72 protein-coding genes and 4 pseudogenes (1 of these 76 running past the window's edge) are annotated in these 54032 nt (G+C 55.5%); 22 read left to right on the top strand and 54 right to left on the bottom strand.

The window, feature by feature from the left end; translation table 11 throughout:
- The 14 genes and pseudogenes from BIY29_RS10680 to BIY29_RS10620 form a co-directional block, all read right to left on the bottom strand.
- Positions 1-289, bottom strand: partial view of a baseplate assembly protein gene (locus BIY29_RS10680; RefSeq protein ID WP_121575110.1) — the 5' portion only. It extends 608 nt beyond the left edge of the window; 289 of the gene's 897 nt are visible here — the first part of the coding sequence; it begins with the start codon at positions 287-289; its stop codon lies off the left edge, out of view.
- Positions 276-644 carry a GPW/gp25 family protein gene (locus BIY29_RS10675; RefSeq protein WP_121575109.1) on the bottom strand — a complete coding sequence of 123 codons (369 nt, stop codon included), beginning with the start codon at positions 642-644 and terminating at the stop codon, positions 276-278. Before BIY29_RS10675 ends, BIY29_RS10680 begins: the two co-directional genes overlap by 14 nt.
- On the bottom strand, positions 641-1222 hold the full coding sequence (locus BIY29_RS10670; protein WP_121575108.1) for a phage baseplate assembly protein V: 582 nt from the start codon (positions 1220-1222) through the stop codon (positions 641-643). Before BIY29_RS10670 ends, BIY29_RS10675 begins: the two co-directional genes overlap by 4 nt.
- On the bottom strand, positions 1219-1857 hold the full coding sequence (locus BIY29_RS10665; RefSeq protein WP_121575107.1) for a phage virion morphogenesis protein: 639 nt from the start codon (positions 1855-1857) through the stop codon (positions 1219-1221). The genes BIY29_RS10670 and BIY29_RS10665 overlap by 4 nt, the downstream gene beginning before the upstream one ends.
- The gene (locus BIY29_RS10660; RefSeq protein WP_121575106.1) at positions 1854-2315 is read right to left on the bottom strand and encodes a phage tail protein; all 462 of its coding nucleotides are present in this window, start codon (positions 2313-2315) and stop codon (positions 1854-1856) included. Before BIY29_RS10660 ends, BIY29_RS10665 begins: the two co-directional genes overlap by 4 nt.
- A 10-nt stretch (positions 2316-2325) precedes the next feature.
- Positions 2326-2613 carry an Rz1-like lysis system protein LysC gene (gene lysC / locus BIY29_RS20635; protein ID WP_240630088.1) on the bottom strand — a complete coding sequence of 96 codons (288 nt, stop codon included), beginning with the start codon at positions 2611-2613 and terminating at the stop codon, positions 2326-2328.
- Positions 2534-2890: pseudogene (lysB, locus tag BIY29_RS10655) on the bottom strand (Rz-like lysis system protein LysB); the annotation flags it as partial. The gene lysC and the pseudogene lysB, both read right to left, overlap by 80 nt.
- On the bottom strand, positions 2887-3396 hold the full coding sequence (locus BIY29_RS10650; RefSeq protein WP_420808416.1) for a glycoside hydrolase family 24 protein: 510 nt from the start codon (positions 3394-3396) through the stop codon (positions 2887-2889). The pseudogene lysB and the gene BIY29_RS10650, both read right to left, overlap by 4 nt.
- Positions 3368-3679: a phage holin family protein gene (locus tag BIY29_RS10645; RefSeq protein WP_121575103.1), complete on the bottom strand. Its 312-nt coding sequence runs from the start codon at positions 3677-3679 to the stop codon at positions 3368-3370. Before BIY29_RS10645 ends, BIY29_RS10650 begins: the two co-directional genes overlap by 29 nt.
- 2 nt (positions 3680-3681) lie before the next feature.
- Positions 3682-3882 carry a tail protein X gene (locus BIY29_RS10640; protein WP_121575102.1) on the bottom strand — a complete coding sequence of 67 codons (201 nt, stop codon included), beginning with the start codon at positions 3880-3882 and terminating at the stop codon, positions 3682-3684.
- Positions 3882-4379 (bottom strand): head completion/stabilization protein, encoded by a 498-nt coding sequence (locus tag BIY29_RS10635; protein ID WP_121575101.1) that lies wholly within the window; start codon positions 4377-4379, stop codon positions 3882-3884. Before BIY29_RS10635 ends, BIY29_RS10640 begins: the two co-directional genes overlap by 1 nt.
- 102 nt (positions 4380-4481) lie before the next feature.
- A complete protein-coding gene (gene gpM, locus BIY29_RS10630; protein ID WP_121575100.1) occupies positions 4482-5408 on the bottom strand; it encodes a phage terminase small subunit in 927 nt (308 codons plus the stop codon).
- Between the two features lie 45 nt (positions 5409-5453).
- Positions 5454-6500, bottom strand: coding sequence for a phage major capsid protein, P2 family (locus BIY29_RS10625; RefSeq protein WP_121575099.1), 1047 nt, complete (start codon positions 6498-6500; stop codon positions 5454-5456).
- Positions 6501-6522: 22 nt separating this feature from the next.
- The gene (locus BIY29_RS10620) at positions 6523-7356 is read right to left on the bottom strand and encodes a GPO family capsid scaffolding protein (protein WP_121575098.1); all 834 of its coding nucleotides are present in this window, start codon (positions 7354-7356) and stop codon (positions 6523-6525) included.
- Between the two features lie 161 nt (positions 7357-7517).
- Between BIY29_RS10620 and BIY29_RS10615 the strand changes: the two genes are divergently transcribed.
- Complete coding sequence (locus BIY29_RS10615; protein WP_121575097.1) at positions 7518-9239, top strand: terminase large subunit domain-containing protein; 1722 nt, start codon at positions 7518-7520, stop codon at positions 9237-9239.
- A 1-nt stretch (position 9240) separates the two neighbouring features.
- On the top strand, positions 9241-10287 hold the full coding sequence (locus BIY29_RS10610) for a phage portal protein (RefSeq protein ID WP_121575096.1): 1047 nt from the start codon (positions 9241-9243) through the stop codon (positions 10285-10287).
- Positions 10288-10754: 467 nt separating this feature from the next.
- On the opposite strand, the gene BIY29_RS10605 is transcribed toward BIY29_RS10610, so the two are convergent.
- The 33 genes and pseudogenes from BIY29_RS10605 to BIY29_RS10450 all read right to left on the bottom strand — a co-directional run bounded on the left by BIY29_RS10605 (position 10755) and on the right by BIY29_RS10450 (position 38823).
- Positions 10755-11123 (bottom strand): helix-turn-helix domain-containing protein, encoded by a 369-nt coding sequence (locus BIY29_RS10605; protein ID WP_121575095.1) that lies wholly within the window; start codon positions 11121-11123, stop codon positions 10755-10757.
- A gap of 70 nt (positions 11124-11193) precedes the next feature.
- Positions 11194-11454 (bottom strand): type II toxin-antitoxin system RelE family toxin, encoded by a 261-nt coding sequence (locus BIY29_RS10600; protein ID WP_121575126.1) that lies wholly within the window; start codon positions 11452-11454, stop codon positions 11194-11196.
- 94 nt (positions 11455-11548) lie between these two features.
- The gene (locus BIY29_RS10595; RefSeq protein WP_121575094.1) at positions 11549-12253 is read right to left on the bottom strand and encodes a DNA adenine methylase; all 705 of its coding nucleotides are present in this window, start codon (positions 12251-12253) and stop codon (positions 11549-11551) included.
- 92 nt (positions 12254-12345) lie between these two features.
- Positions 12346-14169 (bottom strand): annotated as a pseudogene (locus BIY29_RS10590) (replication endonuclease); the annotation flags it as partial.
- A 96-nt stretch (positions 14170-14265) separates the two neighbouring features.
- Positions 14266-14454, bottom strand: coding sequence for a hypothetical protein (locus BIY29_RS10585; protein ID WP_121575093.1), 189 nt, complete (start codon positions 14452-14454; stop codon positions 14266-14268).
- A 4-nt stretch (positions 14455-14458) separates the two neighbouring features.
- Entirely contained in the window at positions 14459-16792 is a 2334-nt protein-coding gene (locus BIY29_RS10580; RefSeq protein WP_121575092.1) for a phage tail protein, read from the bottom strand.
- Between the two features lie 3 nt (positions 16793-16795).
- Entirely contained in the window at positions 16796-17026 is a 231-nt protein-coding gene (locus BIY29_RS10575; RefSeq protein WP_121575091.1) for a hypothetical protein, read from the bottom strand.
- Positions 17023-17331, bottom strand: a complete 309-nt coding sequence (locus BIY29_RS10570) for a hypothetical protein (protein WP_240630085.1) — start codon at positions 17329-17331, stop codon at positions 17023-17025. Before BIY29_RS10570 ends, BIY29_RS10575 begins: the two co-directional genes overlap by 4 nt.
- Positions 17331-18146 carry a phage BR0599 family protein gene (locus BIY29_RS10565; RefSeq protein ID WP_121575090.1) on the bottom strand — a complete coding sequence of 272 codons (816 nt, stop codon included), beginning with the start codon at positions 18144-18146 and terminating at the stop codon, positions 17331-17333. Before BIY29_RS10565 ends, BIY29_RS10570 begins: the two co-directional genes overlap by 1 nt.
- Positions 18133-19812 (bottom strand): hypothetical protein, encoded by a 1680-nt coding sequence (locus BIY29_RS10560; protein WP_205680328.1) that lies wholly within the window; start codon positions 19810-19812, stop codon positions 18133-18135. Before BIY29_RS10560 ends, BIY29_RS10565 begins: the two co-directional genes overlap by 14 nt.
- Positions 19809-20807 (bottom strand): hypothetical protein, encoded by a 999-nt coding sequence (locus tag BIY29_RS10555; RefSeq protein WP_121575089.1) that lies wholly within the window; start codon positions 20805-20807, stop codon positions 19809-19811. The genes BIY29_RS10560 and BIY29_RS10555 overlap by 4 nt, the downstream gene beginning before the upstream one ends.
- 11 nt (positions 20808-20818) lie before the next feature.
- Complete coding sequence (locus BIY29_RS10550) at positions 20819-21787, bottom strand: hypothetical protein (protein WP_121575088.1); 969 nt, start codon at positions 21785-21787, stop codon at positions 20819-20821.
- Positions 21787-25512, bottom strand: coding sequence for a phage tail length tape measure family protein (locus BIY29_RS10545; protein ID WP_121575087.1), 3726 nt, complete (start codon positions 25510-25512; stop codon positions 21787-21789). Before BIY29_RS10545 ends, BIY29_RS10550 begins: the two co-directional genes overlap by 1 nt.
- A gap of 15 nt (positions 25513-25527) precedes the next feature.
- Positions 25528-25662, bottom strand: a complete 135-nt coding sequence (locus BIY29_RS20850; protein WP_276310288.1) for a hypothetical protein — start codon at positions 25660-25662, stop codon at positions 25528-25530.
- On the bottom strand, positions 25662-26159 hold the full coding sequence (locus BIY29_RS10540) for a DUF6631 family protein (RefSeq protein ID WP_121575086.1): 498 nt from the start codon (positions 26157-26159) through the stop codon (positions 25662-25664). Before BIY29_RS10540 ends, BIY29_RS20850 begins: the two co-directional genes overlap by 1 nt.
- Positions 26159-26917 (bottom strand): phage tail tube protein, encoded by a 759-nt coding sequence (locus BIY29_RS10535; RefSeq protein WP_121575085.1) that lies wholly within the window; start codon positions 26915-26917, stop codon positions 26159-26161. The genes BIY29_RS10540 and BIY29_RS10535 overlap by 1 nt, the downstream gene beginning before the upstream one ends.
- Before the next feature lie 2 nt (positions 26918-26919).
- Positions 26920-27153 (bottom strand): DUF7210 family protein, encoded by a 234-nt coding sequence (locus tag BIY29_RS10530; protein WP_121575084.1) that lies wholly within the window; start codon positions 27151-27153, stop codon positions 26920-26922.
- Positions 27146-27604: a phage tail terminator protein gene (locus BIY29_RS10525; protein ID WP_121575083.1), complete on the bottom strand. Its 459-nt coding sequence runs from the start codon at positions 27602-27604 to the stop codon at positions 27146-27148. The genes BIY29_RS10530 and BIY29_RS10525 overlap by 8 nt, the downstream gene beginning before the upstream one ends.
- The gene (locus BIY29_RS10520) at positions 27601-28125 is read right to left on the bottom strand and encodes a gp436 family protein (RefSeq protein WP_121575082.1); all 525 of its coding nucleotides are present in this window, start codon (positions 28123-28125) and stop codon (positions 27601-27603) included. Before BIY29_RS10520 ends, BIY29_RS10525 begins: the two co-directional genes overlap by 4 nt.
- A gap of 8 nt (positions 28126-28133) precedes the next feature.
- Positions 28134-28355: an Acb2/Tad1 domain-containing protein gene (locus BIY29_RS10515; RefSeq protein ID WP_121575081.1), complete on the bottom strand. Its 222-nt coding sequence runs from the start codon at positions 28353-28355 to the stop codon at positions 28134-28136.
- 2 nt (positions 28356-28357) lie between these two features.
- A complete protein-coding gene (locus tag BIY29_RS10510; RefSeq protein ID WP_121575080.1) occupies positions 28358-29290 on the bottom strand; it encodes a major capsid protein in 933 nt (310 codons plus the stop codon).
- Positions 29291-29370: 80 nt separating this feature from the next.
- On the bottom strand, positions 29371-29742 hold the full coding sequence (locus BIY29_RS10505) for a capsid cement protein (RefSeq protein ID WP_121575079.1): 372 nt from the start codon (positions 29740-29742) through the stop codon (positions 29371-29373).
- Complete coding sequence (locus BIY29_RS10500) at positions 29739-30863, bottom strand: peptidase (protein WP_121575078.1); 1125 nt, start codon at positions 30861-30863, stop codon at positions 29739-29741. The genes BIY29_RS10505 and BIY29_RS10500 overlap by 4 nt, the downstream gene beginning before the upstream one ends.
- A 221-nt stretch (positions 30864-31084) precedes the next feature.
- The gene (locus BIY29_RS10495) at positions 31085-31585 is read right to left on the bottom strand and encodes a phage virion morphogenesis protein (protein WP_121575077.1); all 501 of its coding nucleotides are present in this window, start codon (positions 31583-31585) and stop codon (positions 31085-31087) included.
- Positions 31586-31678: 93 nt separating this feature from the next.
- The gene (locus BIY29_RS10490) at positions 31679-32959 is read right to left on the bottom strand and encodes a PBECR2 nuclease fold domain-containing protein (RefSeq protein ID WP_121575076.1); all 1281 of its coding nucleotides are present in this window, start codon (positions 32957-32959) and stop codon (positions 31679-31681) included.
- Positions 32946-34451: a DUF935 domain-containing protein gene (locus BIY29_RS10485; RefSeq protein ID WP_205680327.1), complete on the bottom strand. Its 1506-nt coding sequence runs from the start codon at positions 34449-34451 to the stop codon at positions 32946-32948. The genes BIY29_RS10490 and BIY29_RS10485 overlap by 14 nt, the downstream gene beginning before the upstream one ends.
- On the bottom strand, positions 34448-36148 hold the full coding sequence (locus BIY29_RS10480) for a hypothetical protein (protein WP_240630089.1): 1701 nt from the start codon (positions 36146-36148) through the stop codon (positions 34448-34450). The genes BIY29_RS10485 and BIY29_RS10480 overlap by 4 nt, the downstream gene beginning before the upstream one ends.
- Positions 36148-36699, bottom strand: coding sequence for a phage protein Gp27 family protein (locus BIY29_RS10475; RefSeq protein WP_121575074.1), 552 nt, complete (start codon positions 36697-36699; stop codon positions 36148-36150). The genes BIY29_RS10480 and BIY29_RS10475 overlap by 1 nt, the downstream gene beginning before the upstream one ends.
- A gap of 1 nt (position 36700) precedes the next feature.
- Complete coding sequence (locus BIY29_RS10470; RefSeq protein ID WP_121575073.1) at positions 36701-36997, bottom strand: VpaChn25_0724 family phage protein; 297 nt, start codon at positions 36995-36997, stop codon at positions 36701-36703.
- Positions 36998-37003: 6 nt separating this feature from the next.
- A complete protein-coding gene (locus BIY29_RS10465; protein WP_240630083.1) occupies positions 37004-37306 on the bottom strand; it encodes a DUF2730 family protein in 303 nt (100 codons plus the stop codon).
- Positions 37307-37410: 104 nt separating this feature from the next.
- Positions 37411-37854: a hypothetical protein gene (locus tag BIY29_RS10460; protein WP_121575071.1), complete on the bottom strand. Its 444-nt coding sequence runs from the start codon at positions 37852-37854 to the stop codon at positions 37411-37413.
- On the bottom strand, positions 37838-38464 hold the full coding sequence (locus tag BIY29_RS10455; protein ID WP_121575070.1) for a transglycosylase SLT domain-containing protein: 627 nt from the start codon (positions 38462-38464) through the stop codon (positions 37838-37840). The genes BIY29_RS10460 and BIY29_RS10455 overlap by 17 nt, the downstream gene beginning before the upstream one ends.
- Positions 38465-38466: 2 nt before the next feature.
- Complete coding sequence (locus BIY29_RS10450; protein ID WP_121575069.1) at positions 38467-38823, bottom strand: putative holin; 357 nt, start codon at positions 38821-38823, stop codon at positions 38467-38469.
- 266 nt (positions 38824-39089) lie between these two features.
- On the opposite strand from BIY29_RS10450, the gene BIY29_RS10445 reads away from it, so the two are divergent.
- Complete coding sequence (locus tag BIY29_RS10445; protein ID WP_121575068.1) at positions 39090-39875, top strand: DNA adenine methylase; 786 nt, start codon at positions 39090-39092, stop codon at positions 39873-39875.
- Here the strand turns inward: BIY29_RS10445 and BIY29_RS10440 are convergent.
- The 3 genes from BIY29_RS10440 to BIY29_RS10430 form a co-directional block, all read right to left on the bottom strand.
- Positions 39859-40239 carry a hypothetical protein gene (locus BIY29_RS10440; protein WP_121575067.1) on the bottom strand — a complete coding sequence of 127 codons (381 nt, stop codon included), beginning with the start codon at positions 40237-40239 and terminating at the stop codon, positions 39859-39861. The genes BIY29_RS10445 and BIY29_RS10440 overlap by 17 nt on opposite strands.
- Before the next feature lie 84 nt (positions 40240-40323).
- On the bottom strand, positions 40324-40635 hold the full coding sequence (locus BIY29_RS10435; RefSeq protein WP_121575066.1) for a hypothetical protein: 312 nt from the start codon (positions 40633-40635) through the stop codon (positions 40324-40326).
- Positions 40636-40865: 230 nt separating this feature from the next.
- Entirely contained in the window at positions 40866-41207 is a 342-nt protein-coding gene (locus BIY29_RS10430; protein WP_121575065.1) for a helix-turn-helix domain-containing protein, read from the bottom strand.
- A gap of 94 nt (positions 41208-41301) precedes the next feature.
- Between BIY29_RS10430 and BIY29_RS10425 the strand changes: the two genes are divergently transcribed.
- Positions 41302-41523 carry a DNA-binding protein gene (locus BIY29_RS10425; RefSeq protein WP_121575064.1) on the top strand — a complete coding sequence of 74 codons (222 nt, stop codon included), beginning with the start codon at positions 41302-41304 and terminating at the stop codon, positions 41521-41523.
- Between the two features lie 69 nt (positions 41524-41592).
- On the opposite strand, the gene BIY29_RS10420 is transcribed toward BIY29_RS10425, so the two are convergent.
- A complete protein-coding gene (locus tag BIY29_RS10420) occupies positions 41593-41937 on the bottom strand; it encodes a hypothetical protein (protein ID WP_121575063.1) in 345 nt (114 codons plus the stop codon).
- A 40-nt stretch (positions 41938-41977) separates the two neighbouring features.
- Between BIY29_RS10420 and BIY29_RS10415 the strand changes: the two genes are divergently transcribed.
- The 17 genes from BIY29_RS10415 to BIY29_RS10340 all read left to right on the top strand — a co-directional run bounded on the left by BIY29_RS10415 (position 41978) and on the right by BIY29_RS10340 (position 51116).
- Positions 41978-42223: a helix-turn-helix domain-containing protein gene (locus BIY29_RS10415; RefSeq protein ID WP_121575062.1), complete on the top strand. Its 246-nt coding sequence runs from the start codon at positions 41978-41980 to the stop codon at positions 42221-42223.
- A gap of 55 nt (positions 42224-42278) precedes the next feature.
- Positions 42279-42761, top strand: a complete 483-nt coding sequence (locus BIY29_RS10410) for a MerR family transcriptional regulator (protein WP_121575061.1) — start codon at positions 42279-42281, stop codon at positions 42759-42761.
- The gene (locus tag BIY29_RS10405) at positions 42758-42997 is read left to right on the top strand and encodes a hypothetical protein (protein ID WP_121575060.1); all 240 of its coding nucleotides are present in this window, start codon (positions 42758-42760) and stop codon (positions 42995-42997) included. Before BIY29_RS10410 ends, BIY29_RS10405 begins: the two co-directional genes overlap by 4 nt.
- Positions 42997-43302: a helix-turn-helix domain-containing protein gene (locus tag BIY29_RS10400; RefSeq protein ID WP_121575059.1), complete on the top strand. Its 306-nt coding sequence runs from the start codon at positions 42997-42999 to the stop codon at positions 43300-43302. The genes BIY29_RS10405 and BIY29_RS10400 overlap by 1 nt, the downstream gene beginning before the upstream one ends.
- Positions 43303-43314: 12 nt before the next feature.
- Entirely contained in the window at positions 43315-44229 is a 915-nt protein-coding gene (locus BIY29_RS10395; protein WP_121575058.1) for a hypothetical protein, read from the top strand.
- 4 nt (positions 44230-44233) lie between these two features.
- Entirely contained in the window at positions 44234-46003 is a 1770-nt protein-coding gene (locus BIY29_RS10390; RefSeq protein ID WP_121575057.1) for a DDE-type integrase/transposase/recombinase, read from the top strand.
- 10 nt (positions 46004-46013) lie between these two features.
- Positions 46014-47177, top strand: a complete 1164-nt coding sequence (locus tag BIY29_RS10385) for an AAA family ATPase (protein ID WP_121575056.1) — start codon at positions 46014-46016, stop codon at positions 47175-47177.
- A complete protein-coding gene (locus BIY29_RS10380; protein ID WP_121575055.1) occupies positions 47178-47444 on the top strand; it encodes a hypothetical protein in 267 nt (88 codons plus the stop codon).
- Between the two features lie 15 nt (positions 47445-47459).
- Positions 47460-47729: a hypothetical protein gene (locus BIY29_RS10375; RefSeq protein WP_121575054.1), complete on the top strand. Its 270-nt coding sequence runs from the start codon at positions 47460-47462 to the stop codon at positions 47727-47729.
- 13 nt (positions 47730-47742) lie between these two features.
- Positions 47743-48354, top strand: a complete 612-nt coding sequence (locus BIY29_RS10370; protein ID WP_121575053.1) for a DUF3164 family protein — start codon at positions 47743-47745, stop codon at positions 48352-48354.
- Positions 48355-48446: 92 nt separating this feature from the next.
- A complete protein-coding gene (locus tag BIY29_RS20210) occupies positions 48447-48614 on the top strand; it encodes a hypothetical protein (protein WP_170158917.1) in 168 nt (55 codons plus the stop codon).
- Positions 48615-48806, top strand: a complete 192-nt coding sequence (locus BIY29_RS10365; protein ID WP_121575052.1) for a hypothetical protein — start codon at positions 48615-48617, stop codon at positions 48804-48806.
- Positions 48803-49108, top strand: a complete 306-nt coding sequence (locus BIY29_RS10360) for a nucleoside triphosphate pyrophosphohydrolase family protein (RefSeq protein WP_121575051.1) — start codon at positions 48803-48805, stop codon at positions 49106-49108. The genes BIY29_RS10365 and BIY29_RS10360 overlap by 4 nt, the downstream gene beginning before the upstream one ends.
- The gene (locus tag BIY29_RS10355) at positions 49098-49817 is read left to right on the top strand and encodes a DUF2786 domain-containing protein (protein ID WP_121575050.1); all 720 of its coding nucleotides are present in this window, start codon (positions 49098-49100) and stop codon (positions 49815-49817) included. The genes BIY29_RS10360 and BIY29_RS10355 overlap by 11 nt, the downstream gene beginning before the upstream one ends.
- 322 nt (positions 49818-50139) lie before the next feature.
- The gene (locus tag BIY29_RS20630) at positions 50140-50340 is read left to right on the top strand and encodes a hypothetical protein (RefSeq protein WP_121575049.1); all 201 of its coding nucleotides are present in this window, start codon (positions 50140-50142) and stop codon (positions 50338-50340) included.
- Positions 50318-50740 carry a gp16 family protein gene (locus BIY29_RS10345; protein ID WP_121575048.1) on the top strand — a complete coding sequence of 141 codons (423 nt, stop codon included), beginning with the start codon at positions 50318-50320 and terminating at the stop codon, positions 50738-50740. The genes BIY29_RS20630 and BIY29_RS10345 overlap by 23 nt, the downstream gene beginning before the upstream one ends.
- A 10-nt stretch (positions 50741-50750) precedes the next feature.
- Positions 50751-51116: a Mor transcription activator family protein gene (locus BIY29_RS10340; protein WP_121575047.1), complete on the top strand. Its 366-nt coding sequence runs from the start codon at positions 50751-50753 to the stop codon at positions 51114-51116.
- Positions 51117-51489: 373 nt separating this feature from the next.
- On the opposite strand, the gene BIY29_RS10330 is transcribed toward BIY29_RS10340, so the two are convergent.
- The 3 genes and pseudogenes from BIY29_RS10330 to BIY29_RS20990 all read right to left on the bottom strand — a co-directional run.
- On the bottom strand, positions 51490-52203 hold the full coding sequence (locus BIY29_RS10330; protein WP_240630080.1) for a hypothetical protein: 714 nt from the start codon (positions 52201-52203) through the stop codon (positions 51490-51492).
- Positions 52203-53127: pseudogene (locus BIY29_RS10320) on the bottom strand (DNA cytosine methyltransferase). The gene BIY29_RS10330 and the pseudogene BIY29_RS10320 overlap by 1 nt, the downstream one beginning before the upstream one ends.
- 230 nt (positions 53128-53357) lie before the next feature.
- Positions 53358-53648 (bottom strand): annotated as a pseudogene (locus BIY29_RS20990) (DNA adenine methylase); the annotation flags it as partial.
- A gap of 48 nt (positions 53649-53696) precedes the next feature.
- Between BIY29_RS20990 and BIY29_RS20985 the strand changes: the two are divergent.
- Positions 53697-54005 carry a transposase gene (locus BIY29_RS20985; RefSeq protein WP_170158916.1) on the top strand — a complete coding sequence of 103 codons (309 nt, stop codon included), beginning with the start codon at positions 53697-53699 and terminating at the stop codon, positions 54003-54005.
- Positions 54006-54032: the final 27 nt, after the last annotated feature.

Here is a 54032-nt window from a genome sequence, read left to right as displayed (position 1 = left end):
TCAGGTTTACCGCCAGGTTATCCAGGTCACTTGATACGGCATGGCTTAACATACAGGCGGCGGCACCTTCATTAATCCGCTGGCGTAGCATCATTTCCCGATAGGCGACCACTTGCGCAATCTGGTTCAATGGCTCTGACTCCAGTTCAAGCGCGGCAGCAACAGATGTTTGCTGGTCAGCAGGAAAGGCAGCGATCATGACCACTTTCACGTCCTGCAAAATCACTTCAAAGTCCAGCACTTCAATGATCTGCGGCTGGGGTAACTGCGATAAATCAACCGTTGCCACTGTTACCCCCTTTTATCGTTACCGTTCCGCTGTCTGATTCCATCGTTTCGGTGATGAGTCCGTGTAATCTCGCCTCAACCTGACCGGATGCGGAATAGGTAATATCTACCGTGTCCAGGGCGATCCGCGGCTCCCAGCGTGTTAACGCAATAACCGCGGCGCTCATTAACTGCATACGTGTAACTTCGTTCTGAGGCGCGTCAATCAAATCAGGCACGATCGAACCATAATCACGGCGCATCACCCTGGAGCCGATTGGCGTGGTCAATATGTCGCGCACGGACTGCCACAGGTGATCGCTGTCTGTCAGCGTTCCCGTACCGGACGGATTCATACCCTTATAGCGAGCGCTCATCTTATGCCCACCGTCCAGCTTGGCCCACTCTCTACGCCGCCGTGATCGTGATCGTCAACCTGCACTCCGTTTGACTTAAACGCGCCGCCTGAATGATTAACATCGCCTTGCATTTCCCCGCCCTCAGTGAATGAAAAGGTTTTTGCAACAAGATGCTCAGTGCATTCAACAACCGGGGTTTCCAGCGTTACGCCAACTGATGCGACAATGCGCGCTGTTTTCATTCCGCTGGCTTCCAACGCGCTGGCGGCGGCGTCATATCGAATCGTCGCACCGTCCGGGGCTTTGATTACCATTTCATTGATACTGCTGCCCGGCGCCGGGTTTTCACCGCTGTACAGACTGCCGAGAATGACGGCGGTTTCAGGGTTCCCGCCGATACAGCCGAGCAAAACCTGTTCGCCTACGGACGGCGGGAGCCAGATACTGAAAGCGCCTGCGCGTGTCGCTTGCCAACGTAACCAATCCGTGTTCAATTCCCCCGAATTGACACGGACTCGCCAATCGTCCACGTCTATTTCTGTCACCGTGCCGACCCGCAGCACATTCCCCAGCAACCGGAATAGTTCAGCAGTCATGACAACCTCATAGATTCAATCATTTTCTCGGCGATGATCCGCCGGTCTGCTTCGCTCAGGCCAAGCAGCACGCGGCGCGGGTACGTCACGGAGGCATTGCCGCCGACTTTATCTTTCAGTCCTAACTGATGCGCGCGGGCAATGCGGGCGGCGACGCCTGAAAATCCGATCGTGGCGCCTGCCGCATCTGCTTTAGTGCGCAGCCATTTGGCTGTTCTGAGACGGCGGAACATCGGATCGGCTTTTGTCGTATCCTTTTTGGTTTGAGCAAAATTGATATTGAGATAGCGCGCTATGTCGGCGCGATAAAATGAGCGTATAGCCCCGCGATCCTCATCGAAACCGGTCAGCATTCGCCCACGTTTTCCACGGGTAGCACGCCAGTTTTTCAGGCGGCGTGTTTCATCGTTCCAGACAAAGCTGATCCCGGCCTGCGAGCGCAGCACCTTACGGCGGCGCTTCTCATACTGCGATCCGTCCGGGTTCTGCTGCCGCGTAATGCGCTGTTGCTGGCTGCGGCGCAGAGAGATCGCGATAGCCCTGGCTGATGCGCGGCGCCCCTGTGCGGACATTCCCGCCAGGATGCCGTTAAATACCTCATCAAGCTGATGAAACAGGGTATCGTTGTTGCTCATGACCGGGCCTCTTGCGTCATTTCACCTTCAAAAACTGCGTCCCATTCGCCACCCGCCAGACGCGGGCGAGGTTCAGCCAAATGTTCGGCGGTCACCGCGCCGTCCTCGTCGCGCGTGACGATCACTCGCTCCCATACGGGGATTTTAAACAGCACGTCTGCGGTGTCGTCGTTGGCAATATCCGCATCGAATTCAATCAGTTTGTTTTTATCGGGATTCAATAGTAGGTCGGGCTGATTAACACGAATCCAGTCGAGGATCGGCAATGTGAGGTCGTCAATATTGCCAGGGTAGTCCATTGCAAAAACGCTGATCGGATAGCGGTACATGAAAGAGCTATCATCACCGGCTATTTCAATAGAGCCTTTTTCCACCCAGACGGTTACGCCCTCCGGGTTGGCTTTGCACCAACGGTTTTTTTCTGTCAGCGCTGCGCGCAATGATTCAGCCTTTAGCATTGTTTAACCCTTATTCCCGCTTCTGATTTAATCCTGTCGGCGCATCTGCGCGATCCTGACAGGCGATAGTGATATCAACCTGATCGGCACAGTCAGCCAGGGCCGCTTCTGTTTCATCAAGCTGGTTATTCAGTTCGCCGTTGGTCTGCGGACTGGATGCCGGAAACCGGCACGGCGTCAGCTTCGGACAACCATTTACGGTAAGCACTACCGCCGTTGAAGCCGGGACGCTGGCGCAGCCTGACAATATCAGCAGGCAAAGGAGTGTCAGCCCAACGCTTAAGCTCTTGATTCTCACGTTTTAACCTCTCGATCAGTTTCTGCCTGTCGGACAATGCCGCGTGATTTTTTGCTGCCAACTCACGCAGTCGCGCCTGTTCTTCATCACTGCGTTTCAACTGGCCAGCCAACGCATCCAGTTGGTTATTTTTTTCGTTCAGCGCATCCTGCTGCTGTTTGAGCGCCTTGCTCTGCTGGTCATTCAGTTGTTGCGCATGATTGAGTCGCAGCGATTGCACGCCCAGACCGGATAGCAGCAGCAAGACTGCTGCGCCAATAATCAGCGCCGTCTTCATGCGATTTGCCCGCCTGCCTGCCGATAGGCAACCAGCAGGCGATCAAGGTTATGCTCACGCTGTCCATATCCGGCGCCCGGTAACGACGCCCAGATGTTCCGGCACTTCGATACGGCGCGGTCAAACCGTCCGGCGATCACATCATTCAGCGCGCCGCGTTCAGTGATCAGTTGTATCGCCAGCCTATCCTGTGATTCGGGGCTGAAATCCGGTAATGCCAACCGCGCCTTGTAATGCGGCCAGTACCAGTAAAGCTGTTGGTAACGCCCGGACGCCGTTGATCGCTGCCCTTGTTTGTTGAATACCTTGCCTGGTCGCCCAGAGGCAAAAGGGTGATCGCTGTAGTCGGTAAAAACCTCCGGCTTGCCATCCATGCCGGTCACGATCACGTCATAGCCACAATTACGCGTCAGCGAGTGATAGGCCGTGCCTTCCGAAAAGGCCAGCATGTCAAGAAATGCAATAACATTCGGATGGTTAGCCATTCTCGCCCCCGCTTGCCTCATCGTTTTTCTTTCCCAATTGATTGGCACGCCGTCGGATCAGTAACTCAATGGTTTGGTAACCGGCAATCCCCAGCATGGAGCCAATGCCGCATATGGCTGTAAGCGGCAGATTCGGAAACTGAACCAGCACCACACCGGCCACCATTGATACAAACCCGCCCAACAACATGCGCCCGATAAATAACCTCAAGGTGATCGGTTCACCACCGGCTAATACTTTTCCCACCGCTATCAACACGCCGATAACAAACAGCGTGACGACACTTTTTTCCGCTTCATTCACAATTAGCTCCAAAGCTGGATGGTCTGCGGCTCTTCGGCCTCAACGCTATCCGGCATTTCGACTGACTGACCCGCAGCCAGAAATAATTGACCACTCAGGCCGGGGTTGGCGGCAATCACCGCCTCGGTTACGCCTTCCGTGCGTCCGTAATGCCGGTAACACAGTTGGTCGACGGTATCGCCCTGTAGCGCTTTCACTTTCACTAAAACGTCTCCGCAAGATTGCGCACAGCGCCAATAATGTCGGAAATCGCCCAGCGCGCATCACGCCACAGATCCGCCGCTTGCAAGGTCAACGCGCTAGCGTGTTTCTCGCCCGCATCGCCGGTCGTATCAACGTCGCGGTAGTTCTCAATAAGCAGCGCGCGGGCGATGCTGAACACCGCGCGGCGGTAGCGATATACCTTCACGCTTTCACCGTTTATCTGCGCCGCAGGGATGAGAGCGAGCGATGCATAACCAGCGCTCGACTGGTCGGCTTGCCACTTCGCTAACTGGTCAGTGACATGCGCGACAGCCTCGATCACAACGTGCTTTAGCCGGGTTGTCGTCACTGCGCCGTTAATGCGCATTTCCATGCGGACATCACTTAGCGAGATCTCCGGCCAGAACGCGCCAGCGCTAATTCTCTCGCCGTTATCATCGGTATCAGGCACATCGTCAGCGGCGGCGGTGACGATTCGTCCGGCAACAAAGCTCATAGCCCAATCTCCTTAAAGGTTGGCGGTGAGCGAGTGGAGAAAAGCACCCGCGATACGTTGCAGATCTCCGCCCGCGCCGCCAGCGCACGGGGCGCAAGTCGTTTATTCGGTTTTTTCGGTCGCGGTTTTCTTAGCCACAGCCTTGCGGGTCGTTGTTTTCCTGGCTGTCGCCGCCGTTTTGCGTGTTGTTTTTCGGGTTGAGGTCTTATTCGTTGCCGTGGCCACCACTGCCGCATTTGACGATGCTTCAGCGTTTCCGTCAGCCGTCGCGCCTTCGGTTGCATCCCCGGCACTATTGGCACTATTACCGGCATCCTCCCCGTTACCTGCATCAGTTCCACCCTCTGCATCAACGGCTTGGCTGGCTTTCTTAACCAGACGCGCCAGGCGTTCGATTTCTTTCTTCACACCCGCGCCCGCATCCAGCTTTAACGCCTCGCGCAGGTATTCCAGCGCCATCACCTGGTCGGTTTCGGTTCCGCTGCGCAGCGCAAAGGCGCGGGTTTTAAACAGTTTGGCGCGCACCTGATCCGGCATGTCTTTACCGTCAACAATCTGGGCGACGTCATTCAACACGGTCAGATAGGTGGAAATATCGGTGGTGTCGTCGGCTTTCACCTGTATCAGAATCGGATCGCAGATTTCTTCAACCAACACGGTCGGCGCAGTACGGTTAAAGCGGTCTGGCATGGCGAGGCCGTGAGTAACCACATAGCGGCCAATACGCACCGCAAGCGGATAATCAGCGGCATCGATCGCCCACACCATCAGGGTGACAATCACTTCATCCTGTCGCCCGCTGTCGCCTTCAATCGTTCCGTCAATCCAGCCCTCATACTGTGGCAGCAACCGCTGTTTCATGGCGGCTTTCGCCTGGTCGGACTGCACTTTGCGTAATGCACTCTGATCCATGCGCAGCCGGTGCATAATTTGTTCATGTGCGGTGCGGGCGGTGTCCGTCTGCGTTTCCGCGTTGCCGTGGCGCTCGGCCATGACCCTTTGAAAATGTTTTTGTGCCGGTGTCAGCATTATCCTGTCCCCGAATAGCGGCGGGCATGGCCCGCCTGCGTGTCATTAACCGCCGTTTTCTGCCTGCGCAAAGGTAATGCCGTCGATAAATGCCACGGCGCCGTAATCCTCCACGACAAAATCATCGTTAGACGATTGATAGGTAGCGACGCGGTTATATTCCGGCTCTTCTTTGATGGTGCGGCGCAGCCCGCCGTTCTGGTAATACAGCGACAGGTTTTTAAACGGCGTAATCAGAATGCCGCTGACCGGAAAGTACGGCGCGATAAAGGTCGGCATGTTCCCCACGCGTTCGCGGGCCACAATCAACTGACCGGCCAGCATTTCGCTGTTGGGGTTGGTTTGACTCATGGCGTTAATGGTCGGGAAGCTACTGGTTGTCAGTAGATCACCGGCCAGGATCACCACGTTATCCGGGTTACGCTTGTGCCACTCATCCATCAGGCTGTTTTTCGCGTCATACACGGCGGCGTCCACGTTGCCATAGGTGCCGGTCGCGATAATGCCGTTGTTCTGGTCGCGCGAAGTAATGGTCACGCCGCTGATAATGCGGTGTGATGCCTCGTTGCGGATTTTTTGCAACCAGCCAATCCCGCAATCCTGTAACAGCGGATTGGCTGTGCGGTCTGACGGATCGGCATAACTGGTGCCGTTAAAGCCGATCATGATGCGGTCAAGCGACATCTGGCGCGTCATCGCCGCGCTGATCAGCGGCTGGAAATTAGGCCGGTGCGCCCAGGCATCCAACTGTGCGTATTTGATCGCATAGTCGTAATTGACCTTGCGGCACATATAATCGTAAGGCGTCATGCTGTCGTTAGGGGCGGGGTTGCGGCGCGTGGTTGTGCTGTTGTTTACGCCAGCCAACGGCCCCTTGCTGCCGATCAGGATTTTTTCACCGATCTGTTCATTCACGCCAAATATGTTGATTTGTTTCAGGAAAGCATCACTTTCCTGTGCTGCCGCTTCCAACTTTTGCTGTACGCTGGGATCGACGCTGAACCGCGCCGCCACCGCGTCCACGGTGACGCCATTCAGCGACGCTTGTCGGGACACGTACTGATCAAACAGTTTGCGAGTGTCATTTCTCATGTCTGGGTTCTCTCGTATTGAATTAGAATTCAGCCAGTTGACCGGCGTCGCCACCGCTGGCAGGCGGGCGGCGGCTGAAATTACCGTCCGTGGTTTCCAGCTTCCGTTGTAGCGCGGTCAGATCAGCGGTCAGCTTCTCGATGGCCTGTTTATTGCTGGCGCGTTCCTGCTCTGCGGTACTGAACTGGTCGCTCAAATCGGCCTGTGACTGTGCAACCACTTCAACCGCCTGATGCACCTGACTGAATCGCTCATCGTCGGTTTTCTTGCCTTTACCCAGGATGCCCATCACGCGGGAAAACCACTCTTTGCCGGAGTCGGCGCGCACCTGCTCTGCCTGCACCAAATCTGCCTCAATAGCTGCGGTAAACATGGTTGGTACAGCATCTGCCACGCTGAACCGCATAATTTCACTGCGTTTTTCAGCGGCAAATTTCAGCTTGTCAGTTCCCAGGCTGGCCGGTGTGTCAGTCATTGCCAGGCCGACCAGATACGGGCCGTTAGTCAGAGAGAATTTGGGGTGAATTTCGACGCTGGAATAAATCTTTTTCCCATCGTCGGTCATGGTTTTCATGCGGTCTGTAGGTTCAATTTCGGCAAATAATGCCGCTTCGCCTGTTAATGGCCCTTCAGCGATATCCTCGGCGGAAAGGGCCATCACATCGCCCATTGCACAAAATGTGCTGTCCGGGAATGGCGACAGATAATGCTCAATATTGACTCGGGCGCCATAAACCGCCGGGTTATATGCCGCCGCCATCGCATGAATTTGATCGCGGCTGACGCTACGGCCATCAATGGTGGTGCCGGAGGTCATGACACGGAATTTTTTACGGGTACTCGTTTTGCCTGCCATGTTTGCTTGCTCACGAATTTGTTGAGTTCCCGATGATGATGGCAGGGCGGTAGCTGTCCCCTCAACGCCTTGTTGTTGTAGGAGAAATCAGACAACCGTAGCCGCAGGAAAACACCCGCGCGCGCGGGTTAACCTCCCCATCAGTAAATGAGGGGACGGCAATGACGGTTCAGGAAGCATTCATCAGGCAGCGGGCGAGACAGCTTTACTGGCAGGGCTACCCCCCGGCGGAGATCTCGCGTCTGATGGGTATCAACCAAAATACGGTCTATGCCTGGAAAAAGCGCGACGAATGGGACGAAACGCCGCCGATTCAACGGATCACTACGTCCATTGATGCGCGACTGGTGCAACTGACCGGCAAGGAAAAAAAGACCGGCGGCGACTTTAAAGAAATCGACCTGCTGACACGTCAGTTGAAAAAGCTGGATAACGGCACTACGGCCACTCAACCGAAAAAGAAGATCCGCAAGAAACAGAATTTTTTTTCAGAGGCACAGATCGCCGCACTGCGTGAAAACATTCTTAGTTCGCTGCACTGGCATCAGCAGGGCTGGTACGACAATCATCATCACCGTAACCGGGCAATCCTTAAATCTCGTCAGATTGGAGCGACCTGGTATTTCGCCCGCGAAGCGTTATTACGGGCGCTGACTGATGAGGTGAAGTACAAGCATCAGCGCAACCAAATATTTCTGTCGGCCAGCCGTCGCCAGGCGTACCAGTTTCGCAGCTTTATTCGTTCTGCTGCGGAAGAGGTTGACGTTGAGTTGAAAGGCGGCGACATGATCCAACTTGCCAACGGTGGCGAACTTCATTTTCTCGGCACCTCAGCGGCGACGGCGCAGTCTTACACCGGCAATCTGTATTTTGATGAGTTTTTTTGGGTCGGTCGGTTCGCCAACCTCAAAAAAGTGGCGGGCGCAATGGCAACCCTGAAAGGGTTAACGCGTACCTATTTTTCTACCCCTTCGGCTGAAAGTCATGAGGCTTATCCGTTCTGGACAGGGGAAGCCTTCAACAAGGGGCGCACGCACGGAAAGCGCGTTGAATTCGATACCTCATGGAAGACGCTCAACTGCGGCCTGATGTGTCCCGACAACATTTGGCGGCAGATTGTCACGCTACAGGACGCCATCGATCACGGCTGGGATCTCACCGATATTGACGAAATCCGCCAGGAGAACAGCCCGGAGGAATACAACAATCTTTACGATTGCCAGTTTATTAAAAACGGCGAATCGGCTTTCGACTACAACATGCTGCTGACCTGCGGCGCTGATGGTTATGACGACTGGCCGGACTGGAAACCGTATGCAATGCGGCCAATGGCCGATCGCCCGGTATGGATTGGCTACGATCCCAACGGCGCCAGCGGGAAAGGTGACAGCGGCGCTATTTCAGTCAGTGCAGCGCCGTTGGTCGGCGGTGGCAAATTCCGCACCATTGAAACGTTACGTATCCGGGGCATGGAGTTTGAAGAACAGGCCAACATGATTATCGGCATGTTGTCACGCTACAACGTTCAGCACATTGGTATTGACGGCAGCGGTATTGGTGAGGCGGTTTACCAACTGGTAAAGAAAAGATTCCCGGCGGCAGTCTGCTATCAGTTCTCACCAGCCAGCAAGCGGATGCTGGTATTGAAAATGCAACAGATAGTCCGGGGCGGGCGCTGGGAGTATGACAGGGGAGAGTATGACCTGATCACGGCGTTCAGCGCTGTACGCAAGATTGTTACCCCCGGCGGGGTTATCACGTATGACACCGATCGCACGCGAGGCGTTAGCCACGGCGATCTTGCCTGGGCGACCATGCTCGCGATTATTAACGAACCGCTGGGGCAAGACGGCGGCAGCACAATGACGGTTATGGAGTATTAAATTGAGCAGACGAAAATCACCGCGTGCGCGGCGGCAAGCCGGGACGGATCTGGCCGCAGAACTACAAAAACTCCCCGGCCTGAACACGTTTACGTTTGACGGCCCCTGGCCGGTCACATCGTCCTATGACTTGCTGGACTCGATGTATTGCGCCGACAATGGCCGGTACTACGAGACGCCGATCAACTGGTACGGTCTGGCGCGACAATTCGGTCATGCCAGTTGGCACCAGTCGGCGCTGATATTCAAGCGCAATGTGCTGGCCGGTTGTTTCATCCCTCACAATTTGCTGTCTCGCCAGATGTTCTCTGCGTTTGCGCTTGACTGGCTGGTTTTCGGCAATGCCTATCTTGAATTACGTAAGAACGTGTTTGGTGGCCCGCTATCGTTACGTCACGTCCTGGCAAAGTACACCCGGCGCGGTTCCGATCTGGATACCTACTGGTTTATTCAGTCCGGGCTGGATGATTATTCTTTTAAAACCGGTGATGTTTGTCACGTTATCAATCCTGATATTCATCAGGAAATCTACGGGATGCCTGAATATCTGGCGGGGCTGCTGTCCGCCAACCTGTCGCACTCTGCCGATATGTTTCGCAAACTGTACTACGACAACGGCAGTCATGCGGGCTGCATTGTCTACGTCAACAGCGCCATTGCCGATCAGGAGAGCCTGGGCAAATTAAAAAAGACGCTGACGGATACGCGACGGGGCGGGGCATTCAAAAACATCCTGCTACATGCGCCAAATGGTGGTAAAGACTCTGTGCAGATCCTGCCGTTCAGTCAGATATCGGCAAAGGATGAATTCATTGGCGTTAAGTCGGCAACGCGTGATGACATTCTGGCTGCGCATCGCGTGCCGCCTCAACTGATGGGCGCCATTCCTGAAGGCAATGGTTCATTTGGTGATATTGAAAAGGCCGCAAAGGTATTCGCCATCAATGAACTTACCCCGGTCATGGAAGCGATGAAGTATGTAAATGAATGGCTGGGTGAGGAAGTGATCCGCTTCAACCCCTACGCGCTGCTGGATACAGACAAATAATCATCACGGCCATGCTGCCCGGCGGCGTGGCGATCAGGATAACATAGTCATGGCTGACTATTCCGGCCAACGCCCCGATAACTCCCCAAACGCTATGCATCGAGCATAGCCACAACGATCCATTTACCGCAGCCCATTATTCCCACACCAGACGCGACAGGCGGCACACTGGCGAGTTTTCACACACCTATCCGACTGACGCACCGATGCGGTGCGCACCTCCCAGCAAGCGATTTAGGAGGCATCAGACCCCCTACCTAGCCCCCAAAGCGCGCGCTTGCTCCCCCGCCTCGCCTGCGCGCTAAACATGCCTCTTTTTGTGCAATATCTCAGGGTAGGGAGAACCGCGCCAGCACTGGCGCGGGATGGGATTCGGTGATGTGAAAAAATTGTGCAAATTTGTGCAGAATTTTGCAGTAGCTTTCAGGCAAAAGAAAACCCGCCGGAGCGGGTCAGTAGCAACATCATCAAAGCGTCATTTGCTCAGGACGGCAGTGATAAAGTTCGGCCAGTTTTTCGCGGGTTTTTTTCTGCGGGCGGGAATCTTTCGCTTCCCACTGTGAAACCGCTGATTGTGTTGTACCCAGCTTTTCGGCCACATCGTATTGTGATAATCCACGATGGATGCGCCAGGCAGCAAGCAGGCTAACATCATCACGGAACATGATTTCTACCACGTCGTTAGGCACAGTTTCGTTATCGTGCTCATCAGCAACATAAGGAATGTCCTCATAGCCTGAATCGCTATCAGACAACATCTTTTCATACTCTTTGATTGGTAATACCACGAACTGTGGTTTACCGTTCACGTCATTGATAAATTGTAGTTTTGACATAATTTCATCCGGGTGTCAGTGAGTCGCGGTGTATGTCATAAGGAAACTGGCGGGTTACCCCGCCTGATAATTAGTAAGTTGTTGATGTTCTGCGCTTGACCGCCTGAACTTCACAGACAACTGGCTCACCTTTAATGATTTCAAAAATTACCCTGTAGTCTCCAATCCGTAGCCTGAATTTACCCGCCTCACCCTTCAGCGTAGTAATATCCAGTTTGACGGCGGGGAAGTTCTTCAGTTCGGCAACTTTCTCACTTATGGTGTCCTGATATCTTCGGTCTATCGTTGAACGTTGTTTCAACGCTTTCCTTGTCCAGATTACCTTTACCATCAGCTTCCTCGGTTTTTTAAAGAGCATATCCGCTTGGGATGAGATAATAATAAGATATTTATCTAATTCCATCAATGACTATCTAATCATAAATCTAATTATTTTGTGCTCTGCCATCAATTTCACACAAAGCCGTCATTACCGCCAGCCGTTCCGCTGGCGACATAGCCCGGTACTTAGCCGCCCATCTTTCCGCTTTTCGCTTGATGCGCTGCCGATCAATGTAATCTTTACCGGCATACTTCGCGCTGTAGGCCGGGTTTTCTGGATAGTTCATCCATAGTTTTTCTGTCCTGGCCCCGCCGCGCGTCATCACCTGAAATTCAATAGAGCGCCAGCCAGACAATAGCTCATCGTAAAGCGACGACGGATAGCCGGAAATCATTACGCTGTAAGGAACCTGCCGCAGAATAGCGATCAACTCCCGATGGTCATCAACAGTGTATTCATGCCGATAGCGGGTGCGGCTGGTTCTGGTCTCCAGCAGATAGGAAGGGTCTGCATAAATCAAAGTACGGCCCATTGATTCGAGGTCGTGGCTTTGCAAAAAATCAATGGCATCCTCATTCATGATTCTTAGCTGCGTATCTAGCCGATCTACAAACTCAGGGTTGAACTGGCAAAACGCCTCAACGGTATCCGGGTCAATATCAATCCCAATATTTAACCTCGCGGGCGGCTTATTCAGCATGACGGCGCCACCACCCAGATGAGTTTCAACGTACACATCATGCGGCGGCATGTTAGCGATAATTTTCTGATACGCGCCGGACGCCGCCTTGCTCCCCAAATACCCCATATTTCCCCCTTTCGGTACCACATAGCTGTTTTTATCTTTGCTGAAGTAATGTCATTTCTGTCTGTGTTCCCAGGTATGGCCAACACAACCAGCTATAACTGTGCCGCTAACTCCCGTAGCGCAGCGACGCGCCGTAATAACGCCGCCGCTTTATCCTGATTTCCCGATTCCCTGCCTTTCACTGACGCGCAGTACAGGCACCCATCAGGCCGCGCAACGTAAGACTGCCCGGAAAAGGTGATCGCAAACCCCATAGCCAGGCGCTGAATCTCTCCGCTGCTGATATACCAGCCCAACGACCGGGCGAAATCGGCAACTCTTGTGCGCCAGTCGTCCGACAGTTTGATAACCGGCTGTTTTTCATTCGCTTTAACGGGATGAGTTGTGGACGAGTGTTTGTTATGTCGCTGATCCGGTGGCTGCGATCTAAGACGGTTAAGCAATCCACGCCGTTCCGTGTCTGTCATGTGCTCAAAGTCGATGCTTTCTTGTTCAGACGTACCGTCAATCTCTCTATCGGTTGGCTCGGAAGTGTTTGTTTTTTCGTCTACCGTAGAGTTATTGACAGAACTCCAAGCGCCGCCGGTGGGCGGCGTAACGGCCAAACCACGCCCAGCGCTATCATTAGCGGCTGCGTCTGATGCCTGTTTTTTGCGGATCTTCCATTTGATAAGACGGGTGCAAATGCGGGATAGCTCGCCCAAACGCGGGGAGAAAACACCAAAGATTTTTTCTGGAGTCTCGCCGTATTCGTTTTGCTCTTGCGCATCCTCGTAGGCGATGCGCACGGTGTAACGTTCACGGGGGATCAGCACGCCGCCTTGTTTTTCAATATAAGTGGCAAAACATCCGGCATCGGCAGACGCTAACACGGCATCCATTGCGGGATCGGCAAGCTGGGCGGCACCGCGTTTAAATGTTCCGGCTTCTTTCTGCATCGCAGTAAGCTGGTTCGCCAGTCGGCGCAGTTCGCGCCATACCGTGACCGGCGGCAGGCCGAACGGTTGAAACTGGCGAATGTTATGCTGAGACGCCCACGCCATCGCAAACTTAGCCGTCTCGCGCAGGGGTTTTCCGGTTTCTCCGTCAAGCTCCCCATCGAGCGCGTAACCATCAATGTTTTTGCTGATGTATTTCGCCACGTATGCCGTAGCGCTGCCCTTTTTCGGATCGAGCTTCTTCGCTTTGAAACGGGCGCCGGTATTGCGGCCCAACTCCGCACGGTCTTCGGCAATGAAGTATTCACGCAAAATGCTGGTAATTTCTTTTCTGTCTTCTGGCGGCATAAACAGCAAAACATGCCAGTGCGGTGTAGCGTCGTGATGCGGTTCGGCCACACGAAAACCATAGGGCCGCAGGCCGCGACGGTTGAGTGCCGACATAGCCTTAGCCCAAGTTTTGCATAAGTAGCGTTGTCCCTGGCGAGGGGATGAGGTATCCCACTTGGGATTTTGATGGCCGCTCTGAATGGTGGCGTGATAGCGGGACGGGCAGGTAATAGTAAGAAAAATCCCCTCATCACTGCGCGAAATAGCAACCATTTCAACGCCCGCCATGCGTGTCATTAGCTCATGCCGACGAATAACCGGATTGCTGATGCTGGCATACACCATATTTTCCAGTGATGCGATGTTGCCATCCTCATCAACCAATTCATGAGCTTGGAAAAATGCGCGGTTTTTGCGGCGCTGCTCTTGCCACTGGTTCAGCGCGTCGATGCTGACATACGGCATACGCTTTTTATGGATCACGCCAATAGCGCGGAATTGGTTTTCCCGCCATTCACAGCGTAAACGCCACAGCTTACGCCCCCACCACTCAGGATTAGTAATGCGCAGAATGGCGGAGTAAATACGATTTCGTGATTCGCTATCGCCGATAATCACGCCCCAGCACGGCGGAGTAACCTGATGCGCCGTGCGATAAATGCGCCACAAAAAGCGCGATAAATGATGCTGGATTTCTTTGCAGTATGTGAAACAGAATTACAAAAAACATGCATTTTTTCTGTTTCACTCCTCCAGCAGTTTTCTTACATCTCCTTCCCTCATAGAAGTGCTGACCTCTTTGCCGGTATCCAGCACCAATACCGTACCGCTGTTTCCGTTGTAATTGATGCGGTAGTAATGGGTGATGCGCTCCAGACAAACTGATACCGCAGAGCCGTTAACGCCATAAGGTGGAAATTGATAAAACTTCATGAAACTATCCTCCTGATACAACCGTAAATTCATATCCCCACAAACTCTCCAGCCCGTCACGTTCGCTGTATAGCGTGATGCGGTCGATATCTTCCCAAATCATCGTGCTGCCGGTCGTGTCATCCGGATCGGGTTGGTTGGGATAGATCCACTCGGTGCCAGCGATTCGCTCCTCGCGCACCAACGTTGAACCTTTATATAGACGGATGACATACTCCGTGCTGGCCTCCGGGCCTACGTTGCCCTCGTCGTGGCTGACCAGGTTATTGCCTTGCACCACGCGGTCGCGATGCGCCCACGTCAGCGTGAATGCTACGCTGGCGATGATATACAGTGTGGCGACACCATTAATGCGAACATTACCGGGGGGGTATGGCCGCGCCTGGCGTTGATTGAGCGTCAGCGTTTGCACTGTGGCCAGTGCTGCGTCCAACGGCCCGTTGGCTGTTGTGGTCAGTAGCCGGATGCTAATGGTTTCACCCGGCAGATAATCCACGTTGTCGCTCTCCAGCCAGCCGTCATAGAACCAGATAATCGCGCCGCCATTATGTTTCTGCGGAACGGTGTCGGCGCAGGCGCGACCGACTGTGAGCGTGCCGTTGGCCGCATCGATAGCGTCAATACGCACGATCTCGTCGTCAATCAGCAACGCATCGCCCACGTCAAACATCACGCTGTCAAACGACACGCTGAACACGTCGCCCTGGCGGCCAACGTCGGCCAGCAGCAGACTAACCGGTGTCCAGTCGCCCGTTCCCCGGTCGGCATAGTCGGCGATGCCAGCACGGGACTGAATACCGTAGTTGATGGCCGTGGACGTTGGTGCGGTGGCCATGATACCCACAACGCAGGTTTCATCCGACAGTACGTTCAGATCCGCTGTACTCAGTTCGGATGCCAGGACGGTATAGGGGATTTCCATCAGCCGCTGCTGCGTCACCGGGCGCGGGATTAGTGAGGGGGGCGTCCAACTGCTTTGCGGCTGGCCACTGCTATAAGTTGACGCAGCCAGGCCGAACACATCCTGCACCACGGTGACCAGTAACGAGCCATCGTCCTGCTCTTTCATGTTGCCGACGCGCACCACCATGTTCTCTATATTCCTGTCAGCCAGCGAAATGCGAAAGACGCCCGCTGGCGTCAGTTCGCTTCCGCGCCGATCCATTATTAGCTTCAACCTGGCCAATCCCGATGCGCCTGCTTCCAGATCGCGCTGGGCGACTTGTCCAGCCAATTTATGGGTGGGGATGGCCGGATAATCTGCCGTTTTGCTGATCAGTCCAGCGGCCTGAACAGCCCCCAGATTCTGGGCGCGAACCGTCGAGTCGGTATTGGTGACCGGGTCGTGAAAGGTGACGATGATTTCATTCGGCGCATTATCCGCTGCGGAGCTATCGTCATCCTGTACGCTGAGAATACCGTTGTTATAGGTAAATAATGGCAAATCATCGACGTTATAATCGTTACGAATTAATTTGGCGGTCAATTTTCCAGTATTCAGATCCGCATATTGCACACCGCCGATATGATCGAGAATCTGCTGAATAAAATCGTCCAGATTGGACTGCCGGTTATAACGGAAACATAGCCCGAAACCTTCCTCATATAAGGTATCCGCCATCTTCTGATAGGCATCCAGATCCAAATCATCTTGCAGCGATAACCCTCGCCCCCAATCCCTGCTGATGGCTGCCTGCACAAGAATATGAGCGGGATTCATGGCGTAAATGTTTTTCAGATTATCGATGATATTCGGTACGTCCTCTGAACCTGGCACAGTAGGCTTGATCCCTTGATTGTCCAGAATCGCCAGAACAATGGCTGGCATGGAGCTGTCCCATCCTGCAGTAATATCGTCCGATTCGATTTGCGCTGTATCGTTTCGCAGGATAATCCTGGCTTTTTCCGGGTACCAGACCACGCCATTATCCCACCCCTTCAACGCACGCCGAACGCGATACTTCCAGGGTTTGGGGCTGGCGCTGTAGGCACCGACCAGCCCGCTGAACAACGTGGACACGATGCCTCGGAAACCGGGAACCAAGCCGGTCAGGAGGCTCTTGAGACGGTCTGTGGGCACCTGGTCCGCCTCACCGAAGTAGACTTCAAGCCAACCCTGCACGCCCCCCTCGCCGCTGACATCCGTGCCGCCGAACAGCGATGGTTTATTGATGTAGACCGTTGTGTTAACCGTGATCTGCTGTGCTGTTGTCGCCAGTACGATTTTTTCGTCAGCAGTGATGGCAACCAATTCATCAACCGGTCCACGCCCCAATCCTGCATGAATATCCCAACTGTATTTATAGCCGACAGTGGTTTTTTTCTTTTTACTGCCCACTAGTTATGCTCCATTACTGTTAGATTTTAGGGCGATAGCCACTGTGCGTAATGCCAGCGCATCGCCAGTCGCCAGTAGCTTGTCGCTGCTGATGCCACCGTCGCGGATAAAGGCCCGAAAATCCAGGCCGTAGCGCCGAAACCAGGTTTTGGCCCCCGGCGCGCACCCGCCGGCAATGCGGATATGATCCATCGTGACGAAGATGTCGATCACGTCCGTGCTATTCCCGGTCATTTTTTAATTGCCTCATAACGATAATTACCGTAGTCCAGCACCTGCCAGTCTTCGGTCCAGCAGTCGCCAAAAAATATGCACTGGGCTGTGCCTTCATCGGTCTGTGGAAAATCCCAGTCATCGGCTGTTGCGGCCTCCGGTTTTGTCTGGTTGTTTTTAGCCAGCGCCTGATTAATAAAATAAGACGCGACCATCACAGCCAGATAATAGAACACCTGCCAGTACGCCATCGCTATAGGTTTGCCGTCGATATAAACCGGCGAGGGAAATAACAGCTCGTTGAATACGTGCAATATCATGTCCATCAGAACACCTTGATTATTTGCCAGGGATTGACGCTAGGTAAATGATTGATGCCGCCAAAATTCAGAATATTGCCGAATTTGGCATCGCAGGTTTCAGCCGTTAAATCGCAGCCCGGATAAGCGGTAACAGCCTGGCCGACAGTCAGTCCGGTCGAACCGCCGAATAAATTGATGGCGTTGCCGCTGTGGACGCGGGCGCCGCGCGTTTCCGTCACACCGTCGGCGGTAAATTCGATATAACCGCCGCTGAAATAGCCCTCCGGTACACCGGCCGGGATATTGACCGTGATGCCGTCGCCATTCGTCGCCGTAACGGTCAACGCCACAGCGTAATCGGCGGATTTGAGACGGCAATTGTGGTCGTACAGCGCATACGGGCAGCCGCGCCCCCAGGTCAGACGCACGCCAGTGCGACCGAAGGTGGCCGCCAGGCTGACGGCGAACAGTTTTGCTACGCCTGCATCGCTGCGCTGGCGGTTGGTGAGCGTACCGACCCAGCGGGTTTTGACCTCAACGTCGGCGTCACCGTAGTGCAGTTCATGGATTTTCAACCGTACCGCACGGGACGGCGGAACGCCGTCATACAGCTCGGCGACCGGGTTATCAGCTGGCAGCGTGACGGTCATATCATCATCGTCGGTTCCTGATGCGATGCCGCCGTCGCTGATGGCAATCGGTTCCCAGGTCTGACTGCCTGCGGTTACCGCACGGTCGGCATTGGTGTAGCGATAATAACGCGTTCCGCCGCGAATAAACTCATACAGCCGCACCGGCTGACCGCTGGCGGTCGAATATTCGTAATCACTCCAGCTCATCGCGTACTCCTTCAAACGTGAGTGACAGTGCCGCAACGCCGTCGGCGTCGGTTTTGTGCTCCCAGGCCGCACTGTCGCTGGACAGATGGCACAGTGTCAGCCAGGAGATTTTCAAAATTTGTGTGCGGGAGATGTTCAGCGCGGCATCGATGACCAGCCGCTCGGTATCATCATCCAGGATGGCGCTGGCGGTGATGCGGGTATAGTAAACGCCAGTCGTGGTTTCGATACGAATGTCCTGCCGGCCCGGCAGCGCTCCCCCGGAATCTGTAAACCCGATGGACTCGATATCGAGGGTTTGGTTGGCGATATCGGCCACGGCAATCATGTCCGTGGCCTGGCTGCCGACCCACACCGGCCGCTGGCGGCCGCGCAGCCAATACAGCAGGCAGCGCAGCTGACGCTGCCTTTCGCGGCCAACAGCCAACCAGGCGTGCGACTGGACGATGAACGGCCGTTCGGCCGTGTCGAGCCGGTACGGAATGCCGATGTCGTTGTCCAGTTCGGCCAACAGCCGGGAATATTCCGCCGTCAAATCCTCAGACCAGTCAGAGCCAGGCTCGATGACAGGAAAACCACGATGCAGCGTCAGGCCGTGCTCGTCGCTGTGGGCGTTGTGTTCTGTGATAAGAAAGCGCATCTGCGCCGTAATGACGCCATCATTTTTGCGCATCAGCCGGGGCTGGTCGGTGATGACAGCGCTGCGTAGCGGATAGACAAGTGTGCTGGCAGGCCAGTCGTTTTGCGTTACGCGAGACAGCGTCAGTGCCTCAGCTTCGACGCCAGCAATCTCGACGGTTTCGCGCGCGGCCGTCACCGCCGTGGACGCGCAAATCAGCGCCATACCGCCTGCAACAAAATCCCGGCCGGCCGTCGCCAGCGGCACAGTATCGCTGCCTGCAGGCAGCACAGCGGGCAATCGGGCCTGGTCGGGGTAGATCGGCAGCGCCCAACTGCGCGAACCATAGTTGAACAACTGCTGTTCGAATCGCCGGCGTGCGGCGGCATCGGCAATAATTTTGAATTCGAAGGTACGGCGCGGCGACAGGCGACGGGCAACACGCTGCGCGGCGCCGGTCTGGGAGCGATGAACATCCGTTTTCCATTCCAGGTTTTCCGTGATGCCATCACTCCAGTCAGGAGCCAGTAGCCAACTGACGGTGCGCGACCCGGTCAACGTAAACGTTACGGGGTCCATGCCGGCGAACTGCCAGGTCACGGTGCAGTTGATGGCGCTGGGACCGTCCATCGATATTGTCAGTTGCCACTCATGGATGGCGAGCCGGTTGAACTCGCGAGGAGTGACGGGACCGGAGAGTGCGATCCCCTCGTCGCCGCTGATGGCCATGCTCAACAATGTCTGCGCCGATAAATACGCGTTCCACACTTTGACTGTGACGGTCTGCTCTGAACTGATGGCGCCCAGGGATTGGGTGGTAGGGATAATCGCAATACGGTTGTAAAAACTATCAATCCAACTGGCACTGAGATAACCGGCGCGGGAATGTATGGCAATCGATTTTTCGGTACGCTGCAGTGTGCCGCTTGTCATCACTGTTGGCTCTGCCAGCAGGATACTGCCCTGGCGGGTTAGCAGATTATCGATATTGGCGCTGTGCGGCGGCCTGATGCGATAGCTGCTTGCAACAATATGGACGCTGGTCATGGGGTGATCCGGTAGGCGTAGCCGAGAACATGACTGTTTTCACCAACTATCCTGCCATCAGCCATGTATTTTATCGGCGGAACAATCATCCAGGTTTCGCCGTTTAACTCAAGCTGTCCACGTGATGTGATCCCCATCATTCGGCAGACAGCAATATCTGGCACGATACCTAGCCGACGCCATAGACCGTCGGCACCAATAACCATAATGGCATTGGGTACTGGTGCAATCACCGCACCCAGTTGACTTTGGCTGGTGGCCACTGCCATTGTATCGGGATGACGCCGACTGTAAGTCCCGGAATTATATAACACAGAACCACCCAGCCCGATTGCTCCAATGCCTGCAAGGGTAGCGCCAAACAAAAACCAGTAAGGAGAGGAACCACTATCACCCAACGCATCTGCCCGTACAGCCGATGAGAAATTGTCGCCGTACACTGTTCTGTCACAAAATGGGTAGGTATTGTAGTCAGGATTGCTATCAACACCGGAATTGCCAAAAGGGTTATACGCGGTGCCATAAGTATATTGTCCACCAGTATAATTCCCCTCACGGTTTAGCGTGCCAATACCAAAATGGCGAAAACTGGCAGCGGTAATTTGTACGATAACGTGTAAATATTGCGCTGTGCCGAAAAAATCGTAACTGATAAACGGCCCCGCCCCCCGAACCAGTTCTGTCGTGCCTGCGCCACGATAGTTGGCGAACCAACTACTTGTGCTGCCATGATTGGTATAGCTACTACCTGGCTGGGCTGTCCAGGCCAGCGCATTGTCAAAACCAGTATTTCCCAAAATGAACAGCGCATATTTATATGATGAGCTTGGCCTAGTAACCCCAAACGACCAATATCCATCGGCATTGTGTAGATATAGTTCTGGAGATGTTCCCGACACGAATTTATCAACCGTCCAACCGAGCGTACTTGCAAATATGCTCAGTTTTTCCAACAGATCTGAAACGTCGTTAGCGGTGCCGGTTTGGTAGCCCATAAATCCCCCTGTTATGCCAGCTCGACGGCAAAATAATCGAGTGTGCTGGTACGAAACGCATTACGCGAAATGACAAACTGCTGATCATCAGCAGTATTAATGATGTCCTCCGCCGCTACACCTACTCCCGGTAACCAGCAAACGCCGTCCAATGCACCAAAATAATTGGTTCCAGCCACCTCCAGTGCCCGAAACTCCACTGACCATAGCGGATAGTTATCACCCGGAGAGGCAGTCAGTGCCGTTAACACTTCACCGGCGTTACTGGCGTAGGAATAACGAGGCGCACCGCGCGGGGTGAGGTAGCGAGATTGACCGTCTGTGGTATAGCTGGTCGCGGCAGCGCCATAAAAATCACGCCATCCCTGGTCGGGATACATCAACCAGCAGTTTTGGGTGCGTGGGTCGACAATACTGCTGTTGTAATCAGTAGTTAGCGAATAACGACTCAGCGTATTATCAGTGCTGCCAGCAATCACCAGCGGATAAGGGTATTCCAGCGGGGTAACGGTCGGCAGCATAAACCCGCAGTAAGCGGAACTAAAAATAGCGTTCGTCAGCCGGGTGAGGACAATAAACCGCCGACCGTTGGCGATAAACCAGTATTTAAATGTTAGGTTTTCGCAGCAACACCCGACACGCGGCGAGCCGTTAACCATGCCACTCCAGATGTTTTCAGCATCGCTGAATGCCTCGGGATTGAAATACGTCCCCCCGGCAAAATAAATATTGTAAATATCGGAGCCGATGCTGTTGTTTGACCGTGCCCCGATATAAATCTGATCCGCGCCAGCAGAACCCGGCGCCACCCATGCGTAGGCCAACCGCTCAACCGTGGTTGATGTAGCGGCAATGGTGTCGGCGTAGATTTGCGTCCAATTCTCACCACTGGCCACCAGTTCGGCGTTGGATGTCAGAAAGGCATCCAGCTTTTGCAGTAGTTCGCGCTCGTTGGCGGCGGTGCCAGTTTCCCAAGCCATTAGCCTAACTCCTGTTTCAGTGTGGATTTATTGGCGCGGATAAAGGTCATCATGGCGCGCTGCCCGGCGACGCTCTGCGCGCCTTTGGTGAACACGTCGGCGGCGTCCAATACCAGGGTTTGCTGGATGACGGGAGCGGCGGCATTACCGCCAGCGCTGCGTTCAGGCAGTTCGGACAACATATTCGGGTTACTAGCGCGCGGAGCCGGAAACCCAGCCAGACCACCCGTCGCATGGCGTACCCGCGTCCAGTCGTGCAATGCTGACATACCGCGTTTGTTAAAGTCGTGGAGAAATGGCAGTGCTCCGGGCTGACTGGTAACCGCTGCGCGTGTCACGAACTCCTCGTTTGACAGCCAGGCTGCGATGGAGTCACTGGTGCTAGTTCCGGGACCGGTTACAAGGCCGCCGCCGGCAGCGGCAACGGCGGCTGCACCGGCGCTGGCCATTCCTGACGCGGCACTACCAGCGCTTGCGGCGGAAATCGCTGCTGACAAGGTGGCCGCACCCGCAGCAAACGCGCCGGCCAGTGAACCCGTTAAGGTTGCAGCCCCAGCCGTTATTGCAGTAGTGACCCCCGCGCCAAACGAAGCTGAACCAGCCGTACTGGCTGCTCCAATCGCTGTTGACATGGTTGTAGCACCAGCAGTAGTGGCAGTGGTAATAGCCGTTGACATGGCCGTAGCTTCAGCGGCACCAGATGCAGCATCTGTACTCGCGCCAAAGACGCTGCCATACAATGAGCTGGCTCCATCCATAATGGCGGTGGCCAACTTTTGCGATGCAATTTGCGACAAAGCATTGACGACAGACTGTGCCAGATTCAATACAGCATCACTCAGATTCATTGCTCCAGTGGACAATCCCTGGAGACTGCTCTGAATACCGCCTTGCAGGCCGTCTTTAAATGCCAGCGCTAGCGCATTAGCGGTTTCCTGCAGTTTTCCCATTTCCGCGTCGAGTTGAGCCAACAGCGCGCGGACACTCTCTCCCGCCTCACCGGGGATATTAGACATTTCACGTAGTGTCGGCAGGTAACCCTGGATTTTATTTGCGACATCTTTATGCAGTTGAACCAACCGCTCCCGACCATCAAGCTCAGTTAGTAATCCACCTTGAACCTGAGCCTGGACAGTTGTTTCCTGCTGGCTGCGCCAAGTAAACAAATCTGAAATCTGCTTTTTCAGCGCATCAACCCGAACCTGTGCTTCTTGCAGCGGTAGAAGCTTATCGAGCCAATTCACTCCCTCAGTGTTGCCGCTGGCGGTGAATTCGTCACGCAGTTGCTGATACTGGTTACTCACCGCCAACAGGCTGGCTCCGGCGCTATCTCCCGATGCACGCATGTATTCCATTTGCAATTGCAGGTTTTTGTCCTGAAATTCGCGGGCATTCAGCGCGGCGTGCGCCGCTTCAGCCAGTTTGCGTTGCTCCGCCGTCAGGCTGCGGGTGGCAATTTCTTGGGCGCGAATGGCGGCGGTGCCTTGTGTCTGTTTGGCGGCCTGTTCGACCAACGAGTCGACGAATCGCTGGTTCTCGGCGGCAGAGCGTTTTGTTTCGGCGGCGGCTTCGCGGGCCGACTTGATTTGCGCGTCCTGCGCATCGGCCTGACGCGCCAGCGCGCGGGCTTCTTCCTGCCGTTCGGCGGTTGCATTCTTCAACGAACCAGAGCGGATCTCTGCTTCGACTTTTTCCAGTTGCGTTAACGCGGTTTTCTGCTGAATGGTCTGACGTAACGTATCGTTGTACTGACGGGCTTTTTGGTCCGATGCGTCCAGTGCGGCAACGTCGATATCCCACTGACCGCCGGAGAAGTTGATACCGTCTTCAGAAGCGACGCCACGGCTGCGCAGCGTATCGCGGCCGCTTTCGGTCTTCCACAATGTTTCATAACGCTTGCGGGTCTCTTCAATCGCATCAGCTTCTTTATCGAGTTCAGTTCGATTATTGGCCCAGATTTTTTCCAGTTCGCGGGACGCGGCAATCGCTCTTTTTTCTGTTTTCTGGCGTTCGGATTCAGCCTTTGCCGCCGCTTTTATCGCCGCTTCTTCTTTTTCTAATGCAGCTAACTCCTCCTTGTCTGCTTTAACCTGCTGTTGGTAGACGGTGCCGCGTAAAGCAATATCAACGTCATTACCCGCTTCAGATAAACGCTGACGTAACTCGATAATCCTTTTTGCGCGGGATTCGCTTTCTGAGTCCAATCCGAACGCGCTTGCTGCGGAGCCTTTTGCGGCGGCGATAGCGTCATTCATCGCGCCCTTGATGTTTTTCCATCCGAGTGCAACCCAATTCAGCTCTGACTCCAACTGCGTCAGGCGCGTTATCGCTGCCTGCTTATAAATTTCCGACGCAACATCAATGGCTTCTTCCGTTCGTCCTTGCTCTTCCAATGCCCGGATACGCTGATAAGTGGCTGTATCCAGCCAGTGGTACTTCTCACTGCTGCTGACGGCCCAGTCGCTGACGCTGTCGGTCATCTTCATAAACTCGTTGATTATCTGGTCGGCGGACTGCCCGGTAAGCTGTGCCATTGCCGATGCCGCCTGCGATACGCCATCTATCGTCTCTGACGTAAATTTTCCGCTGCTGACCAGACCAGCAAGAATATCCCGCACCTGCGAGTAATTGCTGCTGAGTTTCCCACCGCTCTGCGCCATCTGCTCCAATTGGCCAGCCGTTACTCCGGCGTGATTTCCGGTCTGGACAATAGCGCGGTTAAATGCATCCTGGTCATTCATTACGCTGATAACCGCGATACCAACGGCAGCAATTGCCGCAACCATACCGCCCATTGCCAGGCGTGCGGGTGTAATCAGACTGGTGAGCGCTTTGAAGGTGTTGCCGATACCGCCGAACGAGTCCTTGATCTGCCCGCCTTGCTGGATGGCCACCATCCACACCGGCATTCCTGATGCCAGCGATGTAACGACATCGGTAATCTGCATCGGCAGGTAACGCATCGCCTGGGCGTATTGTTTGGCACTGAGACCGCCTTGACTCATTACCGCCGATGTATCGGTCAGACGTTGAATAAATGGAGTTGCTTCTGCCGCAACGCCGAGCTGCGCCGCTTTGTATTGCAACAGTTCGGCCGTGGTCATGCTCATCGTTTCGGCTTGCTCGCGCAGCCGGGCGATAAACGCCTCTTTTGTCGCTTTTGCCTGAGCTTCGACCTGAGCGGCTTCACGCGCCGCCTGTGCCGATTCCCGCGCAGCCTGAGCCTCCCGTCGTCCCGCCTCGCTGGCCGCGTAGGCGGCGGCCTCGACCTGGCCGCGCATATCATTCAGACGTGCAGCGTAGAGATCAAAGTCGTCACCGCCGATTAAGCCTGCGGCATTAAATTCACCGAGCTGGCGCTCCATGTTGTCCAGGCGCTCATACGCACCGACAACCGGATCGATGCGCCCCAGCAGTGCTGCCAATGCGGCCTGCTGAGCGGACAAATCACGGGTCACCTCGCTGACGGATGCGCTGAGCGTACTGGATGAACTGCTGGCGCGGGATACTGCCTGTTGATAATCGGCTACCGCGCTGGATGTCTGCCGGGCGGCATTCGCCGCCGCATCCTGCGCGTTAACCATCTCCGACCAATGTTTATTACCGGCATCGACCGCGCTACTGGTCTGCTCAATATCTCCGGTCAGCGTTTCAAGCGCCCGTTTGGCCTCATTGACATCCGCAGTGATACGCAGCGCCAGTTTCAAATCATTATTTGTCGCCATCGCGGATACCCATCATCAACGGAATGCTTTGGTTAATGCGTCAATACGTTTTTTCGCCGTTTTCCCGCCGGTATAGGCTGCGCCGACGTCCAAAATCCGCTCGACACTGTCCCGATCCTGCAAGCGCAGCGCCTCACGGTAATAAAGCATCAACTGGCGCCGGGTGTAGTAGCGGAGTCGCTCTGCATTATGTCCGGCCCGGACGAGGGTGGCGAAGAGAGTGGCGAATCCCACTGTTGCCGTTTTTCTCTGGCGGCCTGCACTGTTATCCGGCGCACGGCAGCGGTCATAAAAAAATGCCGGTTGACCACCCACCACCAGTCAAGCAGGATTGCGCCGTCCGTGGCGGATAGTTTTTCCGCCCAGCTTGCCGGTTTATCAACGGCACGCGCGGCCAGCAGCGGAACGATAGCCACCTGGCGAGCCAGAATGGCCTCGACATCCTCATAAAACAGCGGACCATCCTGCATCACTGCCGCCAACGCCTGCGTCAGCGCGGCGATCGGTTCATGCATTTCCAACGAGTCAACCAGGTTATATTCCCGCACGGTCAGCTTTTCACCAGCAATGTTAATCGTTCGATCGGGATTCAGAATTTCCAGATCGGCGGCAGCGGTTTCCTCCGGCGGAACAATTTTCTTCGCCATTATTCAGCTACCTTCTGAACGTAAGAGCCGAAATAACCCAGTTCGCTATCGCTACCCTGCGTGGTATCCGCCAGCACGTTGCCGGTCAGCGGCAGTTCGCCATAGCCTTCGTTGTGCAACAGCGACAGGCTGGATACCGGCTGAAATTTGACGCGGTAGAGCTGCACGATGACCCGTTCATCATTTTCGGTATTGATGCCGTCCAGCAGCAGCCAGCGCTCCGGCGGCGTGGTGGTAAACAGTCCCAACTGTTCGGTCGGGGCGTAGCTGTAGGCCGCTGTGGCCGTCAGCGCGCTTTCGCTCAGCAGTTCGATGATGCCGGCCGTGGCGGAATCCACACGGTAATCCGTTCCAGGCACCAGTGCGGTCGAGCCATCCGACGCGGTAAGGAGCACATCGCTGACAAAGGGATTGTCAAGGCGGACACGATCGCCAACGATTAACCCAGGCGGCAGGGCTTCACCGCTGATGGTTCCCGCCTCAACTCTGAATACCTGGCCGTACAGCGCCAGCGCCAGATTCTCCAGACTCCAGTCTTTGAGCGTCAGCGAGATGGTGCCGGTTTTGCCCAGCGACAGCGAGCCGATTTCCAGGCGCTGGCCGGTATAAGAATCAGTTTGCGACGCGCTTTCGGCTTCCATCTCAACATCGCAGACGTCGGCCTGACCAACGAACCGCAGCGCCCCCGGTTTTGCCTTCGCCGTGCTGGTAATACGCGGCGCCAGATTGATCGGCCCCTGTAGGCTCATTAATGACATGACTATTCTCCGGTGTGGTTCGCGGCGGTCGCATCAGCGGCCTGCGCGGTTTCAGTTTCGGCCGCCGTTACGTCGGCAACGGCCGTGGTTTTCTTGCTGCGCGTAGTGGCTGTCGGTTCGGCCACGCCGAGACCGATCAGCCAATCAGCCACCGGTTGCGACACCGATAGCGTCTCATCCGGTTCGCGCCATTGGCCGGCATGCTTGTGCCGGCTGTTCAGTTTCACGTCAGGCATTGCCCCCTCCAATGAAATGCTGACAGCTGTATGTGTCCATCCACGCCAGCACGCCGTTGACAAATCCCAGCGTTTCGCCGCCGGTCCACTTAATGGGGCGTCCGCCGCGCAGGCCGGCCACCGACCAGCCGATCAACTGGTCGCGGATACCGCCCGCTACCGGCTGCAACGCCAGCCTGGCATTATCGATATTGGTGACGACGCTCGACTGGGCGCGCACGACCGAGACCACGCCGAATACCGCCGTAACGGACTGCCGGGCGTCGGCCGGGGCATCGTTGGGCGACTCGCGCCCCAGCAGGACATAGGCCGCCGGCGTGGTAGCGTTGGCCAAATCGGTCAGTTTGCTGTATTCCGCCATGCTGCCGACCAGGCGCAACAGCTTGTCCGCGCCGACAAACTGATTCAGCCGTTCAATCACCGGCGTCACATCAAACGGCGCGCTGCTCATTTACCAAAATCCCGCAGCGAGTGCATATCAAAGGTCCGTCCGGGGCCGGTTACCTGCGGTACGCCGCCTGCGGGCGGCAACGGATCTTCAATCCCGAGCGAATATTTGCCTGCCGCCACTTTTTCCAGGTACGCCATCGCCTCTTTGTAATCCCGTATCACCGGATCGGTTTTCTCATCGCCGACGCGGTTGCGATTGAGCTGATAGCGGACGATGGCCCGCGCCCAGCGGGTCAGCAGCGGCGGCACCGCAGCCAGCGGCAGCCGGTGGCCGCGCTGGCGCAGGAAGCCGTCAATCAGTCCCTGGGTGTCGGTGATGACCTCATCAATACGCCCCAGCGTCACATTGGCCTGCACCAATTCGTCAGCCGTCCAATCCGCCGTGTCGCCGCGGGCGATAACCACGGCCAGCAGTGACGGCGGCACCGGCACTTCGCCGTCCTGTGCGGTGCATTGCGCCAGTTCGGCGGTGCCGGGGTGTTCGGCCAGATCGGCGTGGGTGATGTAGCGGGTCGTGTTCATCGCTTACCTCAAAACGTCGCGGGCTTGGCTACCGCGCGGGTAGCGGCCATAAACCCTTGTTGCAACTGCTCGCGGGCGATACGCAGCCAGGTCTGATCGATGGCCGGATTGTCGGCCAGACCGTCCAGGTAGTCGCCCACAATGGTCCGCAAATCGATAATCTCTTCCATCACCGCCAGTTCGGCATCCGTAAGCTGACGGTGAGAGGGTTGCGCGTTAATCACGGCCATCGTTATGCGGCCACCGCGTTCTGGAACAGATAGCCGACGTCTTTGGCGACGACCAACTCCTTGACGGATTCGCCGACGCGAACACGCTGGCCGCCGCGCAAACCGATATCAGGGTCGGCAATGGCGCCTGACACGCGGCCGCCGAACTGCGCCGTAATCCCCCATGTCACCCGACCCTGAGTATTGGCCAGACGATCGCGGTAGATAAACGAGGCATGGTTACCCCAGGCGCGAACCAGCGACGCCGCTTTGCCGGGTTTGGCGGTATTAACCCAACTGGAGCCGACATAGATGCTCTCCAACTCCAGCAAATCAGCCAGAAATGCCAGCGGCACCATGCCATCGGAGCCGGTCGTGCCGTTGTATGCCCGGACGATGGTGGGATGGCGGCGCAGCGCGGTGGCCACCTTGCGCCCCAGGATGGCGATATTTGGCCGTGCGATCAGCGTATCGAGCGCATCGGTAATCACGTTGATAGGATTGGCGTCCGCGTGGCTCCATTGCGCAGTACCGGCAAGCTGGGTGCGGTTGGTCGCGTTATAGCTGTCGGCACCGAACACCAGATTGGCGGCGCGAACTTCGCGATCCAGCAGGATGAGATCGGTAGTGGCTTCTGTTGCGTGACCGAGCGGATCGAAATTTTTCGGCGCGTTATCGATATCGTCCTGCGGCACCGGCGCATCAAGGCCGTAATCGCTGGTCGAGTCGGTTTCTTCTTCGGCTGAAAACTCCACCTGGTTCGGCGCGGATTTGCGTCCCACACGCGTGTTTGGCACGGAGAAACGCTCACCGAGCGCGAATTTCAGCCATTTGAACGACTTCAATCCCACCGGCACGCGCGGCAGCACCTCGTCGGCAATTAGCGACGGGTTGCGGTAAGCAATAGTGATACCGGTTAACACCGGATCGACGGGAAACGGAAAATTAGCAGCCATTGTGTTGCTCTCCAGTTATGAATAGGTGCCGGCGCCCGTCCCGGCATTCAATGGGCCTCTCGCGGCGTTATTGGGATCTGTCAGGCGCCCGCCGCCGGCAGTTGTCCGGGGGCAATCCACACCGAACCGATTTCATCCGCCGCCCCCGTCACCTCGGCGTAACCGATAAAGTAGTCGCCGGCGGCGGCCGTCACGGCTTTGCCATCAGCATCGGCAGTCAGTCGATCACCCAGCGCCACATCGCCGCCATAGGTCACCGGCGCCAGGCCGGAGCGGATCACGTCGAACGTGTCGCCGGGAGCGGCATCGACGTCAGTGCTGACGCCGATAATCAGCGCGGAGCCATCGGTTGCCTGCCCGGCCAGACCATCACTGGCGCCGTTGATAATCAAACGGCGCGCGATGACGGTGGTGGACGACTGGCGGGCGGTGATCAGTCCTGGAATATTCATTTCTGGTTCCCCTTGATGTGATGGACGGCTGCCGTGATAGAGATGGTGCGTCCCAGTTTCTGCTGCTCCGCCTGATACGCTTGGGCAGCGGCGGCGATGGATTCAGCGTCGGCGAAATCCACGGCTCCTTCACCTTCCGGCGGCGTTTTCTCGCTGAAATCCAGCAGCGTCGGTTTGTCGCCCAGAATTTCCCGCAGCAGGGTTTCCGGGGTTTTGCTGACCGTGGCGTTGCCGTCGGCAAACGAGATCGGTTCGGCGGACAGATTGACCAGCACTTCGACGACCGCGTTTTTCTGACGCGGCAGAATGCGGCCGTCTTTCGCCAGCCCGTCGGCAAATGAAACGATATCGGCGCGTCGTTGTTCGGCCGCCGCTTTCTGTTGCGCTAGCTCCTGCGCCTGAATACGCGCCTCGCGTTCAACCAGCGACGCTTCACGCGCCGCGAGATCAGCGGCTGGATTAAGGTTTGGGTTTTCTTTTGACACATTGGTCTCCTCGGCATACGCCAGTGGTGATATCTGAGGCTCGGATGCCCGCGCGGCGGCTTCTTCAATGGATTTAAGGCGCCACTGCGGCAGGATCTGATCGGCACGCTCCGCGCCCTCTTTTTCGACCAGATAGTCGCGCAAGCTGCGAAACATATCGGTCAGCAGTTCAGTCTCCCAGGGAATAGCGAACTCCAGCGGGGCATTCTCGCCGCCGGCTTCGGAGAATTGCACATCGGGCAACCCTTTTACCGCCGGCGGTACGGCGCCAAGAAAACCGACGTGACGCGGATAGTAATGGCCGGGTTTGGGATTACCGGGCGAATCCGGCAGATAGATGGAAAGCGAGCGTTTTTTCCAAAATCCTTTGTTAAACGCTTCGGCAAATTCCGGCACAACCTGTTTCGGTTCGGTGTAAACCAGATCGTCTCGCACCTCGAACCGGCCCGCCCAGCCATAGGCCGGCGCCGTCAGTTTGGGGTGACCGATAACAAACGGCGCCTCGGCAAGCGCTGGGTCGTAGCTGCTGGCCAGGTCGAGACAATCCTCGATCGTGAACGTTACGGTACGTCCGTCCATCGCGGTATGCGTGCCGGGCATGAAAACCGGTAGTGTGGCTGTGGATTGCTGGGGCATTTATCATCGTCCGTCACTCAATAATGCGGCCATGATGCTGCTATCGCGCGGCGGGGTAATCTGCCCTCGGGCAAATAATGCAACGTGATGGAATGACGGGGGAACGTGGCAGGGGCGGGTTAAACCCGGCGGGAGCGTTATTAAAAGCTATTATAATAATCCTGACGCCGCGCGCCGGGGTCATCGCACATCAGAAACGCCTGAACGCCGCTACGGCCGTTTTACGGCGCTCCCGACTTTAACGCCTTTTGCAGATGATCCGACGCGATGTCGACCAGCGTTTTGCCGTCGCTGTCGGAGACCCCCAGCCACGGCCGAGCCGGGATGGTCACCTGTTTAACCGGACGACCGCCTACGTTGAGCGCGCCGGCGGTTTTCGGTTTGATGGTGCCGCCGAAATGATGGATCGCTCCGTAGGGCCGGTCGGTGCCGAACAGCAGCTCGCCGGCGCGAATTTGCCAGCGCAGCGTATTGCCCAGATAGCCGTCCAGCGTCAGCACCTTATCGGCGTTACGCTTTTTCTCCGCTTTGTACCACGGCTGTAGCGGCGCCCAGGGTACGCCGTCCGGCGACATCTGATCAGCAAATCGTTTTTTGTGAATATCCAGCAGTTCCTCGCCCATCTCGGCCAGCATGGGCGTCGGATCGGCCAGTTGGCCCTCCATTTTCAGCAGGCTGTCGAGCGCCTGCTGAGCCGCAAAAACAATCGTGACGCCGGCCATAATCTATCCTATTATTTAATCAATGCGCGGGCAGCCCCCGCCAGGGCCTCCAATCCCACGCGCAGCGGTAACCCGGCTGTGGCGGTGGTCGGGTTACGCTTTTTCATCTCGCCGATATGTTCGTACACCGATCCGTAACCCATCAAGATAATCCGCGTCATCAGGCGCGAATGTTGTTACGCCCGTCCAACCATCAGCGCCGACGTCAAAGACCGCCAATGCGGGCGTTGTTGTATCGTCGATATCAAACCGGGCGATATAGCGGCGTCGGACAATGGCAGCGTTGCGTGCCGCCATCCATTCGATACGCGTCCAGACTTCATCAGGTTCTCGGATAGCATCGGCCAGTAGTAATAAAAACCGTTCGCGGCCGCGTTTGCTGATTTTGAGCGCCCCGGTTTTGCGTACGGTAAACAGCGCCGAGCCAACCACCAGCGGCTCTCCGACCACGTCGCGGTATATCGCCGGCTGCTCCAGCGTGGCGCCGAACTCGCCCAGGAACGCGGCAGCGTACTCCCGATCGGTTAGCCCGGCAGACAGCAGCCGCTCGGCGCTGGCCGGGCGCGGCGTGGGTAGCGCATCCGATGGCGTCCGGCTGGGAACGCCCGGCGCGCCGGCACTGCTCATACTGGCCGGATTGTCGCTCAGCGGGTCATCATTGCGGGGCGGCGGCGTCTGGCCGTCCAGCCTTGAGCGCCCCGGCGTATGCTCGAACGACGGATCGATACCCTGCGGCACCCGCACGGTGTAGGAGCCGTTGATGCTGCGCTGGCCGATCGTCCGATCTTCCCAGACGATTTCCGGCGCGGTATCGACGCTGCGCCCATTGCGTTTCATCCACGATTCGGAGCGGCCGCGCACAGTACACTGACAGCCCCAGCCGTTGGGCGGGAAATGCGTTGTCCACCAGGGATCGTCCCAGCGCAGGATCATGCTGTCCCACGCCAGGTGCAGCTCGCGGGGATGCTCGACGGCGTCGCTGTGAACGTATTCCCAGTACGGCATGGTCTCGCGGTGTTCCATCAACTGAGCGAAGCGTCCGCCCTGATAGCTGCCGCGCAGATTGGTGTCGTAGATCACCCGCGTGCGCCAGCCGAACCCGCCGTTATAGCTCCAGCCGTGTTTCTCAACGATGGACGAAAAGTCCTGGCGAAAATCCGCCAGCGTGCGCCCCTCGGCAATGAAACGGTCTACCGCCTGTTGAAAATCGCTCACCAGGTCGTTGCGGTTGGCGCCGGCCACCACAAATGCCCAGTCGTGCTCGGCATTGTAGATATCCGTCCAGCCGGTAGTCGGCAGCGCCAGTTTGCGGCGGAAAAACGCAATCTGCTCGGAGAACGGCAGGGTGCCGTAGCTGGCGTTAGTCGTCGCCATCCGCCGCCTCCTCGACGATATCGCTGCGACCCGCCAGGTGCGCGGCCGACAACGCCTGCGCCAGCGCGGCGGCGTAATCGTCCAGCGACATGTTAGGCAGCAACGTCACCAGTTCGTCGCGCAGCTGCTCCAGCGATTCCACGCTATCGACCAATTCGCGGATCTGGTTTATCCAGGTATCGGTGGCGGGTTGCAATTCGGTGTTCAACCGCTGCGCCATCAGCGCGGGCGCGTCCGGCTCGGTGCTTGATTCGGCCAATTGCACCGGGGCGGCAGGCTCGGCTGGCTGACGCGGTGTCTCGACCGGTTTGGGCTCCCATTCGCCGCCGTAGGTTTCAATCACGCTGGCCAGCGTCGGCCGGTAGCCTGTCGTTTCGGTAATGTTTTTGTCGCGTTCGGCGCGTTTGGCCAAATCTTCCTGTTCGTCAAATACCCGATAGACGCGCGGCACGGCGGCGCCGGGAAAATTCAGCTCGGTCAACCAGGCGCCCGGCCCACGGTTCCAGCTTTCGCAGATCACATCGGCGTCGGATTTGGCGATGGATTTCAGGATATCGGCCTGGAGAGACTCATCGCCGCCGATCCCTTTGCTGGCGCCGCCGGAACTGGATATTTGCCCAACGGTGACGCGGCGAATGGCCTCATTCATCGCGTTGTACAGCGATTGATAATCCGCCGTGCCGGAGCGGGCGGCGGACAGCAATTCGACCAGCATTTTTTCCGGCATGATCACACCGCTATCCGCAGCGATGGCGCGCGTCAGTTCCAGCAGTTTGCGCCGTTGCTCTTCTGTAGCGCCTTCCGGGTGTTTACCCACCACTGTTGGCATGGCGAATTTATCCAGAAAGATCATCCAGAATTTTAGGCCGTTGCGTTTAAAAAACGTCGGCCAGTACAGCCAGTGCGCCAGTCCCAGACCATAGGGTTCATCGTCGTGGTCGGCGCCGGTGCAGAAATGCCAGAAATACGGCGGCGGACAGGGTTCGCCGGCAAACATATTGCCGGGCGTCAGCAGCCGCAGTTCGCCTCCAGGAGAGAAGCGAAAACGCCGGCGGTCGCGCACCCGAATATCATCCACCCACAATAAGTTAGCGCGGGTGCCGTAGATCAGTTCAGCGGGGGCGTATCCGTAGAACACGCCGTAATGCATCAGTCGCGTGACGCGATCCCAACCGACCGCATCAATCTGTTCACGCATCGCTTCGGCGGCCTCGATATCGATCGGGCGTTCGCCGCCGGCATCAATTTTCCACTCGCGGGAAATGACCGCGTCCTGGCGCTGGGTATAGGATGATTTGACTTCGTCGTCGTTGAGCACCTCGCGGTAAATCTGCAAATCCGGCGCGCCGCGATGGCGCAGTACGCTGTCATCCGATAGCGCCAGAGCGCCGACCCAGGGGCGGGTGATATCGCGGCCGTCGCCGGTACTGGCGATTTGCTGGCCCAATTTCGGACGTTTTATTTTTCCGGTCATTCGGCTCCACAGACTCATATAAACCCTCCAAAATCATTCAGACCGCGCACCGTGCCAAACCCGGCATCCGTTATTTCGCCGCCACCGGACGTCGCGCCATAGCCATCCAACTGATGGTAAATATCGCGTACCCCCGAAGACTGGAAATCAATCTCCGATGCCAGATTGAGCGCAGCGTAGTTTGCCAGGCACCCGGCGATAGCGACGTCGCCGTGGCGCACCAGTTCGGGGTCTTTTAGGTCTTTACGCTCAAGGCGGGCGACCATCGGCACGCCGTCGATAGTCTCCACCGCCCGCAAATCCTGTGCGGTGTTTTCATCACGCGGCAATACAATCATTGAGTCTTCAAATAGCCCGGTGAATTTCGGCATCCACAAGCCGTACCACTGGCGATTTAACGATATTTCAGCGATACGGGGGCGACCATAGCGGTCGGCGGCGTATTCGGCCAGCACCATGCCGGGGCCGGTGGCGTCAATCGCGCCGCCGGACTGGCGAGGAAGATGGTCGATAAACCAGAATAAAATCTGCTGTTGTAATGCAGACGGTACGTTGTTCAGTTCCAGTAAAAACGGTACATCACGCAGCAGGTTGGGCATGATGGCCACTGGCATTAACGCCGAGAAGTGCCGGTGCCGCGCAAAGTCCATACCGAATACATGACGGCATTCCGGGTTTAGCGTTTCGGCCATCACCGGACGTAAGTTGCGGTCTATCCAGTCTTCGCCCCAGCTTTGGCGCTCCAGTTCGCTCATGTTGATAAATTCATCATCACACACCAGGCGAATGACCGGCCGCTCCTCCGGCATGGCCCGCTCGATCCAAACGCCTGGAATACAGATGCCGTTGCCGTCGCGCGGAATAGCGTCCAGTTCCTCACGCATCGCCGCCTTGCGCGGACCGTAGGCATTGCGGATACGGGCGTACCACGCCTGTTTGTCCTCAACCGTTGCCGTCTCTCCTTTCATCATGCAGACACGCTCAAACAGACCATTGCCGACGGCATCATCAAAGGTCACCCTAAACACCGCTGCATCCTCACCGTATCGCCCATTTTCAATATCCCTATGAAACTGGTAGAACGGGTTGTTCTTGCCATTTTCTGAACTGATCACCACAATCTTTCCGCCCCAAATCAATAGCGCGGTGGCGGCATCCAGCACGCCCTGAACGTCCGGATGGAACGCGGCCTCATCGATAATCACCACGCCTTGCAGCCCGCGAATGTTAGCCGGGCGGGACGACAGCGCCGTGACCTGAAAACCGCTGGCGAACCGCACGCGATAGGCGGTTATCTGGCGGGTGTTTCCCTGTTCGTCCTGATCCTCAAATAGAAACTCTTCGATGCTGGAGATGGCCTGCGCCTGCTGCTGGGCGATGACGCGGCCAAACTTGGCTACGTAGCCGATAAACTCCAGCCCTTTCTCTTTTGTATCGCCGATGTAATAAACGTTGTTGCCGCCAGCGGATTTGCGGGCACCGGCTATCAGGGTGGAATTCAGCCCCCAGGCGAACGTAATGCCGGTTCGTCGGCCTTTGGGAACGGCGAGGATAGAAACGTTGAATTTCAGGCATTCGACCTGGTGCGCCATCAATACGCCGTCAGCCAGCGGGTTAAAGGCAAACGGGATATCGCGGGCGCGCGGCGGCAGTTCGTCCCATTCGACGACCCGTACCGTGGATGCCAGCGGCTTCATCGCCTGGGGTTCGTTCATCACTTGATCCCCAGCACGCGTTCGCGCCAGAACTGGACCTGATCTTCACTTAGCCCCTGAGCACTGGCCACTTGTTGCAGATTATCCTGCTGTTCGCGCAGCAGCCGCTCTCGTGCGGCACGTTCAATTTCCCGGCGCTCATCCAGCGAGGCTTTACGCGCCTGCAAAACATCTTTGGCGGCGCGCGCCAGATGGCGCACGGTATCGATATCCGGGTTTTCTTCATTCTGCGCCACAAACGATGCATGAGCCGTCAGCGTGGTGACGGCCTGCACCATCAGCGCCCCGGCTCGCTCGTCCGGGTTCTCGCCCAGTTCACTGACCAACAGACGCGCCATCTGGTCCTGCTCGCGCATGCGGGATACAACCTGCTCAAACGACTGCTTATAGCGGCCTAACGCGCTGCGGCTCGGCGCGACTTCGACATCGGGAAAATGTTCGTGCAGATCGGCAATCAGCTCATCGAGCGTCAGAGCATCCTCGCGCAGCCGGCGCTCGATATGAGATCGGATATCGGCAGGCAGACGGTGAATACTGGATTTACGCCCCATATCAACCCCCTGCGCCAGGGCGTTTTACTCCCGGAACGGTCGCCCGACCAGCTGCGACGTCGGCGCCGCGCTCGGTTTCGGTGGCGACCAATACCGGTCCGACGTCTTCAATGGACACCAGCCCCTGTTCCTCCAGCCAGCGCAGTTCCGATTTGACCTGATCGCGGCTGGGCGAATGGCCGAACTGCACCAGCGCGCTGTAGATCAGCGAACTGTTGGCGCGATAGCCCGGCAGTTCAGACAGAATGCGCAGAATGACCAGCCGCCTGTCCTCACGCAGAAAATCCTGGTACTTCATAGCGCCTCACTTAGTCTGCAACAAATAATCATTAATGGTTTCAGTGCGTCGGGATATCGCGGCAATCTGCTCACTCATGCCCAATAATTGCGCCTGGGTGTGGCTCAACTTGCTGATTAGCTCGGTGATTTGAGACTGTGTCGGCACCTGCGCGACCTGCGCTTCCAGGGTGGTGATACGCGTACGCAACTCCAGCAACTCCTTCTGACTGGCGGACTGACGCCCTATCAGCCAGGTATAAACCCCGACGACAGCCATCACCGCCCATTGCAGAAACTGCCAGTTAAAACTCAGATCATTTATCCCCACAATTGCCTCCCTGGGTACACTTGATAACCTCAAACAACCGTCCGGCACAGATACCGTACTGGTCGTATAACTGTTTTTGCGCGATCGCCAGGTCATCCATGCCGTTACTGGCTGCCGCCACCGGCCGTTCGCACGGCACCGCCAGTTGCGCCGGTAAGACCAGCGGTTGCTGCGGTTGCGGCACGCTCACGGGCGGCGGCGAGTTGCCGCATGACGTCAGCGTCAAACACGCAGTTAACACGATTAGCGGCGGTTTTTTTGAGAGTGTCACGGATGGCCTCCGTTGATTGTTCGTCCGCCTCCTGGCGGGCGTTGATTTGTTGCGCCAGGCGTGCGCTGGCTTTGTTGGCGCTGCCGATCAGCGCGCGGGTGCCGTCGGCGAATTCTGTGAGTGTTTTGACCGCCGCGATGGCGGTCGCCTGTGAAGTTTCCAGACTGACGGCGGTGCGCCCGTCACGCTTGCCGAGTTGATAGCACGCCACCGCTACTGCGGTGGCCAGCAGGTACGGCCAAATCGCACCCCAGACAGCCCTAATCACGGTGCTCATCGCACACCCCCAGTCCCCAGCCGGCATCGACATACAGCGGTTGCCAGCGGTGAATAATGCGATCGGGATAGCCGCGATTCTCGCGGAAATTGGCGCCGGAGCGGCCAGCGTTGACCCGCTCGACCTGATCCCAGTAGCGGGAACTGTCCAGACCGCGTTGCGCTGCCAGCTTGCGGTCACGCTGCACCCAGCCCAGCCCGCCGTTATAGGCCGACAGCGTAAACGCCATGCGGTCGCAATCGCCGGCAGCAGTGATGCGCCGCCAGTGCCACTGGTTGTATTGCACCAGCGCACGCAGCGACCATGACGGGTTGTACGGCTGGTTGGCGCCCAGTTCGGCGGGATAGATATCGGCAATCCACTTTGACGTGGCGGGCATAAACTGCGCCAGTCCCTGCGCGCCGACCGGCGATTTTGCGTTGGTTTTCCACTGCGACTCCTGATGGATCTGCCCGGCGAAGGTAGCCACCGGCGCATCCAGTCCCCAGATAACGCGAGCGTTGCGCGTCAGTTCTCGCTGATAGCGTTCGGCATTGGGCGGAATATCCGCCTGTACCGGCACGGCATGGCAGGACGCGAGCAACAGCGATAACAACAGTAGCCGGCGCATCGTCATAGCCCCAGCGTCACGCCCAGCACCACCGCCAGCACAATCACCGCCCGGCGCAGCAGTACGGCGGCGAACACCAGTTCAAATCCTGGCACAATGGGAAACTCCGGCTGTTCCTCCCCCTGATAGGCGGCAGTGGTTTTCCAGTCGTGGCGCAGGTAACTGCCGGGGCTGGCATACGGAAATAATCCCCGGTCGAGGTGGTAGCCCAGCACGGCGGCCAGCGATACCAGCGAGAGTTTGTAGACGGTGATGCCTAACTGCTGCGGCGATGTCAACGCGATAACGATCAGCAATACCACGGCGGCAATCAGCCAGCCCAACAGTCGCTGGCGCTGAATTTTGGTTAATACGGACATGGGAAGCTCCCTGATACGATAAATAAGTCGATAGATCAGGGGCCATTGTGGGATGCGGGGCGGTGAATGTAATTTGCCCTCGGGCAGATTAACCGAGTGGCGATTGCGATCAAAATGGGCGGGAAAAGAGCGACCCGCCCAGTGCGCCAACACCGGGCAGGCCGTCAACCCACAGAACACACCTGTGAGCTAACCGAGGCTCAGTCCGTCTCGCGAGACAGATTCAGCTTAATTTATTTTCACTATGTGAAAAAGGCTTACAGTAGATGAAATCGACATACACCCCGTTTTTTCCCTGGCTGGGCGGAAAACGCAGGCTGGCCAAACAAATATTGCCGCTATTCCCCGAACACACCTGCTACGTCGAACCGTTCTGCGGCGCGGCGGCGCTGTTTTTTATGAAATCCCCTGCAAAATCGGAAGTGCTAAACGATATCAATGGCGAACTGGTGAATTTGTACCGGGTGATCCAGCACCATCTGGAAGAGTTTATCCGCCAGTTTAAATGGTCGCTGGTTAGCCGTGAGATGTATCGCTGGCTGCAAATCACGCCGACTGAAACGCTGACGGATATTCAGCGAGCGGCGCGGTTTTATTATCTGCAAAAACAGTCATTCGGCGGAAAATTGGAGGGGCAGACGTTCGGCACGGCGACCACCAGTCCGCCACGTCTTAATCTGCTGCGCATTGAAGAGGAGTTGTCGCAGGCGCATTTGCGGCTGGCACGAACATGCATTGAACATATGCCCTGGGATAGATGCGTAGAGAAGTACGATCGGCCCCATACGCTGTTCTATTGCGATCCGCCATACTGGGGGACGGAAGGCTACGGCGTGGCGTTCGAGTTTGAAAACTATCAGATTTTGGCGGATCTGGCGAAAACGATAAAGGGGAGGATGATTATTTCAGTGAACGATATCCCGGAAATGCGAGAAGTCTTTGCCGGGCTGCCCTTTGAGGGCGTGGATATCCACTATTCGCTACAGGGAGCGGGTCGAGCGAATGCCCGGCAACGGGAATTGATTATTGGTAATTTTAGTCCGTGCCGATAGGTTTATCGTTCGGACCCGGATAATTCTCTCCATTTGAATAGATAACGCGGCATTTCTCGGTTTTCAGCGAATAAAGCTGACGCTCGCGATCGCGTGCCCGGTCACGGGCATCAGATTTTGCAATGCCGTTACCGATACCAAAATCGCCTAAAAAGCCCAGCACAGTACGGCCATTAAACTCGCCCGTTCTCTCAATTTGATACTGAATACTTTTCACATGGGCGATCTCGCGGTCGAGATCCTTGCAGCCCATTGCACTGGCTTCTTCAGGCAGAATCGGCGTGGCGATGGGATACTGTTTTGTGGCACATCCGGTAAGGAGAAAAAATATTGAAGAGAGTAATCCCAGACGGGAATAATGCATATTAGCTCCTTGCTATATAATGAAATAAAAATTAACCCGATTTTTAATCGGTTTTATTGATTACGCCCCGAAGGGGTTGATTTTTTATTGGCTTACCTGATGGAACACTCGCACATAATGACCATCAGGGCCAAAAACCAACCCAACTTCTTTCTGATGAGTGGTAGCAACTACTCCATTCACTTGAATATAACGCCAGAAAGAAACTGAGTACCCATCGGCGCGGTTAACAGTCTGGACCGGCTTAGAGCCAAGCAGCGCTGTAGCATCCATTAGCGTGGTAATGCCCGGCTGTAACTGTGTTATGGCTGATTCGTTGAAATCACGCCCACTGGAAGCGCAGCCTGAGAGAATCAAGAGAAATAAAGAGAACATTCCTGTACTAAAATAATTCATATTTACCCCTTATTTATTATTAAACCAACGGTTATTGGTTTAATAGCGGCATCCTGCCAATTACCCAGAAGCAAAACTGCCGCTGTGTTTAATCAAAAGAATCAAGCGAAGGTTTGTTTTTTCGTTTATCTAAACATGCTTGAAAATCATACACGTTATCGTTGTTATCGTATTGCGAATAAGGTGGTCCCCTGGCACTGGGAGAGCCCCGAATACGGGGCTGTTCACCATCAGCCGGCCTTACCGTCTGGTTTGGGCTGGGTAAGGAGCCGACCAACGTCGAGTACTGTTTTTTTCTGCTCCGGCGTCATTGTATTAAATGCCTCCAGTAGCCGCTGCTGCTCAGTAGACAGCTGTGATTCAACAGGCATAGACCGTTGCCCTGTTAATACATACAGAACATCAACTCCCGCAGCAGCTACGGCAGCTAAGTAGTCAGCATCGGGTCGCCTCAAATTTGACTCGTAATTAAACTGAGACTTCCTAGTAGTCCCCGCCAATTCTGCGAAATCCGTCTGGTTCATACCAAGCCGTTCTCGCTCTGCTTTTAACCTGTCACCAAATGAACCCATAACCCACCTTGACAATGGGTACAATTGTACCCATAATCACATCACACAGTTAAACAACCAGCCAAATTTGTACACAGCCAGTGGAGCAAACGCCATGACAAAACGAACCATCAAAACCCGTGCCCAGGTTAAATCCGAACTGGCCCGTCAGGGCATAGCAACCTCAGAACTGGCGCGCAAATACGGTTTTAACGCCAACCTGGTTTACAACATCCTGAACGACGACGACGTCTCACCCCGGCATAAATGCCGCTTCGGAGAGTCGCACCGCATCGCCGTGACCCTGGGGCTCAAGGACGGGGTGATCGCCGCATGAACACCACCGAAGAGCAGTTCATTCGCGCGTTGATTACGGAATCAACCCGCTGCAACGGCCAGCGGCTATTCACGGTCGATCAGGCCCGGAAGATTTATCAGTGCTTGCGTCAGGATCAACATCCGACCACACGCCATAAATGCCAAACAAGCGATACAGCACCCTACCGGGTTCATACAGGCCGGCACGAACGCCCGGCTCTGCCGCTGACGGGTCAGCCTGCAACACTTCATAGCGCCGATCGGCGGCCTGCAACCGCTGATGGATCTGGGCAATTTGCGGATGACCGCGCAGCAGCGGCGGCAATACATCGGCCAGCACTCGCTGCATCCCGGTCGCCCAGTCGTCGACCACCTCGATTTTGGCGCGCAATTCGGCGATTTCTCGCCGCAGTTCCAATTCGCTTTCGCGCATGGTTGTTGGCCTCCATAAAATCACACAAAGGGTAGCAGATATGAATCGTATTTACATTCCGTATCCGCAAACCCCGGCATCGGCACGGGAATGGTTGATCGCCCACGGTATCAGTCAAAGCGAGTTTGCCCGTCTGCACGGCGTACCCCGTGAAACCGTGGCGCAGTTGCTACAGGGCAGCAGACAGCGCGGTCTGCGCGGCAAAAACCGGCGTATCGCCATTGCGCTGGGTTTACGGCCCGGCGATGGCAACGAGCCGCTATTGTCAGGCGGTCAACCGGGTTAGCACCAGACCCACAAAACGTTTTTGTTTGGAACCAGTTATTAAGGGGACGACAGCGATGATTCCAACCACACGCTGCAATTGGAAACGTATCCAGCCCAGTGGCCTACGTAACGCGCTGGAACTGTGCAAGGACCATGCCCGCGCGCGCCTGAACCGTTCGGTAGAACAGGTTGCCGATTTGATGGGATTGTCCGACCACTGGACGTTATACAAATGGCTGCAAAATGGCCGCATGCCCGCCAACCTGATCCGCCCATATGAAGCCGCCTGCGGTATCGACTATGTCACCCGCTGGATCGCCGCCAGCGGCGGCAAATTGCTGATCGACATCCCCACCGGTCGCGCCTTGCAGGCGACGGACGTCAGCGAACTGCATGGTTCGTTTGCCGATGCCATGAAACTGCTGACCGATTTTTACGCCGGTCGGGCAACGCAGGACAACACCGTACAGGCGTTGACCAACCATTTACAGAGCGTCGCCTGGCATCACGGCAACGTGAAGGCCCACGCCAACCCTCAACTGGAGCTTGAACAATGAAACCTAGCGCTCTAAAACCCGGTATGCGCGTTTTATTACAGCCTACATTGGGAAAATCTACTGAGCTACTCAGCGCCACGGTAGTCAGTCGCATGCCTACTGCATATGGCCGCAAGGGACAGACAGTTATCAATGTTGATGTATTTGGCGGATTGAACGGCCCTGACGATAACGGCCCTGTGCATCTTTCCGACTATGAGGTTTCCCGCTTTCTGCATCCAATGGAGGCGCGTTAATGAACAAGCCCAACACATCCAGCTCTGGTGGCCGCATCCTGCGCGTGCTTAAGGCGCTGCGTGGCCATACGCTGAACGGCGTATCCAACAGCGATCTGGCGAAATCCCTGAATGAATCACCCGCCAATATCAACCGGGCGCTGAATACCCTGATTGACGAAGGTTTGGCGCAAAAACTGGATAACGGCCGCTTTGCTCTGAGCGTTCAAGTGTTGCAGATCGCGGTAGCGCACAGCAATGAAATCGCCCGCGCGCAGGGTCGTATTGATGAATTAAACCAGCGCGTTCTGGCTGGCAGCCGATAAGGATAAGTAACGATGGCACGAACCAAAACCCAACACGCCGAATTAGTCCCGGACGCACAGTTAAACCCGGAACTGGAGAATACGCAGAACCTGATGGCCACGATCAGCAGTGAAATGCATGACGAACGTGACCTGCTGAACCAGTTGCTGGGGCAGGCGCAGATGGCCGAAGCGTTTGGCAAATTTTCCCAAACGGTTTGGAGTTCCAAATTAGCATTTGTCAAAGAAAACAAGCTGTACCGCAATCTCAAAGGTAAAAAAAGTCCAAACGGTTTGGAGTTTTTAGGTACATGGCAAGAGTTCTGCGAATTACTCGGCGTCTCCGATGAAAAGGCCAATCAAGACATCGCCAACCTTCGCGCCTTTGGCGAGGAAGCCCTCGAATCCATGTCCCGCATGGGCATTGGCTACCGCGAACTGCGCCAGTTTCGGCGCCTGCCCGAAGACCAGAAAACCGCGCTGATCGAGGTCGCCAGAGACGGTGATAAGGCTGCGCTACTGGAACTGGCGGAAGAAATGATCGCCAAACACACCAAAGAAAAAGAAGACCTGAGAACAGATCTGGAAATCAGCCGCCAAACCCTGGCTGAGAAAAAAGACGAAATCAACGCTCTCAAAGACCAGACCGACGATTTAAAGATCCGCCTGACGCGCCGCTCAGCCACCGAAACCCCGGATACCGAAGGCCAGGCGCTCGAAACCGAGGTCGCCGGGTTTAAAAACGGTGTGGTTGGCGCGCTGGTTGAACTGAGAAGCGGTTTTACCGCTCTGGCTGAACACACAGAACGCACCGGCATCAATCACATGGGTTTAATGACCGGCATCCTTAACGACCTGCAACTCCAGTTTAGCGATCTGCGCCAGCAGTTCAATCTGCCTGACTATCAGCCGGGCGACACCGTACCGGATTGGGTAAAAGGAGATTAAAGCGATGAACCCGGTATTAATTGATCGTCTGGTTAGTATTGCTTCGGCTGTTGACGCCGCCGGACATGGCAATAAAGAGCCGATTTATCAGGCCGCCTGCGAGGAGTTACACATGTCGCGCGCCACGTTGATAAGAAAACTCGGCGAAATACGGCCGAAACTGCCCCGCAAACGCCGCGCCGATGCCGGCAAAACCGCGCTATCCCGCGAGGAGGCGCTGACCATTTCCGCGCTGCTGACTGAGTCTACCCGTAAGAACGGCAAACGCCTGTATTCGGTTGCCGACGCCGTCGCGGAGTTGCGGGCAAACAACATGATCACCGCCGAATTCATCGATCAGGCTACCGGCGAGATTCGTCCGTTATCGGAAAGCGCCATTATCCGCGCGATGCGCGGCTACGGCGTTCACCCCGATCAGTTGATGGCGCCGGAACCCAGCACGCGGTTGGCCAGCCTGCATCCGAATCACGTCTGGCTGATTGATGCCTCGCTCTGCACCCTGTATTACCTGCAAAACGGCAAGAAAACGACGGGATTGCAAGTAATGAACAGTGACCAGTTCTATAAAAACAAGCCCAAAAATCTGGCGCGGATAGCGAATGACCGGGTATGGAGCTACGAGATCACCGATCACACCAGCGGCTGGATTTACGTTGAGTATGTGATGGGCGCGGAATCCGGCGAAAACCTCTGTTCGGTACTAATCAATGCGATGCAAGAGCGCGGCAGCGCTGACGTATTGCACGGCGTACCTAAAGTGCTGTTTATGGACCCAGGCTCGGCCAACACCGCCGCCATGACGCGCAATCTGTGCAAATCCCTGGGCATTGAAATCATCGCCCACAGAGCAGGGAATGCCCGTGCTACCGGGCAGGTTGAGAAAGCCCGTGACATTATCGAACGCAAGTTCGAACCGGGGCTAAAGTTCGTCGCGGTCAGCAGCCTGGACGAACTGAACGCAATGGCGGCGCGCTGGCGCAGCCATTTTAACGCGACGGCGATACACAGCCGCCACGGCCAAACACGGAACGACATCTGGCTGCGCATCACAACTGAACAACTGATTAAAGCGCCGTCTGTGGACATCTGCCGCGAACTGGCCATCGCTGCGCCGGAACGCCGCAAGGTTCAGCCGACGCTCGAAATCTCGTTTCAGGGCCGCAAGTACGATGTGTCAACGGTGCCGTCCGTCATGGTTGGCGAGTCTGTCATGGTCACAAGTAATCCGTGGCGTACAGACGCGGCACAGATAGTGCTGACTGGCGAAGATGGCCACGAAGTATTTCATCTTATCGAAGAGGTGGCAGAGAACGAATTCGGCTTCTCAACGAATGCCGCGATCATCGGCGAAAGTTACAAGAAACCGGCTGACACAGTAACCCAGCACGTTAACCAGCAGATTGAACAACTGGTGACGGGCACGGATTCAGCAGAGGCGGCAGTTGCATCGCGCAAAGCTAAGGCTGTGCCGTTCGGCGGGCAATTCGACCCATACCGCACAATTGATGACGCCGCGTTACCCGCCTACCTGCCGAAACGCGGCACGGCGTCGAACGTTCGCGGCCCGCGTATCGAGCAACGCCCACTCACTCATGTCGAAGCCGCCAAGCAACTGCGCGAGCGACTGTCATCAAAGGGACAGCCCTGGACGGCGCAGCATTACCGGCAACTGGTCGCGCAATACCCCGACGGCATATCGGCTGACGATATCGAGACAGTTGTCAGTGCACTGATGGTCGCACCGGCCGCCGCTAATGCCGTCGGCATACGCTAAGGGAGGAAACATGCTGCAACTGAAACACATTATGGCGGCACACGGTATCAATCAGGGCGCGCTCGCCGCTGCGGCGGGCATATCGCAGCCGGCTATCGCGCAACTGGTTAATCACGGCATCTGGCCGAAACGAAACGCCGACAGCATTCGGCAAAATATCACCCGCGAGTTGTCTGGTCGCGGTATCGATCCAACAGGGGCATTTGAGGTGGTACCGGCTGCGGATGAGGCCGCTGCCGGTACCGGTGTCCCGCTACACGCAAATGAAGAGGACGAAAATATGCTACTGAAAAAACAGGTGCTGCGTCCAGCGGCAAAAAAGGCGTTCGGGCTGTTCCGCGACCCGTTCGCCGACGATCTGCAAGGCTCGGAGGATGTATTTACCACGCCGGATATCCGCTATGTGCGTGAAGCGCTGTATCAGACTGCGCGTCACGGCGGCTTTATGGCGGTGATTGGCGAGTCCGGGGCGGGTAAATCCACACTGCGCCGGGATCTGATTGAACGCATTAACCGCGAAAACGCCCCGATTATCGTTATCGAGCCGTATGTGCTGGCGATGGAGGACAACGACGTCAAGGGCAAGACGCTGAAGGCAGCGGCGATCGCGGAGGCAATAATCAGCACTATCGCACCGCTGGAGGGCATTAAACGCAGTCAGGACGCACGGTTCCGCCAGTTGCACCGTGTACTGAAAGAGAGCTGCGCGGCAGGCTATAGCCATGTTCTTGTGATTGAAGAGGCCCACAGCCTGCCGATCCCCACGCTCAAGCACCTGAAAAGGTTTTTTGAGCTGGAAAGCGGGTTTAAAAAGCTGATTTCCATCGTGCTAATCGGCCAGCAGGAACTGGCGGTGAAGCTGTCCGAGCGCAATATGGAGGTGCGCGAAGTCGTCCAGCGTTGCGAAGTGGTCGAACTGCTGCCGCTGGATAACGCGCTGGAGGATTACCTCCAGTTCAAATTCACGCGGGCGGGCAAGCAGTTGGCGGACGTGCTGGACGCCAGCGCGATCGACGCCATCCGCGCCCGGCTGAGTAATCAGGTCGGCGGACGTAAAAGCATCGTCAGCCTGCTGTACCCACTGGCCGTCGGCAATCTGCTGATCGCCGCGATGAATCTGGCCGCTGATATCGGTGTGCCGGTGGTGAATGCCGATGTGGTTAAGGGGGTTTAAATGGCCACTATCGTTATCCAGATTTCCCCGGTGATGAATAAAGTCGAGGGCAATTGCGAACACGTACTGTCCGGCGTCAGTATTTCATACGCGCTGGATTCCAAGGATTCGAACATCATCGCGCTGACGACACAGCATATTGTCAACAGCCTGCCAGCGGCCATCAAACAGTCGCAGGAGGAGATGATAAAGATGCTGACTGCGCTGGGGGTAAATATCAGCCATTCGGTCAGCGTAGAAGAAATGCAGAAAAAGGCTGTGCATTAATATATGGAGCCAATAATGAAAGCTATTCCGAATATCAATGAGCAATTAGCCAATATCAAAGACGTGATGGTTTCATTGCGTGCAATGAACGCTACCGTGCAAAGCGTGATGATTAAAGGCAGTAAACCACTTATTCGCATAGCCAGAAACGGCCACTGCGAAAAGCTGATTAACAGCGGTGTGGCCCGTTACGTGGTGATTGGTTGCGACAGCAACGGCAGGTTTCGCCAGGGCGAATTTGAACAGCATGGTTGCCGAATTATCTGGTCTGAATCTCTCCATTAATGAGGAAATAACGATGTCTGAAATTAATAAAGACGAATATATGACTGACCGCAAAGGGCGCCTAGTGCCGATTAGTCATGTTTCTGATTACGATCTGGCGATGGACTCGTTTGTTAATGACGCCATCAAATCCGCAAAACTGAAAAGCGCTGAACTACGCGATTTCAAAAAACGGGCGTTCGATGATTGCTACGCCTGGCTGGATCTGATTGCCGAAAAATACGGACGTACTCGCGGCGGCGCTAAGGGCAATGTGACATTCTCCAGCTTTGACGGCAGCAAGCAAATCAGCATCAAGGTGCAGGACTCTCTGGTCTTCGGCCCTGAGCTGCAAGTTGCCAAAGACCTGATTGATGAATGTGTAAAGGAATGGTCAGAGGGAGCCAACGACAAACTACTGGCGCTAATTTCTGACGCGTTTCAGGTTGATAAAGAAGGCAACCTCAGCACCACCCGCATTTTATCCCTGCGGCGGGTAAAAATTGACGATGAGCGCTGGAAGAAGGCAATGGAGGCAATTTCCGAATCATTACTGGTTGCTGTATCGAAAACCTATATTAATTTTCGGGAAAAAGACGAATCGGGAAAATTAATTAATATCCCGTTGGATATCGCCGCCATTTGATTATTTAAACATGATTTTTCTTTTATTTCGGCGTCAATGCCGGGGAATTCTGCACCCGTAATTCAGCATAAACACTATTTTGGAGAATGATTATGGCCCACGTATCACCCGTAAAACGCCTGGAAAAAACGGCGCAATTTATCCGCCTGGCGACCCGTCAGATTCAGGAAAACACCACTGAACTGGCGCTGCGTACACTGAAAAACGCAGAGAACGAGATCAACATCCTGCGTAAAGACCCCAAGTCGGAGGAACTATAAATGTCGCTAACCTGCAAACGCTGCAAGAACGAGGTTGAAGAACTCGAACAGGAACAGGCCACCATCTCCCAGGCCGACGACGGCACCTGGGGCGTTGACCTGATTCTGACCTGTCCGTACTGCGCCCAGGCGTATGGTGCATTTATTCCCACTGGCGATCTGGAAGTTCTGTCGGAGGGCGATGAATCATGAGCGCAACCATCGTTAATACGCGTAATGATTTATACGGTCTGACAACGCAGAAATTAACGCTGCGCAAAAGCATGGATGAACGTGCTCTTTCATTAATAGAGGCAACATCCGACCTGTGCGTAACCGCCTACCACGAGAGAAACGGCACCGATACCGCCGTTTCTCTGGCCGAACGAATGGCTACCGTGGAAATTCTGATCGAACAGTACCGTTTTGCCGGGATGGACACGCTCATCGAGGTGGCCAAACAGCGCCAGTTGCAGGCGCTCGCCGAAAAGCTGGGGGTGGAATATGTCGAATAGCAAAAAAGAAAAATACCTGCAGCGGATTAAAAAGTTGTTGAACCTAGCCAGGCGGACGACGAACGCCGGCGAGGCGGCTAATGCAATGCGGCAGGCACAAGCACTGATGCACCAGCATGGGGTGACAGCCACCGACGTTGACCTGATGGAAATTAATGAGGCCAGCAGTAAATCGGCACCATCTCAAGCCAATACACCTCCCAAATATATGTTGAATCTTGCGGAGTTAATCAGGCGTGTATTTGGCGTGAATTGCTATATCTCGTTTGCTCCAGACTCAATATCAACAAAGCGGATCGTCGTTTTTTTTGGACCTAACGAACGCCCGCAGGTAGCGGCGTATGCGTTTGACGTTCTGTCGCGACAATTAATGAAGGCTCGCCGCGAATTTATTGCCAACATGAGGAAAAACATCAAAACAACCACAAAAACGGCAAGGGCTGACAATTTTTGTGAGGGATGGGCGCAAGGAGTTTATCAGGTCATTCAGGATTTTGTGGCTTCGGATGCTGAAAAAACGCTGATGGCAGCCTACGACAAGCGATTAAAAGATCGGCTGGAGCTGGAAACCACCAGAGGCAGGAGCGCAAACAAGGCAAGGGGTACGGATGAGTCCAGAGTAGTCGGATTCATCGCCGGGAAAAACGCCAATATTCATCACGGCGTCAATGGTGCTGGTCCGGTAGTACGGATTGGGAGGGCTGAATAATGTCAGTAACCATAGAGGTCTCCGTTCGCCTTACTAACGGTACTTATTTTGCGCGGGGTAATGGTAAAACGGCGTCATGCACCTATGACCCCGTCGTGGCGGTAAAGAGCGTAGGCCGGAAGGTTTTCGGCAATCTGCAAAAGCTGGTTATTACCCAAGTAAAGCCCGTAACAGTAGTAACAGTATATGAAAAAGGTCAATTTCTGGTTACGCCAGACCTTTCCCAGTCATGCCGCGTATGTGGCTGCACATGGGATTGTGCCTGCGGATCGGGTTGTTATTGGGTGGCAGAGGATTTGTGCAGCAACTGCGGGGGTGACGCGTGATCATTGGCTTTGTATTGCTTGTTTCAACCTGTGGTTTTGATGCTTGCGAGGCGTTGCCTGTCTCGGATGATATTTATCTGACAGAGGAGTCATGCCATTTGGTTCTGGAGGCGATACATGAGCGTCGCCCAGAGACAGTTCTTACATGCGGTACTGTTTGGCGGGAGGATAGCGATGAACAGAAACCAACTCGTTAAACTCATCCACGTTGCAAAACGCGATCGCAAACTGGATGACGATACCTATCGCCAGTTCCTGATTAACTATGCTGGCGTCAACAGCACTAAGGATATGACCGATCAGCAACTGCAACAGGTTTTAGATGCAATGAAGCAGTTGGGTTTTAAAGTAAAAAGTGCCAAGCCTCATAAGATCACAGCCACTGACGCACAGTCTAAGAAAATACGTGCGCTATGGCTTGAAATGGCCGATGAGGGCTACATTCGGGACAGTTCTGAACGTGCAATCAATGCGTATGCGCACAGGATCACAGGCGTCGGGCGGTTGGACTGGCTCAGCACAGACCAGGCCAGCCGTGTTATCGAATCACTAAAGAAATGGCAGGCCCGCGAACGCAAGGCCCAGTCTGTTGAGTGAGGGGTAAATCATGATCACGACGATGGAAGAGAAGCGCCATAAGCTGCTGTCTGAGCTGGCCGATCACGTTGCAGAGACTGCGACCGATTATGGTTGTTCCGTTGAACACGCCGAACAGTTGGGCCTCGCCGTCGCTAATTTTCTGGCCGAGCACTTTGGCGGACAAAATTTCACGTTCCCGCGTGACTATGTCTATAAGCTGGCGGTTCGTGATCTACAGATTTACAACGAGCATAAAGGCAACAACTGGGCCGAACTGAGCTCAAAATACGGCATCACCGAACGTGGCCTGCGAAAGCTGATTCACCGAGTCCACAAGCGGGTGATGAAAAGCCGACAACCTGGTCTGGATCTGTTCGACGATGAGGGGAAATGATTGTGGATAAAACAGTTACCATCAATCGTTTTATTATGGGTTTTGGTGTATCGACTGAGTTGTGGTACACGACTCGTAAGAACGACTCAAGAGCGGTCAGCATATTCAAAATTGGCTATGTTTCTGACCTAATTCCTACGACAAAAGATTATCGGTTTTTTTTCGTCGTACTGATCGTGCCATTCGTGATATTTAGGCTCGGTTGGGCCTATGACAGAAACTAGCCCCACCGTAAAATTAAGGGTAGAAGAGCTAAATTTTCTGCCCTTGTTTCTTTTACAGTATGTGAAAGGTGATTACAGTAATCTGTCCCGATAAATCCCCAAAGGTTTCACTAAATCCCATTTATCTCAGATTCTCCTAGTTGTTTATCTCACTTCTGATCAGTAACCCGCAGCGCCAGTATTTCTCGCCCCATATGCCAAAAAAGCGCCTGGATCTCGTCATTTGTCAGATCTTCCGGTGAAGTATTACCGCATTCAGTTTCAAACATTTCCGCGACGCTGGCAGCGATAGCATGACCGGCGTTAATTACTTCACGCCTGGTGAATTCGGCCAGATGCGCCCAGCGCGCCCGCCAGTAGCTCGCGAGTTCTGACACAAAACCATCGCGCACGCCCTGTTTTGTGCGTACGGCATCCAGACGCAGCAGGGCTTTTTTCACGGTTCCCATGAAAAAGGCGCTGACGTGTCGCGGTTCGCGGTTGGTGCGCAGCCATTCTATTTTTTGCCGGTAGGTATCACGGATAAAAAACGGCTGTTCGCGCAACCGGGCTTCCACTCCTTCCGGCGTTTCCATCCAGTTTTTTAATGCCGCCAGATGCTCTGCCTGCACCGCTTCAGCGAACCGGCGGCGCATCGTCAGCAATGTTGCATTAGGCTCTAAATAGTCCAGCCTCGCGACGGCCTGATCGAAATCCAGATCGGAGAAAGCAGCGCGTGATACCAGCCGCTTAAGGTGATTCTCGACGACGGGATGCGGCTCGGTAGTATTTACCGCCAGAGAAGGAAGGGAGTCAGCGATCCCCTGATACGCGGAGATCGCGGGGCGCGGCGCGTTCCAGGGGTAGGCCCATTGCTCGGACATTAATTACCCCGCCGAACATCAAGAAATGCCGCTATGAACGCTTTGGCCGCTTCCGCGTTGATGGCGTTTCCATAGGCGCGCAGTCGTCCCATACGGTTGGTAATCCCATAAGCCAGCGGGAATGTGCCGGGTTCAACTGGCCTCCACTTTCCATCCCGGCAGGAGAGCCAATCTGCATCACGCCAAAAACCGTTAACCTGCAAGGGCTGACTAACTGTGCTGCAACATCCAGACGATCCGTGCTCAACTTCCCGTTGCGCATCCGTCCCCCCTGATAGTCCCCCCTTGTAATCCGTCGCAGTTGGCGTCGGCCAGCGTGTCAGTGCTGCCACATCCTGCAAACGCTTCTGAATTTTTGTTCCGTTCTCTCGATAGTTCCGCATCGCTTCCTGCGGGCATGGATAACGATCGTTGCTCGTTGTTGGAGTCGGCCACCCAATAGGCGCGCTCTCTGACGTGCGGCGCACCGATGCCCGCAGACGGAAACGGGACAAGCCCATAGGCGTAACCCATTGCTTCCACGTCAGATTGTACAAGGTCGAACCATGCATCAGCGTTGCTGCTTGCAACCTGTTCTCCAAAGACAACTGTAGGCCGACACTGGTTAATGAGGTGATGGAAAGCGGGCCATAAGTGCCGCTCATCAGCAAACCCGCCTTTCTTGCCTGCCGCGCTGAAAGGTTGGCAAGGGCACGATCCCGTCCAGACAGGTTTATCATCCGGCCATCCCGCTCGGCGCAGGGCGTATGACCAGACGCCGATCCCGGCAAAGAAATGGCATTGCGTGTAGTTTCTAAGGTCATCAGGTGTCACATCCTCAATTGATCGCTCGTCAACATCCCCCGGCGCGATATGGCCAGCGGCAATAAGATTGCGCAGCCATTGGGCTGCAAAGGGGTCGATCTCGTTGTAGTAAGCCGCCATCAGAACGGCATCCCATCGTCAAAGGCTTGATTACGGATGGCAGCAGTCTCTTTGCGAAACTTGGCCGAAATCTTTGCGCGGCGGTAATACTCCCGGCTGTGGCGCACCTTATTCAGCACACCGATTACCTCTCCTGCTTTCTTACGTGAAGCAGCAGAGGCCCCCAAAGAACGGGAAACGCTAATCTCATGAAATTGGTAATGCTGGTAAATTTCGCGTGTAGCGGGCGTATCGCTATTTGAGATAACCACTGGTGCAGCGGTCTCGCGGTGGACGCCCCATAGCAATTCAACCAACTCACGATGATGATCCGAAGTAAAGGATGAGGTGTGATACTGCGTAAAATTGGCCGTTTCGCTAGCAGGTAAATAGGGAGGATCGCAGTAAATTACGAAACCTGGCTCGGTATGAACCAGCAATGTTTCTTTAAAATCGGCACAAATAAAGATAGTTGCCGTGTCATTCGCCTTTTCAGCAAACAACCGTATTTCGTGTTCAGGAAAGTGTAATGGTCTAATCATTCTGGACACTTTGTTAGAGGTATAATGAGCAACACTAACGAGGTGAAAATGCGAAGAAAAACGTTTACCCATGAATTCAAACAGGAATGCGTCAATCTGGTTATTCAGCACAACTACCCGGTGCTCCGGGCTGCTGAAACAATGAATATTGGCCTTTCAACCCTCCAGCGCTGGCTACGGCAGTATCGTGGAGAGATACGCGGGGATACACCACTAGCCAGTGCGATAACACCGGAACAACGGCGGATACAGGAACTTGAAAAGCAGGTGCGGCAGTTGCAAAGCGACAATGACCTGTTAAAAAAGGCTTCAGCCTTCTTTGCCATGGAAATGAACAACGACAAAAAGTCGCGGTGAAGTTGAAGAAGGCGGGAGCAAATATCC

Source organism: Brenneria alni, from assembly GCF_003666245.1.
Lineage (GTDB): Bacteria > Pseudomonadota > Gammaproteobacteria > Enterobacterales > Enterobacteriaceae > Brenneria > Brenneria alni.
Note: the sequence above shows the minus strand (reverse complement) of the source record. Positions and strands in the feature narration are given on the sequence as shown.

Bases quoted from the DNA above. Each gene is read 5' to 3' on its own strand.
- BIY29_RS10450 (WP_121575069.1), bottom strand. From the start codon at position 38,823: ATGTCCGTATTAACCAAAATTCAGCGCCAGCGACTGTTGGGCTGGCTG.
- BIY29_RS10355 (WP_121575050.1), top strand. From the start codon at position 49,098: ATGTCGAATAGCAAAAAAGAAAAATACCTGCAGCGGATTAAAAAGTTG.
- BIY29_RS10530 (WP_121575084.1), bottom strand. From the start codon at position 27,153: ATGCCTGACGTGAAACTGAACAGCCGGCACAAGCATGCCGGCCAATGG.
- BIY29_RS10500 (WP_121575078.1), bottom strand. From the start codon at position 30,863: ATGCCCCAGCAATCCACAGCCACACTACCGGTTTTCATGCCCGGCACG.
- BIY29_RS10595 (WP_121575094.1), bottom strand. From the start codon at position 12,253: ATGGGGTATTTGGGGAGCAAGGCGGCGTCCGGCGCGTATCAGAAAATT.
- BIY29_RS10460 (WP_121575071.1), bottom strand. From the start codon at position 37,854: ATGAGCACCGTGATTAGGGCTGTCTGGGGTGCGATTTGGCCGTACCTG.
- BIY29_RS10440 (WP_121575067.1), bottom strand. From the start codon at position 40,239: ATGCATTATTCCCGTCTGGGATTACTCTCTTCAATATTTTTTCTCCTT.
- BIY29_RS10635 (WP_121575101.1), bottom strand. From the start codon at position 4,379: ATGAGCTTTGTTGCCGGACGAATCGTCACCGCCGCCGCTGACGATGTG.
- BIY29_RS10485 (WP_205680327.1), bottom strand. From the start codon at position 34,451: ATGAGTCTGTGGAGCCGAATGACCGGAAAAATAAAACGTCCGAAATTG.
- BIY29_RS10495 (WP_121575077.1), bottom strand. From the start codon at position 31,585: ATGGCCGGCGTCACGATTGTTTTTGCGGCTCAGCAGGCGCTCGACAGC.
- BIY29_RS10340 (WP_121575047.1), top strand. From the start codon at position 50,751: ATGATCACGACGATGGAAGAGAAGCGCCATAAGCTGCTGTCTGAGCTG.
- BIY29_RS10480 (WP_240630089.1), bottom strand. From the start codon at position 36,148: ATGAACGAACCCCAGGCGATGAAGCCGCTGGCATCCACGGTACGGGTC.
- BIY29_RS10400 (WP_121575059.1), top strand. From the start codon at position 42,997: ATGAACAAGCCCAACACATCCAGCTCTGGTGGCCGCATCCTGCGCGTG.
- BIY29_RS10650 (WP_420808416.1), bottom strand. From the start codon at position 3,396: ATGAGGCAAGCGGGGGCGAGAATGGCTAACCATCCGAATGTTATTGCA.
- BIY29_RS10535 (WP_121575085.1), bottom strand. From the start codon at position 26,917: ATGTCATTAATGAGCCTACAGGGGCCGATCAATCTGGCGCCGCGTATT.
- BIY29_RS10415 (WP_121575062.1), top strand. From the start codon at position 41,978: ATGAATCGTATTTACATTCCGTATCCGCAAACCCCGGCATCGGCACGG.
- gpM (WP_121575100.1), bottom strand. From the start codon at position 5,408: ATGCTGACACCGGCACAAAAACATTTTCAAAGGGTCATGGCCGAGCGC.
- BIY29_RS10425 (WP_121575064.1), top strand. From the start codon at position 41,302: ATGACAAAACGAACCATCAAAACCCGTGCCCAGGTTAAATCCGAACTG.
- BIY29_RS10375 (WP_121575054.1), top strand. From the start codon at position 47,460: ATGAAAGCTATTCCGAATATCAATGAGCAATTAGCCAATATCAAAGAC.
- BIY29_RS10545 (WP_121575087.1), bottom strand. From the start codon at position 25,512: ATGGCGACAAATAATGATTTGAAACTGGCGCTGCGTATCACTGCGGAT.
- BIY29_RS10370 (WP_121575053.1), top strand. From the start codon at position 47,743: ATGTCTGAAATTAATAAAGACGAATATATGACTGACCGCAAAGGGCGC.
- BIY29_RS10560 (WP_205680328.1), bottom strand. From the start codon at position 19,812: ATGACCAGCGTCCATATTGTTGCAAGCAGCTATCGCATCAGGCCGCCG.
- BIY29_RS10670 (WP_121575108.1), bottom strand. From the start codon at position 1,222: ATGACTGCTGAACTATTCCGGTTGCTGGGGAATGTGCTGCGGGTCGGC.
- BIY29_RS10405 (WP_121575060.1), top strand. From the start codon at position 42,758: ATGAAACCTAGCGCTCTAAAACCCGGTATGCGCGTTTTATTACAGCCT.
- BIY29_RS10585 (WP_121575093.1), bottom strand. From the start codon at position 14,454: ATGAAGTTTTATCAATTTCCACCTTATGGCGTTAACGGCTCTGCGGTA.
- BIY29_RS20210 (WP_170158917.1), top strand. From the start codon at position 48,447: ATGGCCCACGTATCACCCGTAAAACGCCTGGAAAAAACGGCGCAATTT.
- BIY29_RS10385 (WP_121575056.1), top strand. From the start codon at position 46,014: ATGCTGCAACTGAAACACATTATGGCGGCACACGGTATCAATCAGGGC.
- BIY29_RS20850 (WP_276310288.1), bottom strand. From the start codon at position 25,662: ATGCTTTATTACCGTGAGGCGCTGCGCTTGCAGGATCGGGACAGTGTC.
- BIY29_RS10520 (WP_121575082.1), bottom strand. From the start codon at position 28,125: ATGAACACGACCCGCTACATCACCCACGCCGATCTGGCCGAACACCCC.
- BIY29_RS10455 (WP_121575070.1), bottom strand. From the start codon at position 38,464: ATGCGCCGGCTACTGTTGTTATCGCTGTTGCTCGCGTCCTGCCATGCC.
- BIY29_RS10565 (WP_121575090.1), bottom strand. From the start codon at position 18,146: ATGAGCTGGAGTGATTACGAATATTCGACCGCCAGCGGTCAGCCGGTG.
- BIY29_RS10420 (WP_121575063.1), bottom strand. From the start codon at position 41,937: ATGCGCGAAAGCGAATTGGAACTGCGGCGAGAAATCGCCGAATTGCGC.
- BIY29_RS10660 (WP_121575106.1), bottom strand. From the start codon at position 2,315: ATGCTAAAGGCTGAATCATTGCGCGCAGCGCTGACAGAAAAAAACCGT.
- BIY29_RS10395 (WP_121575058.1), top strand. From the start codon at position 43,315: ATGGCACGAACCAAAACCCAACACGCCGAATTAGTCCCGGACGCACAG.
- BIY29_RS10675 (WP_121575109.1), bottom strand. From the start codon at position 644: ATGAGCGCTCGCTATAAGGGTATGAATCCGTCCGGTACGGGAACGCTG.
- BIY29_RS10410 (WP_121575061.1), top strand. From the start codon at position 42,279: ATGATTCCAACCACACGCTGCAATTGGAAACGTATCCAGCCCAGTGGC.
- BIY29_RS10555 (WP_121575089.1), bottom strand. From the start codon at position 20,807: ATGGGCTACCAAACCGGCACCGCTAACGACGTTTCAGATCTGTTGGAA.
- BIY29_RS10510 (WP_121575080.1), bottom strand. From the start codon at position 29,290: ATGGCTGCTAATTTTCCGTTTCCCGTCGATCCGGTGTTAACCGGTATC.
- BIY29_RS10360 (WP_121575051.1), top strand. From the start codon at position 48,803: ATGAGCGCAACCATCGTTAATACGCGTAATGATTTATACGGTCTGACA.
- BIY29_RS10330 (WP_240630080.1), bottom strand. From the start codon at position 52,203: ATGTCCGAGCAATGGGCCTACCCCTGGAACGCGCCGCGCCCCGCGATC.
- BIY29_RS10615 (WP_121575097.1), top strand. From the start codon at position 7,518: ATGACGGTTCAGGAAGCATTCATCAGGCAGCGGGCGAGACAGCTTTAC.
- BIY29_RS10380 (WP_121575055.1), top strand. From the start codon at position 47,178: ATGGCCACTATCGTTATCCAGATTTCCCCGGTGATGAATAAAGTCGAG.
- BIY29_RS10490 (WP_121575076.1), bottom strand. From the start codon at position 32,959: ATGGCGACGACTAACGCCAGCTACGGCACCCTGCCGTTCTCCGAGCAG.
- BIY29_RS10550 (WP_121575088.1), bottom strand. From the start codon at position 21,787: ATGGCTTGGGAAACTGGCACCGCCGCCAACGAGCGCGAACTACTGCAA.
- BIY29_RS10345 (WP_121575048.1), top strand. From the start codon at position 50,318: ATGAACAGAAACCAACTCGTTAAACTCATCCACGTTGCAAAACGCGAT.
- BIY29_RS10605 (WP_121575095.1), bottom strand. From the start codon at position 11,123: ATGTCAAAACTACAATTTATCAATGACGTGAACGGTAAACCACAGTTC.
- BIY29_RS10620 (WP_121575098.1), bottom strand. From the start codon at position 7,356: ATGGCAGGCAAAACGAGTACCCGTAAAAAATTCCGTGTCATGACCTCC.
- BIY29_RS10445 (WP_121575068.1), top strand. From the start codon at position 39,090: ATGAAATCGACATACACCCCGTTTTTTCCCTGGCTGGGCGGAAAACGC.
- BIY29_RS10435 (WP_121575066.1), bottom strand. From the start codon at position 40,635: ATGAATTATTTTAGTACAGGAATGTTCTCTTTATTTCTCTTGATTCTC.
- BIY29_RS10525 (WP_121575083.1), bottom strand. From the start codon at position 27,604: ATGAGCAGCGCGCCGTTTGATGTGACGCCGGTGATTGAACGGCTGAAT.
- BIY29_RS10625 (WP_121575099.1), bottom strand. From the start codon at position 6,500: ATGAGAAATGACACTCGCAAACTGTTTGATCAGTACGTGTCCCGACAA.
- BIY29_RS10505 (WP_121575079.1), bottom strand. From the start codon at position 29,742: ATGAATATTCCAGGACTGATCACCGCCCGCCAGTCGTCCACCACCGTC.
- BIY29_RS10470 (WP_121575073.1), bottom strand. From the start codon at position 36,997: ATGAAGTACCAGGATTTTCTGCGTGAGGACAGGCGGCTGGTCATTCTG.
- BIY29_RS10600 (WP_121575126.1), bottom strand. From the start codon at position 11,454: ATGGTAAAGGTAATCTGGACAAGGAAAGCGTTGAAACAACGTTCAACG.
- BIY29_RS10390 (WP_121575057.1), top strand. From the start codon at position 44,234: ATGAACCCGGTATTAATTGATCGTCTGGTTAGTATTGCTTCGGCTGTT.
- BIY29_RS10515 (WP_121575081.1), bottom strand. From the start codon at position 28,355: ATGGCCGTGATTAACGCGCAACCCTCTCACCGTCAGCTTACGGATGCC.
- BIY29_RS20985 (WP_170158916.1), top strand. From the start codon at position 53,697: ATGCGAAGAAAAACGTTTACCCATGAATTCAAACAGGAATGCGTCAAT.
- BIY29_RS10475 (WP_121575074.1), bottom strand. From the start codon at position 36,699: ATGGGGCGTAAATCCAGTATTCACCGTCTGCCTGCCGATATCCGATCT.
- BIY29_RS10540 (WP_121575086.1), bottom strand. From the start codon at position 26,159: ATGGCGAAGAAAATTGTTCCGCCGGAGGAAACCGCTGCCGCCGATCTG.
- BIY29_RS10570 (WP_240630085.1), bottom strand. From the start codon at position 17,331: ATGGACATGATATTGCACGTATTCAACGAGCTGTTATTTCCCTCGCCG.
- BIY29_RS10430 (WP_121575065.1), bottom strand. From the start codon at position 41,207: ATGGGTTCATTTGGTGACAGGTTAAAAGCAGAGCGAGAACGGCTTGGT.
- BIY29_RS10365 (WP_121575052.1), top strand. From the start codon at position 48,615: ATGTCGCTAACCTGCAAACGCTGCAAGAACGAGGTTGAAGAACTCGAA.
- BIY29_RS10665 (WP_121575107.1), bottom strand. From the start codon at position 1,857: ATGAGCAACAACGATACCCTGTTTCATCAGCTTGATGAGGTATTTAAC.
- BIY29_RS10575 (WP_121575091.1), bottom strand. From the start codon at position 17,026: ATGACCGGGAATAGCACGGACGTGATCGACATCTTCGTCACGATGGAT.